Annotated in this window: 54 protein-coding genes and 3 tRNA genes (2 of these 57 running past the window's edge); 32 read left to right on the top strand and 25 right to left on the bottom strand. The window is 72.6% G+C overall.

Annotation, left to right across the window (positions count from 1 at the left end; genetic code table 11):
- The 9 genes from recF to V2J63_RS02875 form a co-directional block, all read left to right on the top strand.
- Positions 1 to 540, top strand: partial view of a DNA replication/repair protein RecF gene (gene recF / locus V2J63_RS02835; protein WP_331229460.1) — the final stretch only. 657 nt of this gene lie to the left of the window's left edge; the window shows 540 of its 1,197 coding nt (coding positions 658-1,197); its start codon lies beyond the left edge, outside the window; the stop codon is at positions 538 to 540.
- A complete protein-coding gene (locus tag V2J63_RS02840; protein ID WP_491062208.1) occupies positions 533 to 1,144 on the top strand; it encodes a DciA family protein in 612 nt (203 codons plus the stop codon). The genes recF and V2J63_RS02840 overlap by 8 nt, the downstream gene beginning before the upstream one ends.
- A gap of 277 nt (positions 1,145 to 1,421) precedes the next feature.
- A complete protein-coding gene (gene gyrB / locus V2J63_RS02845) occupies positions 1,422 to 3,458 on the top strand; it encodes a DNA topoisomerase (ATP-hydrolyzing) subunit B (RefSeq protein ID WP_331229461.1) in 2,037 nt (678 codons plus the stop codon).
- 57 nt (positions 3,459 to 3,515) lie between these two features.
- Positions 3,516 to 6,158, top strand: a complete 2,643-nt coding sequence (gyrA, locus tag V2J63_RS02850; protein WP_331229676.1) for a DNA gyrase subunit A — start codon at positions 3,516 to 3,518, stop codon at positions 6,156 to 6,158.
- The gene (locus V2J63_RS02855; protein WP_331229462.1) at positions 6,155 to 7,006 is read left to right on the top strand and encodes a DUF3566 domain-containing protein; all 852 of its coding nucleotides are present in this window, start codon (positions 6,155 to 6,157) and stop codon (positions 7,004 to 7,006) included. Before gyrA ends, V2J63_RS02855 begins: the two co-directional genes overlap by 4 nt.
- Before the next feature lie 89 nt (positions 7,007 to 7,095).
- Positions 7,096 to 7,169 (top strand) — tRNA-Ile (locus V2J63_RS02860).
- A gap of 29 nt (positions 7,170 to 7,198) precedes the next feature.
- Positions 7,199 to 7,369, top strand: coding sequence for a DLW-39 family protein (locus V2J63_RS15745; protein WP_434056270.1), 171 nt, complete (start codon positions 7,199 to 7,201; stop codon positions 7,367 to 7,369).
- A gap of 38 nt (positions 7,370 to 7,407) precedes the next feature.
- Positions 7,408 to 7,483 (top strand) — tRNA-Ala (locus V2J63_RS02870).
- A 121-nt stretch (positions 7,484 to 7,604) separates the two neighbouring features.
- Positions 7,605 to 8,729: a fatty acid desaturase family protein gene (locus V2J63_RS02875; RefSeq protein ID WP_331229463.1), complete on the top strand. Its 1,125-nt coding sequence runs from the start codon at positions 7,605 to 7,607 to the stop codon at positions 8,727 to 8,729.
- 148 nt (positions 8,730 to 8,877) lie between these two features.
- Here V2J63_RS02875 and V2J63_RS02880 read toward each other — a convergent pair whose 3' ends face one another.
- The gene (locus V2J63_RS02880) at positions 8,878 to 9,561 is read right to left on the bottom strand and encodes a hypothetical protein (protein ID WP_331229464.1); all 684 of its coding nucleotides are present in this window, start codon (positions 9,559 to 9,561) and stop codon (positions 8,878 to 8,880) included.
- A 173-nt stretch (positions 9,562 to 9,734) separates the two neighbouring features.
- Here V2J63_RS02880 and V2J63_RS02885 point away from each other — a divergent pair, with 173 nt between their 5' ends.
- Both V2J63_RS02885 and V2J63_RS02890 read left to right on the top strand, forming a co-directional pair.
- Positions 9,735 to 10,256, top strand: coding sequence for a peptidylprolyl isomerase (locus V2J63_RS02885; RefSeq protein ID WP_331229465.1), 522 nt, complete (start codon positions 9,735 to 9,737; stop codon positions 10,254 to 10,256).
- A gap of 12 nt (positions 10,257 to 10,268) precedes the next feature.
- Positions 10,269 to 11,120 carry a rhomboid family intramembrane serine protease gene (locus tag V2J63_RS02890; RefSeq protein ID WP_331229466.1) on the top strand — a complete coding sequence of 284 codons (852 nt, stop codon included), beginning with the start codon at positions 10,269 to 10,271 and terminating at the stop codon, positions 11,118 to 11,120.
- A gap of 320 nt (positions 11,121 to 11,440) precedes the next feature.
- Here V2J63_RS02890 and V2J63_RS02895 read toward each other — a convergent pair whose 3' ends face one another.
- Complete coding sequence (locus V2J63_RS02895) at positions 11,441 to 11,686, bottom strand: cell division protein CrgA (RefSeq protein WP_331229467.1); 246 nt, start codon at positions 11,684 to 11,686, stop codon at positions 11,441 to 11,443.
- Between the two features lie 164 nt (positions 11,687 to 11,850).
- Here V2J63_RS02895 and V2J63_RS02900 point away from each other — a divergent pair, with 164 nt between their 5' ends.
- From V2J63_RS02900 to V2J63_RS02915, 4 genes are read left to right on the top strand one after another with little or no spacing between them, the layout of a single operon-like run.
- Entirely contained in the window at positions 11,851 to 12,687 is an 837-nt protein-coding gene (locus V2J63_RS02900) for a DUF881 domain-containing protein (protein ID WP_331229468.1), read from the top strand.
- Complete coding sequence (locus tag V2J63_RS02905) at positions 12,687 to 13,496, top strand: class E sortase (RefSeq protein WP_331229469.1); 810 nt, start codon at positions 12,687 to 12,689, stop codon at positions 13,494 to 13,496. Before V2J63_RS02900 ends, V2J63_RS02905 begins: the two co-directional genes overlap by 1 nt.
- Positions 13,496 to 13,666, top strand: a complete 171-nt coding sequence (locus V2J63_RS02910; protein ID WP_331229470.1) for a hypothetical protein — start codon at positions 13,496 to 13,498, stop codon at positions 13,664 to 13,666. The genes V2J63_RS02905 and V2J63_RS02910 overlap by 1 nt, the downstream gene beginning before the upstream one ends.
- Positions 13,656 to 14,282 carry an anthranilate synthase component II gene (locus V2J63_RS02915; protein WP_331229471.1) on the top strand — a complete coding sequence of 209 codons (627 nt, stop codon included), beginning with the start codon at positions 13,656 to 13,658 and terminating at the stop codon, positions 14,280 to 14,282. The genes V2J63_RS02910 and V2J63_RS02915 overlap by 11 nt, the downstream gene beginning before the upstream one ends.
- 47 nt (positions 14,283 to 14,329) lie before the next feature.
- On the opposite strand, the gene pknB is transcribed toward V2J63_RS02915, so the two are convergent.
- The 7 genes from pknB to V2J63_RS02950 are packed head-to-tail and all read right to left on the bottom strand — an operon-like array spanning position 14,330 to position 23,045.
- The gene (gene pknB, locus V2J63_RS02920) at positions 14,330 to 16,246 is read right to left on the bottom strand and encodes a Stk1 family PASTA domain-containing Ser/Thr kinase (protein ID WP_491062209.1); all 1,917 of its coding nucleotides are present in this window, start codon (positions 16,244 to 16,246) and stop codon (positions 14,330 to 14,332) included.
- Positions 16,247 to 16,248: 2 nt separating this feature from the next.
- Positions 16,249 to 17,574: a serine/threonine-protein kinase gene (locus tag V2J63_RS02925; protein WP_331229473.1), complete on the bottom strand. Its 1,326-nt coding sequence runs from the start codon at positions 17,572 to 17,574 to the stop codon at positions 16,249 to 16,251.
- A complete protein-coding gene (locus tag V2J63_RS02930) occupies positions 17,571 to 19,028 on the bottom strand; it encodes a peptidoglycan D,D-transpeptidase FtsI family protein (RefSeq protein WP_331229474.1) in 1,458 nt (485 codons plus the stop codon). Before V2J63_RS02930 ends, V2J63_RS02925 begins: the two co-directional genes overlap by 4 nt.
- Positions 19,025 to 20,485, bottom strand: coding sequence for an FtsW/RodA/SpoVE family cell cycle protein (locus tag V2J63_RS02935; protein ID WP_331229475.1), 1,461 nt, complete (start codon positions 20,483 to 20,485; stop codon positions 19,025 to 19,027). The genes V2J63_RS02930 and V2J63_RS02935 overlap by 4 nt, the downstream gene beginning before the upstream one ends.
- Positions 20,485 to 21,822: a PP2C family protein-serine/threonine phosphatase gene (locus V2J63_RS02940; RefSeq protein WP_331229476.1), complete on the bottom strand. Its 1,338-nt coding sequence runs from the start codon at positions 21,820 to 21,822 to the stop codon at positions 20,485 to 20,487. Before V2J63_RS02940 ends, V2J63_RS02935 begins: the two co-directional genes overlap by 1 nt.
- A 7-nt stretch (positions 21,823 to 21,829) precedes the next feature.
- Complete coding sequence (locus tag V2J63_RS02945; RefSeq protein WP_331229477.1) at positions 21,830 to 22,321, bottom strand: FHA domain-containing protein FhaB/FipA; 492 nt, start codon at positions 22,319 to 22,321, stop codon at positions 21,830 to 21,832.
- Between the two features lie 7 nt (positions 22,322 to 22,328).
- Entirely contained in the window at positions 22,329 to 23,045 is a 717-nt protein-coding gene (locus V2J63_RS02950) for an FHA domain-containing protein (protein ID WP_331229478.1), read from the bottom strand.
- A gap of 400 nt (positions 23,046 to 23,445) precedes the next feature.
- Here V2J63_RS02950 and V2J63_RS02955 point away from each other — a divergent pair.
- Positions 23,446 to 23,532 (top strand) — tRNA-Leu (locus V2J63_RS02955).
- Between the two features lie 122 nt (positions 23,533 to 23,654).
- On the opposite strand, the gene V2J63_RS02960 is transcribed toward V2J63_RS02955, so the two are convergent.
- On the bottom strand, positions 23,655 to 24,380 hold the full coding sequence (locus tag V2J63_RS02960) for a hemerythrin domain-containing protein (RefSeq protein ID WP_331229479.1): 726 nt from the start codon (positions 24,378 to 24,380) through the stop codon (positions 23,655 to 23,657).
- Positions 24,381 to 24,493: 113 nt separating this feature from the next.
- On the opposite strand from V2J63_RS02960, the gene V2J63_RS02965 reads away from it, so the two are divergent.
- Positions 24,494 to 25,318 (top strand): endo alpha-1,4 polygalactosaminidase, encoded by an 825-nt coding sequence (locus V2J63_RS02965; protein ID WP_331229480.1) that lies wholly within the window; start codon positions 24,494 to 24,496, stop codon positions 25,316 to 25,318.
- Between the two features lie 68 nt (positions 25,319 to 25,386).
- Positions 25,387 to 25,575 (top strand): DUF6191 domain-containing protein, encoded by a 189-nt coding sequence (locus tag V2J63_RS02970; RefSeq protein ID WP_331229481.1) that lies wholly within the window; start codon positions 25,387 to 25,389, stop codon positions 25,573 to 25,575.
- On the opposite strand, the gene V2J63_RS02975 is transcribed toward V2J63_RS02970, so the two are convergent.
- Positions 25,524 to 26,087 carry a MarR family winged helix-turn-helix transcriptional regulator gene (locus tag V2J63_RS02975; protein ID WP_331229482.1) on the bottom strand — a complete coding sequence of 188 codons (564 nt, stop codon included), beginning with the start codon at positions 26,085 to 26,087 and terminating at the stop codon, positions 25,524 to 25,526. The genes V2J63_RS02970 and V2J63_RS02975 overlap by 52 nt on opposite strands.
- 56 nt (positions 26,088 to 26,143) lie before the next feature.
- On the opposite strand from V2J63_RS02975, the gene V2J63_RS02980 reads away from it, so the two are divergent.
- Together V2J63_RS02980 and V2J63_RS02985 are read left to right on the top strand one after the other, a co-directional pair.
- Positions 26,144 to 29,272 (top strand): efflux RND transporter permease subunit, encoded by a 3,129-nt coding sequence (locus V2J63_RS02980; protein WP_331229483.1) that lies wholly within the window; start codon positions 26,144 to 26,146, stop codon positions 29,270 to 29,272.
- A 32-nt stretch (positions 29,273 to 29,304) separates the two neighbouring features.
- Entirely contained in the window at positions 29,305 to 29,793 is a 489-nt protein-coding gene (locus tag V2J63_RS02985) for a TY-Chap domain-containing protein (RefSeq protein WP_331229484.1), read from the top strand.
- Positions 29,794 to 29,905: 112 nt separating this feature from the next.
- Here V2J63_RS02985 and V2J63_RS02990 read toward each other — a convergent pair whose 3' ends face one another.
- Genes V2J63_RS02990 through V2J63_RS03010 form a run of 5 tightly spaced genes read right to left on the bottom strand, consistent with a single transcriptional unit; the run spans position 29,906 to position 32,987 of the window.
- Positions 29,906 to 30,667 (bottom strand): hypothetical protein, encoded by a 762-nt coding sequence (locus V2J63_RS02990; protein ID WP_331229485.1) that lies wholly within the window; start codon positions 30,665 to 30,667, stop codon positions 29,906 to 29,908.
- 2 nt (positions 30,668 to 30,669) lie between these two features.
- Complete coding sequence (locus V2J63_RS02995) at positions 30,670 to 31,170, bottom strand: hypothetical protein (RefSeq protein ID WP_331229486.1); 501 nt, start codon at positions 31,168 to 31,170, stop codon at positions 30,670 to 30,672.
- 5 nt (positions 31,171 to 31,175) lie between these two features.
- On the bottom strand, positions 31,176 to 31,529 hold the full coding sequence (locus V2J63_RS03000; protein WP_331229487.1) for a hypothetical protein: 354 nt from the start codon (positions 31,527 to 31,529) through the stop codon (positions 31,176 to 31,178).
- A 10-nt stretch (positions 31,530 to 31,539) separates the two neighbouring features.
- Positions 31,540 to 32,673 carry a glycine zipper domain-containing protein gene (locus V2J63_RS03005; RefSeq protein ID WP_331229488.1) on the bottom strand — a complete coding sequence of 378 codons (1,134 nt, stop codon included), beginning with the start codon at positions 32,671 to 32,673 and terminating at the stop codon, positions 31,540 to 31,542.
- Positions 32,670 to 32,987, bottom strand: a complete 318-nt coding sequence (locus V2J63_RS03010) for a hypothetical protein (RefSeq protein ID WP_331229489.1) — start codon at positions 32,985 to 32,987, stop codon at positions 32,670 to 32,672. Before V2J63_RS03010 ends, V2J63_RS03005 begins: the two co-directional genes overlap by 4 nt.
- Before the next feature lie 148 nt (positions 32,988 to 33,135).
- Between V2J63_RS03010 and V2J63_RS03015 the strand changes: the two genes are divergently transcribed.
- Positions 33,136 to 33,942 carry a formate/nitrite transporter family protein gene (locus tag V2J63_RS03015; RefSeq protein ID WP_331229490.1) on the top strand — a complete coding sequence of 269 codons (807 nt, stop codon included), beginning with the start codon at positions 33,136 to 33,138 and terminating at the stop codon, positions 33,940 to 33,942.
- Between the two features lie 52 nt (positions 33,943 to 33,994).
- On the opposite strand, the gene V2J63_RS03020 is transcribed toward V2J63_RS03015, so the two are convergent.
- From V2J63_RS03020 to V2J63_RS03035, 4 genes are all read right to left on the bottom strand, one after another.
- Positions 33,995 to 34,873 (bottom strand): Mut7-C RNAse domain-containing protein, encoded by an 879-nt coding sequence (locus V2J63_RS03020; RefSeq protein WP_331229491.1) that lies wholly within the window; start codon positions 34,871 to 34,873, stop codon positions 33,995 to 33,997.
- Between the two features lie 21 nt (positions 34,874 to 34,894).
- The gene (locus tag V2J63_RS03025; RefSeq protein WP_331229492.1) at positions 34,895 to 35,368 is read right to left on the bottom strand and encodes a hypothetical protein; all 474 of its coding nucleotides are present in this window, start codon (positions 35,366 to 35,368) and stop codon (positions 34,895 to 34,897) included.
- A gap of 131 nt (positions 35,369 to 35,499) precedes the next feature.
- Positions 35,500 to 36,231, bottom strand: coding sequence for a 5'-methylthioadenosine/S-adenosylhomocysteine nucleosidase (mtnN, locus tag V2J63_RS03030; protein WP_331229493.1), 732 nt, complete (start codon positions 36,229 to 36,231; stop codon positions 35,500 to 35,502).
- Positions 36,228 to 36,686, bottom strand: a complete 459-nt coding sequence (locus tag V2J63_RS03035; RefSeq protein ID WP_331229494.1) for an S-ribosylhomocysteine lyase — start codon at positions 36,684 to 36,686, stop codon at positions 36,228 to 36,230. Before V2J63_RS03035 ends, mtnN begins: the two co-directional genes overlap by 4 nt.
- 539 nt (positions 36,687 to 37,225) lie before the next feature.
- Here V2J63_RS03035 and nrdH point away from each other — a divergent pair.
- The 4 genes from nrdH (at position 37,226) to nrdF (ending at position 41,249) form a co-directional block, all read left to right on the top strand.
- Positions 37,226 to 37,471, top strand: a complete 246-nt coding sequence (gene nrdH, locus V2J63_RS03040) for a glutaredoxin-like protein NrdH (protein ID WP_331229495.1) — start codon at positions 37,226 to 37,228, stop codon at positions 37,469 to 37,471.
- 82 nt (positions 37,472 to 37,553) lie between these two features.
- A complete protein-coding gene (nrdI, locus tag V2J63_RS03045; RefSeq protein ID WP_331229496.1) occupies positions 37,554 to 37,970 on the top strand; it encodes a class Ib ribonucleoside-diphosphate reductase assembly flavoprotein NrdI in 417 nt (138 codons plus the stop codon).
- Positions 37,940 to 40,096: a class 1b ribonucleoside-diphosphate reductase subunit alpha gene (gene nrdE, locus V2J63_RS03050; protein WP_331229497.1), complete on the top strand. Its 2,157-nt coding sequence runs from the start codon at positions 37,940 to 37,942 to the stop codon at positions 40,094 to 40,096. The genes nrdI and nrdE overlap by 31 nt, the downstream gene beginning before the upstream one ends.
- A 178-nt stretch (positions 40,097 to 40,274) precedes the next feature.
- Positions 40,275 to 41,249, top strand: coding sequence for a class 1b ribonucleoside-diphosphate reductase subunit beta (nrdF, locus tag V2J63_RS03055; protein WP_331229498.1), 975 nt, complete (start codon positions 40,275 to 40,277; stop codon positions 41,247 to 41,249).
- Between the two features lie 62 nt (positions 41,250 to 41,311).
- Here nrdF and V2J63_RS03060 read toward each other — a convergent pair whose 3' ends face one another.
- Positions 41,312 to 41,731, bottom strand: coding sequence for a VOC family protein (locus tag V2J63_RS03060; RefSeq protein ID WP_331229499.1), 420 nt, complete (start codon positions 41,729 to 41,731; stop codon positions 41,312 to 41,314).
- Positions 41,732 to 41,904: 173 nt separating this feature from the next.
- On the opposite strand from V2J63_RS03060, the gene V2J63_RS03065 reads away from it, so the two are divergent.
- The 5 genes from V2J63_RS03065 to V2J63_RS03085 all read left to right on the top strand — a co-directional run bounded on the left by V2J63_RS03065 (position 41,905) and on the right by V2J63_RS03085 (position 44,689).
- On the top strand, positions 41,905 to 42,633 hold the full coding sequence (locus V2J63_RS03065; protein WP_331229500.1) for a hypothetical protein: 729 nt from the start codon (positions 41,905 to 41,907) through the stop codon (positions 42,631 to 42,633).
- 97 nt (positions 42,634 to 42,730) lie between these two features.
- Positions 42,731 to 43,063, top strand: coding sequence for a phosphotransferase (locus V2J63_RS03070; protein ID WP_434056272.1), 333 nt, complete (start codon positions 42,731 to 42,733; stop codon positions 43,061 to 43,063).
- The gene (locus tag V2J63_RS03075) at positions 43,053 to 43,433 is read left to right on the top strand and encodes a VOC family protein (RefSeq protein ID WP_331229501.1); all 381 of its coding nucleotides are present in this window, start codon (positions 43,053 to 43,055) and stop codon (positions 43,431 to 43,433) included. Before V2J63_RS03070 ends, V2J63_RS03075 begins: the two co-directional genes overlap by 11 nt.
- Before the next feature lie 63 nt (positions 43,434 to 43,496).
- Entirely contained in the window at positions 43,497 to 44,156 is a 660-nt protein-coding gene (locus V2J63_RS03080; protein ID WP_331229502.1) for a hypothetical protein, read from the top strand.
- A 113-nt stretch (positions 44,157 to 44,269) separates the two neighbouring features.
- Complete coding sequence (locus V2J63_RS03085) at positions 44,270 to 44,689, top strand: ChaB family protein (RefSeq protein ID WP_331229503.1); 420 nt, start codon at positions 44,270 to 44,272, stop codon at positions 44,687 to 44,689.
- A gap of 9 nt (positions 44,690 to 44,698) precedes the next feature.
- Here V2J63_RS03085 and V2J63_RS03090 read toward each other — a convergent pair whose 3' ends face one another.
- From V2J63_RS03090 to V2J63_RS03105, 4 genes are all read right to left on the bottom strand, one after another.
- Positions 44,699 to 45,730, bottom strand: a complete 1,032-nt coding sequence (locus V2J63_RS03090) for an LLM class F420-dependent oxidoreductase (RefSeq protein ID WP_331229678.1) — start codon at positions 45,728 to 45,730, stop codon at positions 44,699 to 44,701.
- Positions 45,731 to 45,852: 122 nt separating this feature from the next.
- Positions 45,853 to 46,782: an LLM class F420-dependent oxidoreductase gene (locus V2J63_RS03095; RefSeq protein WP_331229504.1), complete on the bottom strand. Its 930-nt coding sequence runs from the start codon at positions 46,780 to 46,782 to the stop codon at positions 45,853 to 45,855.
- A 338-nt stretch (positions 46,783 to 47,120) separates the two neighbouring features.
- Positions 47,121 to 47,720 (bottom strand): DNA-3-methyladenine glycosylase I, encoded by a 600-nt coding sequence (locus tag V2J63_RS03100; RefSeq protein WP_331229505.1) that lies wholly within the window; start codon positions 47,718 to 47,720, stop codon positions 47,121 to 47,123.
- Positions 47,721 to 47,894: 174 nt separating this feature from the next.
- On the bottom strand, positions 47,895 to 49,403 hold the full coding sequence (locus V2J63_RS03105) for an ABC transporter substrate-binding protein (RefSeq protein ID WP_331229506.1): 1,509 nt from the start codon (positions 49,401 to 49,403) through the stop codon (positions 47,895 to 47,897).
- Positions 49,404 to 49,620: 217 nt separating this feature from the next.
- Between V2J63_RS03105 and V2J63_RS03110 the strand changes: the two genes are divergently transcribed.
- Positions 49,621 to 54,360 (top strand): exo-beta-N-acetylmuramidase NamZ domain-containing protein, encoded by a 4,740-nt coding sequence (locus tag V2J63_RS03110; protein ID WP_331229507.1) that lies wholly within the window; start codon positions 49,621 to 49,623, stop codon positions 54,358 to 54,360.
- Positions 54,361 to 54,501: 141 nt separating this feature from the next.
- Positions 54,502 to 56,643 carry the 5' portion of an FAD-binding and (Fe-S)-binding domain-containing protein gene (locus V2J63_RS03115; RefSeq protein WP_331229508.1) on the top strand. Its footprint extends 819 nt past the window's final position, so 2,142 of the gene's 2,961 nt are visible here — the first part of the coding sequence; the start codon lies at positions 54,502 to 54,504; its stop codon lies beyond the right edge, outside the window.

The following is a 56,643-nucleotide window of genomic DNA, read 5'->3' on the forward strand; positions in this document are numbered from 1 at the left end:
GAGGTGAGCGCCGGGCAGGGTGAGGCGGTCCTCGACTACCGCAGCTCGCTCCTCGTGGCCGAGGGCGTGCCCGACGACGCCGGGGACGAGGCGGGCGCGGCGGAGGAGGGCCTGCTCGACGTGCCGAGCGTGCGCGAGCGGCTCGTCGCGGCGATGGGAGCCGCGCGCAGCAAGGAGATCGACCGCGGGGTCAACCTCGTCGGCCCCCACCGCGACGACCTCGGCCTCACCCTCGGGCAGCTCCCGGCCAAGGGCTACGCGAGCCACGGCGAGTCCTGGTCCTTCGCGCTCGCGCTGCGGCTCGCGTCCTACGAGGTGCTGCGCGCGGACGCGGGGTCGGAGTGGGGCCCCGACGGCGAGCCCATCCTCATCCTCGACGACGTCTTCGCCGAGCTCGACGTGCGGCGGCGCGAGCGCCTGGCGGGCATGGTCGCCGGGGCCCAGCAGGTCCTCATCACGGCGGCGGTGCCCGACGACGTGCCCGAGGTGCTCGCCGGCGCCCGGTTCACCGTCCACGCCGGGGAGGTCACCCGTGGCTGAGGCAGCGGACGCGGAGCGGACGGACCCCCGGCGCACCGACGCGGAGCGCGCGGACCCCCGGCGCGTGGACGGCGCTGCGCCCCGCGAGGCCGATTCCTCGCCCGACGACGCGGCGCGTGACGCTCTCGAGCGGGCGCGGAGCGTCGCAGCAGCCAAGGGCCTGCGCCGCGCGGCCCCGGGGAGCGGCCGGCGCAGCGGGCGGCTCGGTCCCGGGCTGGGCGACCCGATCAGCGGCGCGGGCCCCTCGCGGCGGGACCCGCAGCCGCTCGGCCCGCTCGTCGACAAGCTCCTCGCCGAGCGCGGTTGGACCGCGCCGGTGAGCGTGGGCGGCGTCGTCGGACGCTGGCGGGAGATCGTCGGCGACGACGTCGCCGACCACTGCACCGTGGAGACCTTCACCGGCGGCGAGCTCGTCGTGCGGGCGGACTCGACGGCGTGGGCGACGCAGGTGCGGCTCCTCCTCCCGCAGCTCGAGCGCCGGCTCGCCGAGGAGGTCGGAGAGGGCACGGTGGAGAAGGTCGTCGTCCAGGGACCAGGGGGCCCGAGCTGGCGGCGCGGGCACCGCTCGGTGCCGGGCCGCGGACCGCGCGACACCTACGGCTGAGCCGGCGCCCGGCGGCGCGGGAGGTGACCCGGCACGACGCGCGGCGCTGGTTGACCAACGAATGACACGACTGCAGCGTCGACCCGGCGGCACGCATGTGGACAACCATGTGGATATTCGTCACGACCCGCTCCGGCACAGTAGAATCGATCGACCCGCCCGAGCGGCACCGGCTCGCCGGTGAGCCCGGGCCTCAGCGGCGCGCCTGCGTCACAGCTCCCGACCTGGTGGCTGTGTGGCGCTGCGTCGCGACGAGCTATGAGGAGAGCCCCCAACAGTGGCCGACCAGTCCCCGACCCCAGCCACCCCCGACTCCGACCACCCCGGCTACGACGCCAGCAACATCACGGTCCTCGAGGGGCTCGAGGCGGTCCGCAAGCGTCCGGGCATGTACATCGGCTCGACCGGTGAGCGCGGTCTCCACCACCTCGTCTACGAGGTTGTCGACAACTCCGTCGACGAGGCCCTCGCGGGGTACTGCTCGCACATCCAGGTGACCCTCCTCGCCGACGGCGGCGTCCGCGTCACCGACGACGGCCGTGGCATCCCGGTCGACATCGTCGCCTCGGAGGGCAAGCCGGCCGTCGAGGTGGTCCTCACCGTCCTCCACGCCGGCGGCAAGTTCGGCGGCGGCGGCTACGCGGTCTCCGGTGGCCTCCACGGCGTCGGCGTCTCCGTCGTCAACGCGCTGTCCGAGCGCCTCCACGTCGAGGTCAAGCGCGACGGCACGATCTACCGGCAGGGCTACGCCCACGGCGTCCCCACCGCCCCGCTGGCCGAGGCCGGAACCACGGACGAGACCGGCACGACGGTCACCTTCTGGGCGAGCGACGAGACGTTCGAGACGACCGAGTTCAACTTCGAGACGCTGCGCGGCCGGTTCCAGCAGATGGCCTTCCTCAACAAGGGTCTGCGCCTCACCCTCGTCGACGAGCGCGCGGGCGTCACGGACTCCGGCGACGAGGTCACGGGCGACGACGCCGGCCCCGCCGACGACGCGCAGTCGGGTCACCGCGAGGTCTCCTACCTCTACGCCGGCGGGCTGCGCGACTACGTCGCCCACCTCAACTCCGCCAAGCGGGTCGAGCTCGTCAACCCGGAGATCATCTACATCGAGTCCGAGGACACCGAGCGCCGGATCTCCCTCGAGGTCGCGCTCCAGTGGACGAACGGTTACTCCGAGGCCGTCCACACGTACGCGAACACGATCAACACCTCCGAGGGCGGCACGCACGAGGAGGGCTTCCGCGCGGCGCTCACCTCGCTCATCAACCGGTACGCCAAGGACAAGGGCCTGCTCAAGGACAAGGACGACAACCTCACGGGTGACGACATCCGTGAGGGCCTGACGGCGGTCCTGTCCATCAAGCTCGGCGAGCCCCAGTTCGAGGGCCAGACGAAGACGAAGCTCGGGAACACCGAGGCCCGCACGTACGTCCAGCAGGTCGTCTACAGCCACCTCGGTGACTGGCTCGACGCCCACCCGGGTGAGGCGAAGGACATCATCCGCAAGGCTCAGCAGGCTGCTGCGGCGCGCATGGCAGCCCGTAAGGCCCGCGAGGCGACCCGCCGCAAGGGGGCCCTGGAGTCGGCGTCGATGCCCGGCAAGCTCAAGGACTGCTCGAGCCGGGACGCGACCAAGTCGGAGATCTTCATCGTCGAGGGCGACTCGGCCGGCGGCTCCGCCGTCCAGGGCCGCGACCCCGAGCACCAGGCGATCCTGCCGCTGCGCGGGAAGATCCTCAACGTCGAGAAGGCGCGCCTCGACCGGGCGCTCGGCAACGCCGAGATCCAGGCGCTCATCACCGCCTTCGGCACGGGCATCGGCGAGGACTTCGACGTCGCGAAGCTGCGCTACTACAAGATCGTCCTCATGGCGGACGCCGACGTCGACGGCCAGCACATTTCGACGCTGCTGCTGACGCTCCTCTTCCGTTACATGCGCCCGCTCATCGAGGGTGGGCACGTCTACCTCGCGCAGCCGCCGCTCTACCGGATCAAGTGGACGAACGCCCCGCACGACTACGTCTACACGGACCGGGAGAAGGACGCGCTGCTCGCCGAGGGCGCGCGTTCGGGCAAGCGGCTCCCCAAGGACAGCGGCATCCAGCGCTACAAGGGCCTCGGCGAGATGAACGACCAGGAGCTGTGGGACACGACGATGAACCCGGCGTCCCGCACGCTGCGCCAGGTGACGATCGGCGAGGCCGCCGCGGCCGACGAGATCTTCTCGGTGCTCATGGGCGAGGACGTCGAGTCGCGGCGCAGCTTCATCCAGCGCAACGCCCACGACGTGCGCTTCCTCGACATCTAGCCCGGCGCCTCGGCCCACCCCTGACGACGACGAAGGACGACAGTGACCCAGCCCCCCATTTCTGACGGACCCCTCGAGGGTGGCGAGACCGTGGTCGAGCACGACCGCGTCGAGCAGGTCGACCTACAGCTGGAGATGCAGCGCTCCTACCTCGACTACGCCATGAGCGTCATCGTCGGGCGCGCGCTGCCGGACGTCCGCGACGGCCTCAAGCCGGTGCACCGCCGCGTCCTCTACGCGATGTTCGACGGCGGCTACCGCCCGGACGGCTCCTTCAACAAGTGCTCGCGCGTGGTCGGCGAGGTCATGGGGCAGTACCACCCCCACGGTGACACCTCGATCTACGACGCCCTCGTGCGGCTCGTCCAGCCGTGGTCGATGCGCTACCCGCTCGTGGCGGGCCAGGGCAACTTCGGTTCCGCCGGCAACCTCGGGGCGGCCGCCCCGCGGTACACCGAGTGCAAGATGGCGCCGCTGGCCATGGAGATGGTCCGCGACATCGACCACGAGACGGTCGACTTCGGGGACAACTACGACGGCAAGAACCAGGAGCCGCTCGTCCTGCCGGCGCGGTTCCCCAACCTCCTCGTCAACGGTTCCGAGGGCATCGCCGTCGGCATGGCCACGCGGATCCCGCCGCACAACCTCCGTGAGGTGGCCGACGGCGTCCAGTGGCTGCTCGAGCACCCGGAGGCCACCCGCGAGGAGCTCCTCGGCGAGCTCATGCTGCGCATCAAGGGCCCCGACTTCCCCACGGGCGCGACGATCCTCGGCCGCCGCGGCATCGAGGACGCGTACCGCACCGGGCGCGGGTCGATCACCCAGCGCGCGGTCGTCAACGTCGAGGAGATCCAGGGCCGGCAGTGCCTCGTCGTGACCGAGCTGCCCTACCAGGTCAACCCGGACAACCTCGTCAAGAAGATCGCCGACTACGTCCACGACGGCAAGATCCAGGGCATCGCGGACATGCGCGACGAGTCCTCGGGCCGCGCGGGCCAGCGCCTCGTCATCGTCCTCAAGCGTGACGCCGTCGCCAAGGTCGTGCTCAACAACCTGTACAAGCACACGCAGATGCAGGACAACTTCCCGGCGAACATGCTCGCGCTCGTCGACGGTGTGCCGCGCACCCTCAGCCTCGACGGGTTCGTGCGCCACTGGGTCAACCACCAGATCGACGTCATCGTGCGGCGTACCCGGTTCCTCCTGCGCCGGGCGGAGGAGCGCATCCACATCCTGCGCGGTCTCCTCAAGGCCCTCGACGCCCTCGACGAGGTCATCGCCCTCATCCGCCGCTCCGACACCGTCGACGCCGCGCGCACGGGCCTGCAGGACCTCCTCGAGATCGACACCGTCCAGGCCGACGCCATCCTCGCCATGCAGCTGCGCCGCCTCGCCGCCCTCGAGCGCCAGAAGATCATCGACGAGCACGACAAGATCCAGGCGGAGATCCTCGACTACAAGGAGATCCTCGCCTCGCCGGTGCGCCAGCGGAACATCGTCTCGGCCGAGCTCGCCGTCATCGTCGACAAGTTCGGCGACGAGCGACGCACGACCATCGTCCCCTTCGACGGCGACATGTCCGTCGAGGACCTCATCCCGGAGGAGGACGTCGTCGTCACGATCACGCGCGGGGGCTACGCCAAGCGCACCCGGTCCGACGCGTACCGGTCCCAGCGCCGCGGCGGCAAGGGCGTGCGCGGCACCCAGCTGCGCGAGGACGACATCGTCGACCACTTCTTCGTCACCACGACCCACCACTGGCTGCTGTTCTTCACGAACACCGGTCGCGTCTACCGCACGAAGGGCTACGAGCTGCCCGAGGGCGGGCGGGACGCCAAGGGGCAGCACGTGGCGAACCTCCTCGCGTTCCAGCCGGGCGAGCGCATCGCCCAGGTCCTCGCGCTGCGGGACTACGACCAGTCCGACTACCTCGTCCTCGCGACGAAGCGCGGTCTCGTCAAGAAGACGCGCCTGCAGGAATACAACTCCCCGCGCACCGGTGGCCTCATCGCCATCAACCTGCGTACCGACGCGGAGGGCGAGCCCGACGAGCTGGTCGGCGCCGGCCTGGCGAACTCCGACGACGACCTCCTGCTCGTATCGCGCAAGGGCCAGTCGATCCGATTCACCGCCTCCGACGACTCGCTGCGCCCGCTCGGACGGGCGACGTCGGGCGTGACGGGGATGAAGTTCCGCGACACTGACGAGCTCCTCGCCATGGACGTCGTGCGCCCCTCCTCCTCCGACGGCGCGCTCTTCGTCGTCACCGAGGGCGGCTACGCCAAGCGGACGGCCGTCACCGAGTACCGCGTCCAGGGCCGCGGCGGGCTCGGCATCAAGGTCGCCAACCTCGTCGAGGCGCGCGGCGACCTCGTCGGCGCCCTCCTCACGGCGCCCGACGACGAGGTGCTCGTCATCATGGAACGCGGCAAGATCGTGCGTTCCGCCGTCGACGAGGTCAACCTGACCGGGCGCAACACCCAGGGCGTGACCTTCGCCAAGCCGGACAAGGGCGACCGGATCATCGCGGTCGCCCGCAACGTCGAGACCGCCCTCGCCGTGGTCGATGGCGTAGCGTCCTCCCCGGATGACGCGGAGGGCGGCGACGAGCCGGCGGCTCAGGCCGACGGCGGTGCCGACGGCGCCGGGGGCGCCACCCGCACCGATGAGGGCCTCGCCGAAGACGGAGGAGACGCATGAGCAGCACCACCCCGGGGCAGGGTCCGCGGGACGCGGGCGGGGGCGTGAGCCCCGAGGAGACGCCGGCGCGCCCTGACGGGCAGCGCACGGGCGAGACCCCCGCGGACCGTACCGGTCCGGCGGACGGCGGCCGGCCGGCCGGCAGCTCGAAGGCGGGTGGCCCGACGGCGGCCTCGCCGACGGGTGCCGACCGCGCAGCGATGCGCACGAGCCTCGCGGAGCGGTTCGCCAGCGCCAAGGCGGCCCCCGCGGAGACCGCCGCGAGCCGCACGAGCACGTCCGGGCCGGCGTCGACGGCGCGCATGGGTGCGACGGACGGGCCCGCGCCCGCACCACGTGAGCAGGCCCGCAGCGCGCCAGCCGCGACGGCAGCCGGCGCTGCCGCCGCCGGTGGGGCGGCCCGCGCTGAGCGCACGGAGCCGAGGCCGGCGCCCGCCCAGCCGACGCAGCCCGGCGCCGCGCGCCCCGACGGCGCAGGCCGGCCGGCCGGGCCGCGCCAGGTACGTCTCTCGCTCGCCCGCATCGACCCGTGGTCGGTCATGAAGCTTGCTTTCCTCCTCTCGATCGCGGTCGGCATCGGGATCGTCGTCGCGACGGCGGCCATGTGGTACGTGCTCGACACGATGCACGTGTTCGCGGACATCCAGGGGCTGCTCGACTCCCTCGGCTCCGAGAGCTTCCTCAACCTCATGGAGTACGCCCAGTTCGACCGGGTCATCTCGATGGCGGCCATCGTCGCCGTCGTCGACGTCCTCCTGCTCACGGCGCTCGCCACCCTGGGCGCCTTCCTCTACAACATCGTGGCCGCGCTCGTCGGCGGCCTCCACCTCACCCTCACGGACGACTGAGAGTGCGGTGCGGCCGCCGGTTTGGGCGGTCGCGCCGCGCTGAGGTAGTCTTCATCGGCGCCGCCGGGAGCAGTCCCGATCAGCGTGACGGGCCTATAGCTCAGACGGTTAGAGCGCTTCCCTGATAAGGAAGAGGTCACAGGTTCGAGTCCTGTTAGGCCCACCCGAGCGAGGCGAGACGCGGGAGTGACGATGAAGAAGGCTCTGATGCTCGCGGCGGCCGCACTGGCGGGCTACGCGGTATGGACCAAGGTGCAGCAGGACCGCGAGGAGCGGGACCTGTGGGCCGAGGTCACCGACAGCTTCGGGGAGAACTCCTTCGCCGCCCGTAGCGACGCACCGCAGGAGCCGAGCGGCGCCTAGCGCACGCAGGACCGGCCGCGTCCGGTGACGCGGCCCCGGGGGCCATGGCGCAATTGGTAGCGCACCTGCTTTGCAAGCAGGGGGTTGCGGGTTCGAGTCCCGCTGGCTCCACCACTGAGACGTCCGACACCCGGAGCGCCAGACGCCGTTGCGTCTGTCACACTGAGGAAGACGTCCGAACCTGGACGACAGTGCGGCCCTGCGGTCGCGCCCCTCGACTTACAGGCGGCGGCCCATGAGCCACACCATCGACAGACCCTCACCCCCCACCCCCTCACCGAGCACGACGCGCGCCGACGGCACCCCCCGGGGCTCCGTGCGCGAACGTCAGGTGAGTGACTTCACCGCCCTGACGAAGCTCGTCCAGCAGGCCGGCCTCATGCGTCGGGCCTACGGCTACTACTGGTCCAAGCTCATCGGGCTCACGGTCCTCGGGCTCGGCCTCGCTGTCGCGTTCGTCGTCGTCGGCGACACGTGGTGGCAGATGGTCACCGCCGTCGCCCTCGCGCTCCTCATGACGCAGATCGCCTTCCTCGGGCACGACGCCGCCCACCGGCAGATCTTCGTCTCCGGGAAGTGGAACGAGTGGGTATCCCTCATCGTCATCAACCTCTTCGCCGGCATGGGCCACGGGTGGTGGAACGGCAAGCACAACAAGCACCACGCCGCCCCCAACAAGCTCGGCGTCGACCCGGACATCGCGCCCGGCGTGCTCGCGTTCACCCCCGAGGCTGTCGAGGAGCGCAAGACACCCCTCACGCGGTGGCTCGCGACGAAGCAGGGCTACTTCTTCTTCCCGCTCCTCCTCCTCGAGGGCCTCAACCTGCACATCCAGGGTGTCAAGCGCGTCGTCACCCCTGGCCCGGTCAAGCGCCGCTGGGTGGAGCTCACCTTCATCATGGTGCGCCTCATCAGTTTCGTCGCCCTCGTCTTCATCGTCCTGTCCCCGGGCAAGGCGGCAGCCTTCATCGGCATCCAGCTCGCGGTGTTCGGCCTCTACATGGGCCTGTCGTTCGCGCCCAACCACATCGGGATGCCGATCGTGCCGGCGACGGTCAAGGTCGACTTCCTCAGCCGCCAGGTGCTCATGAGCCGCAACGTCACGGGCGGCCGCTGGGTCGACACGTTCATGGGCGGGCTCAACTTCCAGGTCGAGCACCACCTCTTCCCGTCGATGGCGCGGCCCAACCTGCGCAAGGTGGCGCCCATCGTGCGCGAGTACTGCGACCAGCTGGGCGTGAAGTACACCGAGACGTCGATCGGGCAGTCGTACAAGGCGGTGTCCACGTACATCAACCGCGTCGGCCGCGGCGGGCTCGACGTGTGGGCGTGCCCGCTGGCGTCGCAGACGCGGGCCTGACGCGCAGAGAGGGCCCCGGGACCGGCTGGCTGGTCGGTCCCGGGGCCCTCCTGCGTCTCCAGGGGCGCGCACGTGCGCGTGGGACGACGACGCCCCGGTCACCTCGTGGAGGTGACCGGGGCATCGCCTGTTGTGCTGGCTGGCCGCTCTACTTGTCCGTGCGGCTCTCGTCGATCGTCTCACCGGCGTCAGCGGCCGCCGCGTCGACCGCCAGCTCGGCGTCGAGCGCGTCGGAAGCGACCGGCGTGACGACGTCAGGCTCAGCGGCCTCGTCCGCGGCAGGCACGGGCGTGGTGACGGTCGTGTCGTCCCAGTACTCCTCCGCCCACGGGTCGTCGACGGGCTGGGTGCGGCGCCAGAGGAGGTAGCCGGTGCCGGCTGCGGCGGTCCCGACGAGGATCCAGCCGACGGTCTTGGCGGTCGAGTGCGAGCTCGGCGGCTTGCTCAGCGCCTTCTGGGCGGCCTTCCCGGCCTTCGACGCCTTCCCGCCCAGGGAGTCCTCGCCGGACGCGGCGCGAGCGGCGTCCTGCATGGCCTTCTGGAGACGCGGGATGTAGTCGTCGACGAGGATGTCCCGGGCGTGGTCGACAGCCGGGCGTGCCCTCTCGGCCACGGCCTCCACACGCGGAGCGGTCGCCTTGACGCTGTCGCGCCAGGCGCGGTCCAGCTTCGGCGCCGCGACGCTCGAGGCCCACAGCTTGCCCTGGTCGGCGAGGGCCGCGGCGGTCGCGCCAGCCTTACCGGCCTGCTCGCTGAGGGCGTGGCTGAGCTCGATCGCCTGACGGCGGTACTTGTCGGCCTCGATCTCGGTGATCTTGCTCTTGCGCGACATCTGCTCTCCCTCTGTCGGTCTGGTCTGGCGGTCCATCGTCCCACCGGCTGGCGACAAGCGCACCATGCCTGGCCCTGCATTGTCCCCGGAGGCTCGCCCGCCGTCCGCCTCGTGGGCAGGACCGGCGGTGGTCCGGCGGGGCGGACCACGACGAGCCGTGAAAAGATCGGGGCATGGAAGCCACACTGCACACGTCCGCCGGCGACATCGTCGTCGAGCTGCTCCCCCACCACGCCCCCAAGACCGTTGAGAACTTCACGGGCCTCGCCACGGGCGAGCGCGCCTGGAAGGACCCGAAGACGGGTGAGGAGAAGACGACGCCCCTCTACGACGGCGTCATCTTCCACCGCGTCATCCCCAACTTCATGATCCAGGGCGGCGACCCGCTCGGCACCGGCACGGGGGGCCCCGGCTACACGTTCGACGACGAGATCCACCCCGAGCTCGGCTTCACCGAGCCCTACATCCTCGCCATGGCCAACGCCGGCAAGGTCGGCGGCCGCGGGACCAACGGCTCCCAGTTCTTCATCACCACTGCCGCGACCCCGTGGCTGCAGGGCAAGCACACGATCTTCGGCCGGGTCACCGACGCCGCGAGCCGGGCCGTCGTCGACACGATCGGCACCACGCGGACCGGCGCGAACGACCGCCCGGTCGAGGACGTGACGATCCGCTCCATCACCGTCACGGCCTGACACGGCGGGACTGTGAGCCAGCTCGACCACGGGGGGGCCGGCGCGGGGACGGCGCCGGTCTGCCCCCGCCACCCGGACACCGTCTCCTACGTCCGCTGCCAGCGCTGCGGCCGCCCCACGTGCCCGGCCTGCCAGCGTGCGGCCGCCGTCGGCGTCCAGTGCGTCGACTGCGTCGCGGAGGCGAACGCCGCCCTCCCGGTGCGGCGGACGACCCTCGGGGGCCGCGACCGGGGACGGCGACCGGTCCTGACGATGGGGCTCATCGGTCTGTCGGTGCTCGCCTTCGTCGTGCTCCGTGTCGTTCCCGAGCTGCGCTCACGGCTCGCCTTCGTCCCGCTGCTCGGTGACGCCGAGCCCTACCGGTTCCTCACGGCGGCGTTCCTCCACTCGGGCTTCCTCCACCTGGCCGTCAACATGTACGCGCTGTGGATCATCGGCAGCGTCCTCGAGCCGATGCTCGGCCGCTGGCGCTACCTCACCCTCTACGTGCTCAGCGCCGTCGGAGGCTCGGTGGGGGTGCTGCTGCTCGCAAGCCCCGCCGACGACTCCTGGTACACCCCCGTCGTCGGCGCGTCCGGGGCCGTGTTCGGCCTCTTCGCCGCGATCGGCCTCGCGCTCCGGCGCTACGGGCGGGACGCCACCCAGATCGTCGTGCTCCTCGCCATCAACGCTGTCATCGGCTTCCTCCCGGGCTTCAACATCGCCTGGCAGGCGCACCTCGGTGGTCTCGTCACCGGCGCCGCGCTCGTCGCCGTCTACCTCTACGCCCCGAAGAAGCACCGCGGATGGGCGGGCGTCGCGGGAAGCGCCGCGGTTGCCGTGCTGCTCGTCGTGCTCGCCGTGACGAGCTACGGCGGCCTCTGAGCCGCCGCGCCCGTCCGTCGCGCGGAGTCCCGCTGGCCGGACCGCGGTGGGTCGCGCACCGAGCGAATGACACGGGTGTAGTTCTCCACAGGGTTGTGCACTTCTGTGGAGAACGACCGTGCTGCCCTCCACAGGGAGACCCCTGAGCGGGGACTACACCGATGTAGTTCTCCACAGGTGGGTGCACAGCTGGGGACGGTTGCACGGCAGCCGGGGTCGAGCGTCGTCGCCCGGTCGGCCACGGCGCTGACGGTCGGGGAGCAGCGGTGCTCCCCGACCGTCGTGCACCGCGCGAGGGGCGGCGTCAGTGCAGAGGTGCGTCAGCGCCAGCGCAGGCACATGAGGAACCCGGCCATGAGGACGACGAACCCGACGGCCAGGTTCCACTGGCCGATGTCCGGGATCGGTCCCGCGGCCTGGACGATGTACGTCGTCACGACCCAGAGGATGCCGATGATCATGAGGGTGACGGCGGTGGGTACCCACCAGCGGGGGCTCGCCTTCGGCTCCGCGGGTGCGGGCGGCGGGGTGTACTCGGCCTTCTTGCGACGCTTGGACTCCGGCACGGTCAGCTCTCCTTCGGGTCTCCCGCGCAGCTGGCGGTACCTGTTCGGCGAATGGGTCGCGCGCCGGAACCGTCGACCGGCTGACGCACTGATGACCTAGCGTAGTAGGCGGGAAGCCAAATCCCTCGCGCGGTGTTGCTCGTGGTGACTGCAAGGAGGCGCGGGTGTCGGAACCGGAGGACAAGCGCGGGCTCGCCGCGCCGAGAGGCGCAGAGGTGGGCCCGGCGGTCGACGACCGTCCAGTGCGCGCTCCTGCACGCCGCGCCAGCGTCGGGGTGGCGGCCGTGTGCGGGATGGCGGGGCTGCTCCTCGCGACGAACGCGTCGCTCTTCGCCGCCGACGACGACCGCCACCCCGAGAACCTCGTCCAGCTCGCACGCGCCGAGACCGAGCGGCTCGAGGAGGTCGAGGCGGAGGTGGCGGCGCTTCGCACCCGCGTGCGTGACGTCGTCGACGCCCAGCCGCCAGCGGTGCCGAGCGACGTCATCGCCGGTGAGCTCACCTCCCACGCGTCCGGGCGCAACGCCGTGACGGGCCCCGGGCTGGTCGTCGAGATGTGGGACGCCCCGCCGCCGCCGGACTTCCAGGAGCGCGGGCTGCACGTCGACGACCTCGTCGTCCACCAGCAAGACCTCGAGGCAGTCATCAACGCCCTGTGGGCCGGTGGTGCCGAGGCCATGACGATCCAGGGCCAGCGCATCGTCTCGACGTCGTCCGTGCGTTGCGTCGGAAACGTCCTGCTCCTCCACGGCCGGCACTACTCCCCGCCGTACCGCGTCGCCGCGATCGGGGACCCGGATGCGCTCGAGAACGCCCTCATGGACTCGCCCGGCGTCGAGATCTACCTCCAGTACGTCGAGGCGGTCAACCTCGGGTGGTCCGTGACGGAGCGCGCGAGCATCGAGATGCCCGCGTACGAGGGCAGCCTGCGTCTGGAGTACGCGACGGTGCCGGTGGCTTACGCTGGTGCCGACGCCGGTAACGACGCAGGGGAGCCTTGATGGCGACGACCGAGATGAGCACGGCAGCCGGGACGCCGTACGACGGCGGCGGACCGTACGCCGACCCGCCGCGGCGGGCCCGCCAGGAGCGCCCGCGTCGCGGGTTCTTCTCCACGCTCGTCGGCGTCCTCGGCGAGCTCATGATCACCGTGGGCGTCCTCCTCGGCCTCTTCGTCGTCTGGCAGCTGTGGTGGACGGACGTCGAGGCGCAGGGCTACCAGGCTGAGGTCGCGGAGGAGTGGCAGGGCTCGGAGAGCTACGTCAAGGCCCCGACGTCGCCGGGCGAGGAGCGCACGGACGCCCCGCCCATCCCCGACGCCGTCGGCACGGGCGAGGTCATGGGCAAGCTCCACATCCCGCGGCTCGGTTCCGGCTACGGCCCGTACACCATCGCCAACGGCGTCGGCCTCGCCGACGTGCTCAACCGCGGCTACATCGGGCACTACCCCGACACCCAGCTGCCCGGCGAGATCGGCAACTTCGCGACGGCGGCCCACCGCCAGTCCTACGGGGCGCCGTACAAGGAGATCGAGCAGATCGTCGAGGGCGACTCGCTCATCGTCGAGACGAACGACGCCTACCTCGTCTACACGGTGACGAGCCACGAGATCGTCGACCCGAGCCAGATCGAGGTCATCGCGCCCGTGCCGAACGAGCCGGGCGTCGTGCCTACGGAGCGGATGATCACGCTGACGACGTGCCACCCCCTGTTCTCCGCGGCCGAGCGCTGGATCACGTACGGCGTCTTCGACCACTGGGTCGACAAGGGCAGCGGCATGCCCGCCGAGCTCCTCGAGGAGGGTGCCTGATGTACGGACTCGTCTGGCGAGTGCTTCCCGGACCGGTGTGGTTCCGCGCGATGCTCGCGCTCGCCCTCATCGTGGGCGTCGTCTACGTCTGCTTCACGTGGCTCTTCCCGGAGATCGCGCCGTACATGCCGTTCAACGAGATGACCCTCGAGGAGACCGGTGAGCGGTAGCTCGATCCTCGTCGTCGACAACTACGACAGCTTCGTGTGGACGATCGTCGGGTACCTCCAGCAGCTCGGTGCCCGCACGACCGTCGTGCGCAACGACGACGTGCCGGCCGACACGAGCGCCTTCGACGGCGTGCTCATCTCCCCCGGGCCGGGGACGCCGAAGGAAGCGGGCGCCAGCATGGAGCTCATCGAGCGCTGCGCGAGCGACGGCCGGCCCATGCTCGGCGTGTGCCTCGGGCACCAGGCGCTCGGTGAGGTGTTCGGAGCGGTCGTCACGCACGCCCCCGAGCTCATGCACGGCAAGACGTCCCTCGTCGAGCACGACGGGAGCGGCGTGTTCGCGAGCCTGCCCACGCCCTTCACCGCGACGCGCTACCACTCACTCGCCGTCGTGACCGAGAGCGTGCCCGACGAGCTCGAGGTGACCGCCGCGACGGCCTCAGGGATCGTCATGGGGCTCGCGCACCGCTCGCTCCCGCTCCACGGCGTCCAGTTCCACCCCGAGGCGGTGCTGAGCGAGCACGGCCACCGGCTGTTCGCCAACTGGCTCGCGCTCACGGGCGACGGCGGTGCCCCGGCCCGCAGCGAGGGCATGGCCCCGCTCGTCCGCGCCTAGGTCAGCGTTCGGCGGAGGGCACCGCGTGGTGGCCCCCGGTCACCACGTCAGCCGTTGCCGTTGCCGCGGCCGTTCCCGTTGCCGTTCCCGTTGCCGCCTCCGCTGTTGTTGCCCGGTCCCGCGTTCGGGTTGCCGGAGCTGCTCCGTCCCTGGGCACCGGGCGACTCGCCGTCGGCCGGCGGCGCGGGCTCCTCGCTGCCGTCGCCGTCGTCCGCGGGCGGTTCCTCGGTGGCGGGCTCGGTCGGCTCCGGCTCGACGGGCGGTGCCTCGATCGCGACCGTGAGCAGGATCGTCGTGAAGCGCGGCACGGGGCCCGTCCGGTCCTGCGCGAGGACCGTGCCGGGCTCGGCGTCGCCCGAGGGCACCTCCTCGACGCGGGTGCTCAGGGTGTTGTCGCGGAGCTGAGTCTCGGCGTCGGCGAGGGGGACACCGACGACGTCGGGCACGTCGACGTTGCCCGACGCGAGGTTGAGCGTGATGACGGTGTCCGGGCTGACGGGCTCCCCGATGGCCGGTTCCGTGCTGGCGACGCGGTCGGCCTCCCACGCGGGCGTGTTGACCGTCGCCGTGCGGATCTCCGTGAGGCCCTCCTCCTCGAGCCGGTCGCGCGCCTGGTCCTGGCTCATGCCCTCGACGTCGGGCACCTGGACGGAGTCCGGGCCGGCGGAGAACCGGACCGTGACGGTCTCACCCGTCTCGACCTCCTCGCCGACGGCGGGCGCGGAGCTGACGAACAGTCCCTCCTCGACCGTGTCGGACGGCTCTGGCTCGCCGATGGCGAAGACGAGCTCGGCGTCCTCGACGGTCTGCCTGGCCTCGGTCTGGTCCATCCCCTCGAGCGGGGGGACCTGGACCGTCGTGACCTCGGGCTGCTCGTTGTCCTCCCCGGTGATGAAGAGGTAACCGATACCGATCGCGGCGGCGAGGCCGACGAGCACGAGGAGCCATATCCACCACGTCGAGCGCTTCTCGTCCTCCGGGGGCACCGCGGCGGTCGTCGCGGTGCGCGTCGTGGCCGTGCCGAGCGGCTCACGGCTCGCGGGCAGGACCGACGTGGTCGCGGCGGGCGCTGCCGGCCACGCCCCCACGGCGGGCGCGTGGACCGTCCCGCCGCGGACGGCGGCCTCGAGGTCGGCGCGCATGGCGGCGGCGTCGGGGTAGCGCTCCTCGCGGTCCTTGGCGAGGGCCTTGAGGACGACCCGGTCGAGCGACTCGGGGATGTCGGGTGCGACGTCGCTCGGCGCCCGGGGGATCTCCCGCACGTGCTGGTAGGCGACGGCGACGGCCGAGTCCCCGCTGAACGGGGGCTGGCCGGTGAGGAGCTCGAAGAGGAGGCAACCGGTGGAGTAGAGGTCGGAGCGGGCGTCGACCACCTCGCCGCGGGCCTGCTCCGGCGAGAGGTACTGAGCCGTGCCGACGACGGAGTGCGTCTGCGTCATCGTCGCGGCAGAGTCCGCCATGGCCCGCGCGATGCCGAAGTCCATGACCTTGACGGCCCCGGTGGGGGTGAGCATGACGTTCCCGGGCTTGATGTCCCGGTGGACGATCCCCTCCCGGTGCGAGTACTCGAGCGCGCCGAGGATGCCGGCGACGATCTCGACCGCCTCGTCGATCGGCACGGGCGTGCCGTCGGTGAGGAGGGAGCGCACGGTGTGGCCCTCGACGTACTCCATGACGATGAACGGGACGTGAGCCGGCTGGCCGGCGGAGTTGATGACCTCGTCGTCCCCCGTGTCGTACACGGAGACGACCGCGGGGTGGTTGAGCGCCGCGGCGGACTGGGCCTCCCGCCGGAAGCGGGCCTGGAAGGTGGGGTCGCGCGCGAGGTCCGAGCGCAGCACCTTGATGGCGACCGTCCGGGAGAGCCGGCGGTCGTAACCGATGTGGACCTCGGCCATCCCGCCGCGCCCGATGAGGTCACCGACCTCGTAGCGTCCACCCAGCACGCGCGGTACCTCGTCCACCACTAGAAGTCCCTCGCAGTCAGTCGGTCGTCGGTCGTCGCGCCAGCCGTGGCGGCCGTGCCCCCGGAGGGAGGTGTGCCATCACGCAGTGCCAGGGTACCGAGCGCGACGAGGATAAGGATGGTGGCGGCCACGAGGCCGACCGTCACGGTGACGAGCCACACACGGTCGCTCGCGAGCTCACGCCACGTCGGGAGGTGCCAGCGCCGTTCCGAACGGCCCGCGCGGCTGCTGCGCGTGCCGCCCGGCCCGGCGGTTCCCCGACCTGGCGCTCCCGCCGCCGTGGCGCCTCGGCCCCGCCCCTTGGCGGTGCGGCTGGCGGACGCGTCCGCGGCGGGCGAGGCACTCAGCGCGCGCGCCGCGAAGAGCATGGGCACGGCGTCCGCCTCGAGCGCCCGGGCGGCGCGCAGACCCGGAACCGTCTCGGACGCGGGCGCCGGGCGCCACGTCGGGGTGCTCGGGGCGGCTGGCGCCGAGCCGGGCTCTGCGTCCCCGTCCCCCACCGGACCGGCCGGGACGAGGGCGTCCTCGAGCATGCGGGCGAGGGAGGCGCCGGAGCGGGGCCGGTCCGTCGGGGACTTGGCGAGCATCTGCTCGACGACGGCGCGCACGCGCGCCGGTACGGCGTCGGGCAGGGGTGGGAGGGGCTCGTTGACGTGCTTGAACGCGATGTCGACCTGCGAGGAGCCTGTGTACGGGCGGCGCCCGGCGAGCGCCTCGTAGGCGATGACCCCGAGGGCGTAGATGTCACCGGCGGGCGTGGCCGGGCGGCCCATGGCCTGCTCGGGCGGCAGGTACTGCGCGGTGCCCATGACCGTGCCGGCGGCCGTGATCGGCTCCTGGCCCTGCCCGAGCGAGATGCCGAAGTCGGTGATCTTCACGAGCCCGGAGCCGGTGAGGAGGATGTTCGAGGGCTTGACGTCGCGGTGGACGACACCGCCGACGTGCGCGGCGTGCAGCCCGCGGGCGACCTGCGCGAGGACGGGCACGAGCTGCTCGACGGGTACGGACCCCTCCCGCTCGAGGAGCGCGGACATCGGCTCCCCGTGGACGAGCTCCATGACGAGGTACCCGGAGCCCTCCTGCTCGCCGTGGTCGAAGAGCGCCGCGATGTTGGGGTGGGACAGTCCCGCAGCGTTGCGCGCCTCGCTGCGCAGGCGGGCGAGGAAGGTCGTGCTCCCGGTGAACTCCTCGCGCAGGACCTTGGCCGCGACCATCCGTCCCAGCGGCGCGTCCCACGCGCTCCACACCTCGCCCATGCCGCCGACTGCGATGCGTTCCCGAAGCTCGTACCGCCCGCCCAGCACGAGGCCGCTGGCCGGCCTCACGGGGTCAGCACCGCCTCGAGGACGGCGCGGGCGATGGGCGCCGCCGTCGTCCCGCCGGAGGCGAGGTCGCCCTCGCTGCCGCCGTTCTCGACGACGACGGCGACGGCGATACGCGGGTCCTCGGCCGGGGCGAAGGAGGTGAACCACGCGTGCGGGGAGGCGCCCTCGCCGGCCTGCGCGCTGCCCGTCTTGCCCGCGACGGTGACGCCGGAGATCCGCGCGTTCGTGCCGGTGCCCTGCTCGACGACGTTGACCATCATCGCGGTGAGCTCCGCGGCCGTCTCCGCCGAGACGGACCGGCCGAGCTCGGACGGCTCCGTCGTGCCGAGCACGTCGAGGTCCGGTCCCCGCTCGGTGGCGACGAGGTAGGGGCGCATGAGGACGCCGTCGTTGGCGATGGCGGCGGAGACCATGGCCATCTGGAGGGGGCTGGCGATGACGTCGTACTGCCCGATCGCCGTCATCGCCGTCTGGGCGGCGTCAAGGCCCTCGGGGTAGACCGACGGCGTGACGGTGAGCGGGATGTCGAGCTCGCGGCCGAAGCCGAACGCCTCGGCCTGCTCGCGCAGGGCGTCCTCGCCGAGCTCCATCCCCATCGCGGCGAACGGTGTGTTGCACGACTCCTGGAGGGCGTAGACGAGCGGCACCGTCGGGTTGTCCGTGCAGGGGATCCCGCCCGGGTTGCTGACGACCTGGCTCGACTGCGGCAGCTGGAGCTGGGCCGGCGCTGGCACCTGGGACTGGCTGTCGTAGTCCCCGCTCTCGAGGAGCGCCGCGGCGACGACGAGCTTGAAGCTCGAGCCCGGCGGGTAGAGGTTGCCGGCGATCGCACGGTTCGTCAGCGGGTTCCCCGGGTCCGCGAGGAGGGCGTCGTAGGCGGCCTGCGCCTCCGTCCCCGAGTGGACGGCGAGGAGGTTGGGGTCGTAGCTCGGCTTGGAGACGAGGGCGAGGATCGCGCCGGTCGAGGGGTCGAGGGCGACGACGGCGCCGCGCTGGTCCCCGAGGGCGTCCCAGGCCGCCTGCTGCGCGGCGGGGTCGATCGTCAGCTCCACCGACCCGCCCTGGGGCTGGCTGCCCGTGACGAGGTCCTGGATGCGCTGGACGAGGAGCGAGTCGTCGGTGCCGTTGAGGACGGAGTTCGCCTCGGCCTCGAGGCCGGTGAGCGAGCTGAGCGCCGCGGCGAAGTAGCCCGTCACCGGGGCGTAGAGCGGGCCCCCGGTGTAGGAGCGCAGGTAGCCGTAGACGTCGTCGACCGGGGTGGAGGAGGCGACGGCGTCGCCGGCGACGATGATCGGGCCGCGGTCCCGCCCGAACTCCCGGTAGACCGTGCGGACGTTGCGCCCGTCCGCGTTGAGGTCGGGCGCCTGGAAGAACTGCACCGAGGTGGCCGAGGCCATGAGGGCGAGGAACATGAGCGCGACGACGGCCGCGAGGCGGCGCACGGGGGTGTTCATCGCAGCCTCACCACCTCGGTGGCCGAGGAGTCGTCCCCGGCGGGCGAGCCACCGGCGTCGATCCGCACCGCGGCGCCGTCGCCGCCCGCCAGAGGGCCGATGGGCAGCTGGTCGGGGAGCGGGCCCGGGCGCCGGGCGCTGTCGGAGATCCGCAGGAGGAGCGCGACGATCATCCAGTTGATGAGGAGCGAGGAGCCGCCCTGTGCGAGGAACGGCATCGTCAGGCCGGTGAGGGGGATGAGGCGCGTGATCCCGCCGACGACGACGAAGCACTGGAAGGCGACGACGAACGCGAGGCCCGAGGCGAGGAGCTTGCCGAAGCCGTCCCGGACGCCGATCGCCGTGCGCATGCCCCGCTCGGCGAGGAGGAGGTAGCACACGAGGATGGCGAGGAGGCCCGTGAGCCCGAGCTCCTCGGCGAGGGAGGCGACGATGAAGTCCGAGTTCGCGAAGGGCACGACGTCGGGGCGTCCCTCACCCCAGCCGGTGCCCATGAGGCCCCCGCTCGCCATGCCGAACAAGCCCTGGACCACCTGGTAGGAGCCACCCGGGCTGCGGTTGTAGACCTCGGGGGAGAGGGCGTCGAGCCAGACGTCGAAGCGGGCGCTCACGTGGGGGAAGGCGGTGGCCGCGAGCGCGGCCCCGCCGCCGAAGAGGAGGAGCCCGATGATGACCCAGCTGAGCCGCTCGGTGGCGACGTAGAGCATGGCGACGAAGAGGGCGAAGAAGAGGAGCGCGGCGCCGAGGTCACGCTGGAAGACGAGGACGACGAGCGCGACGGCCCACGCGAGGAGGATGGGGCCGAGGTGGCGCAGGCGGGGCAGCTGGAGCCCGAGGAACCGGGGCCCGGCCAGCGCGAGGTTGTCGCGCTGGGTGACGAGGTAGCCGGCGAAGAAGATCGCGAGCATGATCTTGGCGAGCTCGGCCGGCTGGAACGACATCGGGCCGAGGCTGATCCAGATCCGGGCGCCGTTGATCTCCGCGCCCAGCCCCGGCACGAGGGGCAGGAGAAGGAGGACGAGCCCGGCGACCATCGCCGTGTAGGTGTAGCGGCGCAGCGTGCGGTGGTCCCGCAGGACGATGAGCACCGCGAGGGCGGCGACGGCGCCGACGGCGGTCCACATGACCTGGCGGTCCGCGAAGCCGGACGGCCGCCCGGCGGCGTCGTAGGCCTGGTCGAGCCGGTAGATCATCGCGAGGCCGATGCCGTTGAGCGCGACGACGACGGGGAGGATGACGGGGTCCGCGTAGGACGCGCGCCAGCGCAGCACGACGTGGGTGCCGAGCGCGAGGACGGCGAGCGCCCCGCCATGGGTGAGCATGCCGGTGGGCAGCTCCCCGGTCGTCGCCAGGCCGACCTGCGCGTAGGCGTACAGGCCCACGCCGAGCGCGAGCAGGACGAGGAGGAGCTCGATGCCGCGGCCGGGACGGGCGCGCTGCTGGGTGATCGTCACCATCAGGGCGCCGCTCCGCCGTCGTCGGCCGCCGCGGGCGCCGACGGCGTGGACGACGCGGGACCCGACGGGCTGGGCGTGGGGGTCGGCGCCCCGGCGGGACGCTCCGCGCGGGCCTCGTCACGCAGGTCGCTCACCCGGGCCTGCGCCTCGGCGAGGGAGGAGACGGTGATGATGCCGGCGAGGCGGTCGCGCGCGTACGCGGGGAGCTCGTCGAGCGTGAGGTCCGTCGTCGTGTGGAGCCGGGAGAGCGAGATCGGGCCGACCTCCTGGGGGATGCCCTGGTAGATCGCGACGGCGTCCTCGTTCGGTGCGAGGAAGTACTGGCCCTGGGTCCAGCGGTAACCGAGCGCACCACCACCGGCGAGGAGCGCGAGGACGAGGAGGACGGCGAGGGTGCCCCCGAGCCAGCGGCGGGCCCGGGAGCCGGTGGGCGGCTCGTCGTCGTCCGGCTCCTCGGCCTCCTCGGGCGACGCCGCCCGGGCGGCCGCGGCCAGGGTCGCTGCCCGTCCTGCGGCCCCGCTCGTGCCCCGGGTGCGCCGCAGCCGGTCCGTCGCGGCGGCTCCGACGACCTGGGGCGTGACGGACGGGGCCGTGCCGTCGGGGATGGAGTCTGTCGCGAGGACGTCGGCGACGACGCACGTGACGTTGTCGGGTCCACCCCCGCGCAGGGCGAGCGTGATGAGGTCCTCGGCGCAGCGGCCCGGGTCGTCGACCTCGGCGAGCGTCGCGGCGATCGTCTCGTCGCTGACGACGCCGGAGAGGCCGTCGGAGCACAGGAGCCACCGGTCGCCCGGGCGGGCCTCACGGACCGACTCGTCGAGGACGACGTCGCCGTCGGTGTCGCCGAGCACCCGCAGGAGGACGGAGCGCTGCGGGTGGCGCTCGGCCTGCTCGGGGGTGAGCTTGCCGAGGTCGACGAGGTGCTGGACGAAGGTGTGGTCCGCCGTCACCTGGGTGAGCGCGCCGTCACGCAGGAGGTAGGCCCGGGAGTCGCCGATGTGGACCATGGCGAGCTTGTTGCCCGAGCGCAGGATGGCTATGCACGTCGTGCCGAGGCCCGCGAGGTCCGGGTCGGTCGCGGCGCGCCCCTCGAGCTCGGCGTGCGCGGCGGCGATGGCGTCGCGGAGGTGGTCGAGCATGTCGTCGGCGCCGTGGGCCTCGTCGTCGAGGGGGACGAGGTGGGAGACGGCGACCGAGGAGGCGATGTCTCCGCCGGCCGGGCCGCCCATGCCGTCCGCGAGGACGAGGAGGTGCGGGCCGGCGTACCCGGAGTCCTGGTTGCTCGACCGGACGAGACCGACGTCGGAGCGGGCGCCGTAGCGCAGCGTGATGCTCACCGGGGCCTCAGCGCTGCAGCTCGATGACGGTCTGCCCCACCCGGACCGGCGCGCCGACGGGGACCCGAGCGGGGGCGGTCACCGGTTCCTCCCGCAGGAACGTCCCGTTCGTCGAGCCGAGGTCCTCCACCCACCACTGACCCCCCTCGGGGAAGAAGCGCGCGTGCCGGGTGGAGGAGTAGTCGTCGTCGAGCACGAGGGTGCATGCGGGCGAGCGCCCGACGAGCACCGCCGACGGGCCGAGCGGGATCGTCGTGCCCGACAGGGGTCCGTGCGTGACGACGAGCCTGCTGGGGACCCCGCGCTGGGGGGCGGGACGCCTCGGCTCGGGGCGCGGCTCCGGGCGCGCGGGTGCGCTCGCGGGCGTGCGGCGGGGGTTGCGCCGCGTCAGACGCGTGCCGAAGATGTCCCGGCGCAGGACGGCGATGGCGGCGAGGACGAAGAACCACAGCAGCACGAGGTAGCTGAGGCGCAGGAGGGTGACGACGAGCTCGCTCATGCGGGCCTCACCCTGTGCCGTCGTCGTCGTGGTCGGCGGCGCCGGTCCAGAAGAGGATGCGGGTGCGGCCGATCGTCAGGGTGTTGCCGTCGACGAGCGTCGCGGCCTCGATGCGGTGGCCCTCGACGAACGTGCCGTTCGTCGAGCCGAGGTCGGTGGCGATCGTCCCGTTCGGGGTCATACGGATCTCGAGGTGGCGGCGGGAGACGCCCGTGTCCTCGACGACGATGTCTGCCTCCGTGCCACGCCCGAGGACGGTGACGGGGCCGGTGAGGATGTAGCGCTGGCCGTCGATGTCGACGATGGGGTGGCGCGCGGACGCGGCACTCGACGTGGCCGGCGCGACGCTGCCCCGGCGGGTGGCGGAGGTGACGGTGAAGCGGCCGGTGCTCAGCGCGTCGTCGATGACGAAGGCGACCTCGACCGGGCCGACGAAGGCGTACCGCTGAGAGGTGGCGTGGTCGGTCGCGGCGGTGGCGATCTCCTCCGCGAGGGCGTCCGAGCCCCAGGAGTCCACCTGCGCGTGATCGGACGGGCTCAGGTGCACGGTGAAGTCGTTGGGCACGACGGTGCGGTCGCGGGTGAGGGCGGCGGCGCGGTCGTCCATCTCCCGGCGGACGGCGCTCGCGATCTCGACGGGCTTGACCTCACTGCGGAACGCCTTGGCGAAGGCGCTGTTGACGACGTTCTCCACCCTCTTCTCGAAGCGGTCGAGCACTCCCACGATGCACCTCCTCCCGCGCCTGGCTGCGTGCGGCCTCGGTGTGCGTGCGACTGCCGGAGCGGTGCCGCGCGCTCCACGCCCCATGATCGTAACGATCCCGCATCCATCGTGGCGCATCGGGTGGGTCGTGGCGGCCCGCGGCGGGCTCTCCCGCCGCCTGTGCACCGGCGCCGGCGCGTCGATCTTGACCCGCGCAGCAGGCGGATCCTCCTGCCTCTCCGTCGTGCGGGAGGGGGTCCTCGGCGCCCTTCTCGTGAGCATCGGGGAGCGCCGACTCGGGAACCATGCCTGCTCCGACGGCAGACGGAGCGGGTAGGCGCTCGGCAAGCGCAGCGGGGCGGCGCAGCGCAGGGAGGGCGCCAGGCGCGTGCTAGCGTTAGCGACGCTGTTTCGGCAGCATGCGCGAGTGGCGGAATAGGCAGACGCGCACGGTTCAGGTCCGTGTGCCCGAAAGGGCGTGGGGGTTCAACTCCCCCCTCGCGCACCACATGAAGCGGCAGGACCCCAGGGGAATCCAGGGGTCCTGCCGCTTCGTCGTTGGTCGATCTGCCGAACGACTTGCCGATCGGGCCCTACCGTGGCGAGCGGATCGGGAGCTCCCACACACCGCTACGCCGCCTGCGGCCCGTCGCTCCGGGTGCTCGGGTCCTCGCCGATCCGCAGCAGCGGGAGGTGCTCGACCCGGTGCGCGGCGTGCGTGAGCCCGCGGCTTACGGTGCGCAGCGCGGGTGCCACGCGCTGCGGGCCGCGGCGTGCGCCCGCATCGAGCAGGTCGCGCAGCCGGTCGAGTATCGAGAGCGGCACCGCGGAGATGACGTTGCCCGGGGGCCGGCGCGCGACGACCGGATGAGCACGGGTCGGGGCGACGCGCCGGACCACCTCCCACAGCGCGCCGAGCCGGCGGAGGTCTCGGGCGCTCACCGCCTCCTGCAGGCGCGGGAGCAGCACGTCCTCCTCGTCCCGGACGTCCTCGCGCAGCACCGCCGTCAGTCGCTCGAGCACCGCCGCGCGCTCGGGTGCGTCGTGCCCCATGTCCTCGAGCCGTGTGACGAGCTCGTTGACCTCCTGGTGCTCCTGCTCGACGTCGAGGCTCAGCTCGTGGCCGTCGGGGAGCACGCGGCGCAGCGTCGGCCACAGGACTGCCTCCTCGGCGAACGCGTGCGGGAAGACCAACCGGTAGAGCCGCTGCAGCACCGCATCCTGGCTCTCGCCGCTCGTGCGGTGGAGGTCGTGCAGGAGCCTGTCGAGCGTCACGTGGTCCTTGCGCTGGCGGGCGAGGACGCTCACCGGCCCGCCGAGCTCCGTCACGCTCTGGTCCGCGATGGATCGTGACATGGTGCCTCCTCGTTCGTGCGTCCTCCGACGCTAGGCCGACTCCCGACCGAGCGCGCGGCATTCCGGGCGCCGCCTCCCGGTGAGGCGTGCGCTGGGGCGGCTACGCTGCCGCGATGCGCGTAGCGGTCCGGTTCGCGGGAGTCGCCCTCGCGCTCGCGGCCCTCGGCGGATGTGGGACAGCCGATGACGGCGGCGGGTCGCCGCCCCGTGCGGCAACGCCGTCCGCCGGTACCGGCGCATGGTGGCAGCCCGAGGCCGGCACGCCCGTGTGGCAGTACCAGCTCACGGGCACGTTCGACCCCGACGTCCGCGCGGACATCTACGACGTCGACCCGGACGCGGTCGACGCGGCCACGGTCGCCGAGCTGCAGGACCGGGGGAGCCGCGTGCTCTGCTACCTCTCGGTCGGCTCGCTCGAGGAGTGGCGCGCCGACGCCGACGACCTGCCGGCCGACGTCGTCGGCGAGCCGCTCGTCGGGTGGCCGGACGAGCACTGGCTCGACGTGCGCGAGCGCGACGTCCTGCTCGAGCGGGTCGGGCCGCGCCTGCGGCGCTGCGCGGACGCCGGGTTCGACGGCGTCGAGCTCGACAACATCGACGCGTACGCCAACGAGACCGGCTTCCCCCTCACGACCGAGGACGAGCTCGCCTACGTCCGGGCGCTTGTCCACGCGGCCCACGCCGAGGGGCTCGCCGTCGCCCTCAAGAACGCTCCCGAGCTCGTCGAGGCGCTCGCCCGCGACGTCGATCTCGCCGTCGTCGAGGAGTGCTTCGCGCAGCGATCCTGCGACGACTACGCACCGCTCGTGCAGGCGGGCAAGCCGGTCCTCGCCGTCGAGTACGGGCCGCTCGCGCCGCACTGCGCCGACGCGCGCGAGGGCGGGTTGAGCCTCATCGGCAAGGACCTCGACCTCGGGGCGGGGCGGGAGACCTGCTGACCGGGCGGTCGGGCGACGGGCGACCGGTCGTCCGAGCGCCGTCCGGGACGACGGCGTACGGTGAGTCCGTGTTCGACGAGGTCGCCCAGATCTTCGAACCGGGGCTCAAGCACCTGTTCGACGAGCGCGAGCGCCAGCGTCACGAAGTCCAGGTCCCGGGCGACGCGGCGCCGCCGAACCGTATCGATCTCGAGTCCGGTGTCGTCTACGTCGACGAGGTCGCCGAGCCCGACGACGGGACGCCCGGCTCCGCCTGAGGCGCCCCCCGGCGTGCCTCCGGGCCCTCGGCCCCGCCCGCGCGCCCTGGTGCCCCGGCGCGGTCGGCCGAGACGACGACCTGCTCGACGGCCTCGGCCATCGCCGCGAACCCCTGCGCGAGCGCGCGCAGGCCCTCGACGTCCATCTCGCTCAGGACCCGCGCGCGCACCTTCTCGCCGGCGTTCTCGAGCTCGATGACGGTGCGCTCGCCCTCGGCGCTGAGGGCGACGAGCCGCACTCGCCGGTCGGCGGGGTCCGTGCGCCGCTCGAGCATCCCCCGCTTGACGAGGCGGTCGACGACGCCGGAGACGGTCGGCATGGAGACGCCGAGCCGGCGCGCGAGGTCGTGTCCCCCCAGCGGGCCCTCGAGGCGCAGGAGCATGAGGACCTTGAGCTGCTGGATCGTCAGGGTGGTCCGGAGCATCGGCGCGGTGCGCTCCCGGGCGAGCAGCCGCGTGATCGCGTCCTGGGCGCGGGAGACCTCGGCCATGAGGTGCGCCTTCTCGTCCACGGGGTAACCTTACTTCGCTTTGCCCTAAGTAATCGTCTCGTTCTCCTGGAGCTCGTGTGGCGCACCTCGCCCGGTTCAGCCTGTCCAACCGGGCGCTCGTCGCCCTCGCCACCATCTTCGCCGTCCTGGGCGGACTGTGGGCGACCTCGACGCTCAAGCAGGAGCTCATCCCCTCGCTCGACCTGCCGATCGTCGGCGCCGTGACGACGTACCCGGGCGCGGCGCCCGACGTCGTCGAGCAGCAGGTGACCGACCTCGTCGAGCAGGCCGCCGGCTCCGTCGCCGGCCTGGAGTCGACGACGTCGACGTCGAGCGCCAACGTCTCCGTCGTCATGCTCGCCCTCGAGTACGGCACCGACGCCGCCGGCGCGCAGCAGGACTTCGAGGCGGCGATCAGCCGACTCTCCTCCGTCCTCCCCGAGGCGGCGGACACGCAGGTCATCTCCGGCGGCATCGACGACCTTCCCGTCATCCAGCTCGCCGTGACCGCCGACGGGGACCCGGCCGCCACGGCCGAGGCGCTCGAGACGGTCGTCGTGCCCGAGCTCGAGCGCATCTCCGGCGTCCGCGACGTCACCCTCACCGGCACGACGGAGGAGGAGATCGTCATCGACGTCGACCTCCCCGCCCTCGCCGCGGCAGGACTCACCCCCGAGGCGATCGGCGGCACCCTCACCGCCAACGGCGTCGTCATCCCCGCCGGGTCCCTCACGAGCGAGGACCAGACCCTCAGCGTCCAGGTCGGCTCGCGCCTCACGAGCGTCGACGAGGTCGCGGCGATCCCGCTCCCCACCGCCGCCGGTCCCGTCCGCCTCGACGCGCTCGCGGACGTCTCCGCGAGCGACGTCGCCCCGACGAGCTTCACCCGCACGGACGGCCAGGCGAGCTTCGGTATCGCCATCACGAAGACCCCGGCCGGCAACACCGTCGAGGTCTCCGACGCCGTCCAGGAGCTCCTCCCGGACCTGCGCGCCACACTCGGCGCGGGCGCGCAGACCGTCGTCGTCTTCGACCAGGCGCCCTTCATCGAGCAGTCCGTCGAGGACCTCGCCGTCGAGGGCCTCCTCGGCCTTCTCTTCGCGGTCATCGTCATCATGCTCTTCCTGCGTTCGGTCCGGGCGACGTCCGTGACCGCGGTGTCCATCCCGCTCTCGCTCGTCGTCGCGCTCATCGGCCTCAAGGTCGTCGGGTTCTCCCTCAACCTCTTCACGCTCGCGGCACTGACCGTCTCCATCGGGCGCGTCGTCGACGACTCCATCGTCGTCATCGAGAACATCAACCGGCACCTCAGCTACGGCAAGGACCGGCGGACCGCCATCCTCGACGGCGTGCGCGAGGTCGCCGGGGCGATCACGTCCTCGACGATCGCGACCGCCGCCGTCTTCGTCCCGATCGGGCTCGTCGGTGGCATGGTCGGCGAGCTCTTCCGGCCCTTCGCCTTCACGGTCGCGCTGGCGCTCCTCGCCTCCCTCCTCGTCGCGCTGACGATCGTGCCCGTCCTCGCCTGGTGGTTCCTCAAGGCACCGGCCGACGGCGCGGACGCCGCCCGCGCGCGCACCGCGGCGGAGGAGAAGGAGCGCCGCGGGGCGCTCCAGCGCGGCTACGTGCGCTCGCTGCGCGGGGTGCTCGCCCGCCCCGTCGTCACGTCCGTCGTGGCCGTCGCCATCCTCGCCGGCACGGTCGGCCTGGCAACCCAGCTCGAGACCGAGTTCATCGGCGACACGGGCCAGAACACGCTCAGCGTCACGCAGTCCATGCCGGCGGGGACGTCCCTCGAGGCGATGGACGCCGCGGCCGCGCGCGTCGAGGAGGTCGTCGGCGAGATCGACGGGCTCGAGACGTACCAGGTGACCGGCGGGTCCGGCGGCGGTGCGTCGGCCTTCCTCGGCGGCGACGGCAGCACGACGTTCTCCCTCACCCTCGAGCTCGAGACGGACGCCGTCACGGCCGAGGAGGAGCTGCGCGCCGGGCTCGCCGACCTCGACGGCGTCGGCGACGTCACCGTCTCCGCCGGGATGGCCGGCTTCGCCGGTGGCCTCGAGGTCATCGTCTCCGGCGCCGACGGCGAGACCGTCCGGGAGGCCGCCACGCAGGTCGAGGACGCCGTCCGTGGCCTCGACGGCGTCACCGACGTCGCCTCCAACCTCGCGGCCGACCTGCCCACCATCGCGGTGAGCGTCGACCGCGAGGCCGCCGCCGCGGCGGGCCTCACCGAGGCCCAGGTCGGCCAGACCGTCTCCGCTGCCCTCAGCGGCACGACGATCGGCTCGATCAACACGCCGGACGGCGCGAGCGACCTCGTCATGCGGACCGGTGAGGCCCCCATGACCCTTGACGAGCTGCGTGCGCTACCCCTCGCCGGGCTCGCCGGTCCGGTCGTCCTCGACGCCGTCGCCGACGTCGACGAGGTCACCCAGCCGGTGACGATCACCCGGGCCAACGGCCTGCGGTCCGCCACCATCACCGCCGCGGTGACCGCCTCGGACCTCGGCGCCACGACGGCCGCGCTCGAGGGCGCCCTCGACGGGCTCGACCTGCCCGACGGCGTCAGCGCCGAGATCGGGGGCGTCAGTGCCCAGCAGGACGACGCGTTCGCCAACCTCGGCCTCGCCCTGCTGCTGTCGATCGCCATCGTCTACGTCGTCATGGTCGCGACGTTCAAGTCGCTCGTCCAGCCGCTCATCCTCCTCATCTCCGTGCCGTTCGCGGCGACGGGAGCGATCGCGCTGCTGCTCCTGAGTGGGACGCCGCTCGGCGTGCCGGCGCTCATCGGCGCGCTCATGCTCGTCGGCGTCGTCGTCACCAACGCCATCGTCCTCATCGACCTCATCAACCAGTACCGCCGTCAGGGCATGGGCCTGCGCGAGGCGATCGAGGAGGGCGGGCGCCACCGCCTGCGGCCCATCCTCATGACCGCGGCCGCGACGATCGGCGCGCTCACACCCATGGCCATCGGCCTGACGGGAGGCAGCGCCTTCATCTCCCAGCCGCTCGCGCTCGTCGTCATCGGCGGGCTCATCACCTCGACCGTCCTCACCCTCCTCCTCGTCCCCGTCTTCTACTCCCTCATCGAGGGCCGGACGGAGCGGCGCCAGGAGCGGCGCGCCGGACGGCACGCGATGACGGGCGACGCCGCCGCGACGTCCGGAGCCGACGAGGACGTCACGACCGCCGCGCACGCCTAGCCGGGCGGCGAGCGGCGCCGTAGCCTCGGGGCGTGAGCACCTGGAGCGAGCTGGAGACGAGCCTCACCGCCGCGATCGCGGGTCTGGCGGACGACGCGTGGGTGACGCTGGAGGCCCCGCCGCGCGAGGCGGCAGTGCCGCCGGCGGACGACGCCCCGGCGGGTGGGCGCCTGCGCCGCCTCTTCGGCGGGGGCAAGGGTGCTGCTCCCGGAGGGATCGTCCTCCAGCTCCGTCGCCAGGGCACGTACCTCTACGGCGAGTGCACCGGAGGGCCGGCCGTCGGTGGGGACTTCGGCTGGACGGACGCCGAGCACACCGCGCTCCTCGGGCTCGGCTGGGGCACGCCGCCGCACATCGGCGCGCGGGTGTACCTGCGGCACTTCCCCGGCGACGACGGCCCTCCGCCCGCCGAGTACCTCGAGGACGGCCTCGCGGACGAGGCGGTCACGCTCGTCGTGCGGACCCTGCGCGACGTCTACGGCCTCACCGCGCCGGAGACCGTCACGCTGACGGGGCCCTGACGCGCCACCGCCGAGCGCGGCCGGCCACGGCAGGCGCCGTCGTCGGCCACCGGTGGGCGACGCGCTGCCACGGGGGAGGTGACGGCGCCCGGCCGTAAGTGCGGGACGAGCCCTACGCGAGCGGGACGCGGGCTCCCACGGCGTCGGCCGGCTGGAGCTCGTCGTCGGTCGGCAGGATCCCGACGAGGCGTTTCCACAGGGCGGTCGCGGTGGTCGGGACGAGCTGGGCGCCCGTCGCCGCGGCCCAGCTCGCCTCGACGGCGCCGGCCCCGGTGTCGACGACGGTGAGCTGGCGCCCCACCTGGGTGCCTTCGGTGCCCACCCAGAGCACGTCGAGGCGCCAGGCGCGCCACCGCTCGGTCCGCAGGGCCTCGGCCCAGGCGTGCCAGGACTCCGGTGCGCGCCCGGCGAGGTCGTCCGCGGCCATGGCCCGGGTGCGGGCGTCCGGCGCGAAGAGGGCGGCGAGGGCCTCGACGTCGAGCTCGGCGGACCCTGCGGCGAGCCGAGGGCGCACCGCCAGGCGGGCGAGGCGGGCGACCCCGGCGGCGACGAACTCCGGCGGGGTGAGGAGCACCTCGTAGACGTCGTCGCGGACGTGGGCGAAGGTGACGAGCGCGCCCGGGGAGGCCCACGTGCGGTGCACGCTCACCCCGCCGGCACCGCCCACGGTGAGGGCGAGGTGGCAGAAGGGCCGCCCGAGCGCGTCGGCGACGGGCGCGAGCGCGGGATGGAGCGCCTCGCCCTCGATGACGCCCGCACGTGCGAGCCTCTCGCCGGCCGCACCGTCGCCGTCGTCGAGCCACGCGCGCAGCACGCCGACGCCGGCCTCGTCGAGGAGGAGGCGCCCGGTCGTGACGTCCCAGTCGATCCTCATGCTCAGCTCCCGTCCGCCGCCGCGCCGGGTGCCGTGTCGGTCGGCTCGCCGTGGATCTCGAGGCTGGCGACGCTCCGGCCGATGACGGGTGCCTGCTCGAGGTAGCGCATCGTCGCGCACGTCGCGGTGAGGGTGATCCCGGTCGTCCCGACGACGGTGACCCACTGCTCCATCGTCAGCGACTTGTTGTCCTTGCTCGCGTGGTGCGCGAGGCGCCGCGCGCCCTCGTGCCCGGCGACGATCGTCATCTCGAGGTCGAGGAGGAGGTAGTCCTCGAGCGTCGACGGCAGGAGCCGGTCGGTGTCCCGCTGCCAGTCCTTGAGCGTCGCGCCCTCGCCCAGCGCCGAGTAGGTGACGACGATGTTCGTGCGGAAGCCGGGCTCCGGCTCGACCGCGACGAGGGGGATCCCGCGGACGTCGTGGTGGACCTCCCACGAGTCGGGCACGTCCAGGCTCAGGCTCCCGTCGTTCGTCGTCACGGTGGTGATCGCACTCGCGCTCATGCTGCTCATCTCTGTCTGCCCGTGGTGCGCCGCCCGCGCAGCCATCGGGGGAGGTACCAGGTGGGGACATTGAGCTGGAGCCCGCCCCAGAGGCCGAGGACGGCACCGAGGAGGACGAGGGGGACGAACGCCAGGGTCCACCTCGTGCCGGGGTCGTAGGCGTCGTAGGCCAGGAGGGGGCCGAGCGCCACGAGGAACAACCCGACCGCCGGCAGGAAGAAGAGGACGGCACGCTCGTCGAGCGTGGCGCCGTCACCGCGCCCCGCCCACCAGCGCGCGCCCTGGCTGCGGCCGGCGCGGCACCACAGGACGAAGCCGACCAGGGCGGCGCCGGCCACGACGCACAGCATTGACCACATGACGTCCCTCTCAGTCCCAGAAGGTGAGGGCGTCGACGAAGTCGCCGACCGGTTCCTTCAGCGCGTCCCCGATCGCGTCCCCGACACCGGACCCGATCATCCCACCGATGAGACCACCGACCGCGCCACCGATGACCGTCCCGACCGGCCCGCCCACCGCGGTCCCGATCATGGCCCCGACCTGGCCACCCGCCCAGGCGCCGGCCCAGCCGCCGGCCGCCGTCGTCGCCCCGACGGTCGCGGCGCGGGTGACCTGCTCGGTGCCGTTGAGCGACGGGTCGTCCGCGTCCTCCTGCCACTGCCCGTGGGCGGCGGTGCCGAAGGAGAAGACGGTGCCGACGCGGCCGGCCCACGTCCCCGCCGTCGACCACGCGCCGCGGCTCGCGGCCTGCCCGGGGTTGGCGACCCAGTTGGAGGACTGCCGCGCGCTCCACGCCTCGCGGTACCAGGGGGCCTGGACCGCGCGGAACTGGCCCCCCGGGCCACGTGGGGCGTAGCGGCCGATGCCGAGCTTGGTCCACCAGTCGGCGGTCCAGCCGAACCCGGTGAGCCCGAGCCCGAGCGCCCACTGACTGAGGTCACCGGGGCTCGAGCTGGCGGGGATGAAGCCGGCGCGCTCGAGCAGGTCGAGGACGACGCCGTCCGAGAGGAACGCCGCGACGGCCTCCGTGACCTGCTCGTGCGCGGCGACCTCCGCGGTGCGCACGTCGCCGACCCGGCCGTTGAGCGAGTGCCAGGCCGTCACCTGGTCGACGCGGGTCTCCAGCTGCGCGTCCGTCGCGTCGTCGGCGGGGGCACCGGGGAACGGGATACCGGTCGAGGTGACGGTGAGGCCGGCGAGGAGAGCGTCGGACCGGATCGTCGCCATGTCCTCGACGACTGTGGCGAGCGCCGTCGCGAAGGTGGTCACGGCGGCGATGAGAGTGTCGGCGCGGTCGGCGAGGGTGCTCACCTGCGTGGCGACGCCGTCGATGTCGCTGAGGAACGCGCTCGCGCGGAAACCCTCCCAGGCGGCGTCCGCGTCGTTGCGGACCGTCGCGAGGTCCGTCGCGACCTGCGCGACGACGGTGTTGAGCTCGCCGAGCCGGCTCGCGGTCGTGGTGACGGCGTCCGGGTCGCCGTCGACGACGGTCTCGATGCTCACACTGCCTCCGGGGTGTGCTGCGGCGCGCCGCCGCTACCACCGGCGGAGCCGGCGGTGGCCGCGGCGGAGAGGTCCCACGCCGCGTAGTCCTCGAGCGCGCTGCGCACGTTCTGGGCCAGCGCGCCGACGGCGGTGGCGACCTCACCGACCGCGGCGGAGAAGCCGGTGATCGCCGAGGCCAGCTCGTCCGTGGACCGGCCGGCGTCGGGCGAGGGGACGCTCACCCCGGGGTCGTTCAGCGTGCCCTGACGGGTGGTGAGTGAGTCCGCGACGCCAGACAGCGCTCCCTCATCGACGTACAGCGATCCGCTCATGTGATCAACGTACGGGGGGGCGGCGCCCACGCCCAAGGCGGCCGCATGGGGTGAACTCCCCATGCGTACCGGCGGCCGGTGGTCGGGGAGACGCGGGGCAGCCGCGGCTCGGGCGGCGCCGGTGCGCGCGCGGTCCTACCGTGGCCCGATGAAAGACGACGACCCGCTGGACACCGAGGTCGAGACCGAGGTGGCCGACTCCTTCCACGTGACCGTCGAGGAAGGCGCGGAACGCCTCCACCGAGGCTGGCGGGCGCTCGTGACCACCGGCGTGTTCGGCGGGCTCGAGATCGGGCTCGGCGTGCTGGCGTTCCTCGCCGTGCTCGACGCCACCGGCAGCCACCTCCTCGCCGGGCTCGCCTTCGGCATCGGGTTCGTCGCGCTCCTCCTCGCCCACAGCGAGCTCTTCACCGAGGACTTCCTCCTGCCCGTCATGGCCGTGTTTGCCGGGCGGGGCTCCGTCGGGCGTCTGCTCCTGCTCTGGGGCGTGACGCTGGCGACGAACCTCGTGGGCGGCTGGATCTTCATGTGGTTCGTCGCGCACGCGTTCCCCGAGTTCGGGCCGCTGCTCACCGAGACCGCCCGGCACTTCGTCGACGCCCCGCTCGACCTGCGCTCGGTGTGCCTCGCCGTCCTCGGCGGGGGTGTCATCACCGTCCTCACGCGCATGCAGCACGGCACGGAGAGTGACGTGGCCAAGATCATCGCGGCCTTCGGCTGCGCCTTCCTCCTCGCCGGGCTCTCCCTCTTCCACTCGGTGCTCGACTCGATCCTCATCTTCGGCGCCATCCACGCGGAAGGGTCGGTCGGGTACGGCGCGTGGCTGGCGTGGTTCTGGTACGTCGTCCCGCTCAACCTCGCCGGCGGCCTCGTCTTCGTCACCGCCCTGCGGCTCGTACGGGCGAGCGAGATGCCGGAGGCGCCGGGCCCCGCCGTCGGTGAGACAGCGGGCTGAGCGTGGTGCCGGTGCGCCGGGGCGGAGGCACCGGAGCCGGGCGCGGTCGTCGTCAGAGCAGGGGCGCGACGGGCAGCGGTTGCCGGGCGTCCGTGACGACCCTCTCCGCCCGTGCGACGACGGCCTCGAGGGCGGGTGCGTGGGCGCCGCGCCAGTACACCCGGGCGCAGGCGCCGCAGCGGGAGAACACGTCGTACGCACGGCACGTGCCGGGCTCGATGTCGGCGGCGACGTCAGCGACGCTCGCGGGCTCGAGGAGCCCGTTGCACCGGGTGCAGCGCGTCCACGGCGAGAGGGGCGGGGCGAAGCGGCCGAGGACGTCGTCGAGCTGGTCCTGCGTCAGCGTCCCGCGCACGAGCGCGCCCTCGGGCAGCGCGGAGCGGTAGAGCAGCGCGCGGTCGCGGGTGAGCAGCACCCGCGCGGTCTCGGCGGCACGCCGTACGAGGCCGGCGTCGTCGGCGTGCGTCTCGTGCGCCGTGTCCAGGCCGAGCAGACGCAGCCGGCGGGCGAGCGCGCCGAGGTGGACGTCGAGCAGGAAGCGGGGAGGCGTCGTCGACGTCTGCTGCGGCCGGGGGGCGGGGCCGATCCGCAGGAGCCCCGGCGAGACGGGGGAGGAGGCGGGGACCGGGTGGCCGTCGAGCACGAGGGGACCGACCTCTGTCCGAGGGATCCCCAGCGCGATGGTGACGTTGCCGACGGTGTCGCTCGGTGCGGCGCTGACGGGGAACGCGGACGTCCTGCGCGCACGCGGCAGGAGGAACCACAGCGCGGGGTCGACGGCCACGCGCAGCGCCACCGGCTGGTGCCCGCGCGCCTCGCCGGGCCGTCTCGGGAGGGCGTGGGCCTCGCACCACGCCCGGGAGGCGGGAGCGGGGAACCGCGGTGCGGACGTGCTCCGGTGCGGCAGCTCCTGCCCTTCCGAGCCGCGCACGCTGCCCCCGTCCGCCTCAGGTCACGTGCGGGGGTGGTCCGGGGCGCTCGTCGCGCCCGTCCCCGGCTCGTGGGTGCTGTCGTCGCCGCGGGCCTCGTGGCGCCCGTGAGAGGCGGGCTCGTCGGCGGGACCGGGACGTGCGGTGCCGTCCGGGTCGAGCGCGTCGGCGTCGGCGCGCTCGCGCTCCACCTGGTCACGGGCCTTGGCGGCTGAGCCCTCCCGCTCGCGCGCCTCCCGCTCGAGGCGCTCGGCCTCGACGCGGGCCTGCTTGGCCTGGGCCTCCGCAGCGGCTGCGTCCGCCTCGCGCTGGCGGGCATCCAGGTCCTGCTCCTCGGCGTGGGCCCGCAGGTCCGCGGCGTGCGCGCGATTCTCCCGCTCGCGCACCTCCGCGCGCTGGCGCCGCTTGCGCGAGGCGACGACGACGAGGGCGATGATGGCCGCCAGGACGACGACGCCGACGATGATCCACACCCACAGGTTGTCCATGTTGTCCATCGATCTACTCCCGTCCGTAGGAACTCTCCCTGCATAGAACAGGAGGACGGGGCCTTCCGCGACCCGGGCGTGATCATGGAGGGTGCGGTTCGGGCGGACGACCCAGCCGGGTGCGGCCCAGGTGGAGCGGCTCAGCCGCGCGGGGCGATGAGCCCCACGGCGATGTCCGCGGCGAGGGCCGAGACGTCGGCGAGGGCGAGGTGGAAGTCGTCCCCCGCGGCGGGGCCGCACAGGTCGGAGACCGCGCGCACGGAGACGAAGGGCACCCCGTACGTGAAGCACGCCTGAGCGATGGCCGTGGACTCCATGTCCGTCGTCAGAGCGGCCGGGAAGGAGGCCCGCACGGCCTCGACCGTACGGCCGTCGATGAAGCTGTCGCTCGTGAGCATCTGCCCGACGAGGACGCCCGGGAGCGCCTTGGCGCGGTCGACGAGCGACTCGGTGCCTGGGAAGCTCGCCGGCATCCCGGGGACCTGGCCGAGCGCGTACCCGAAGGCCGTCGCGTCGGCGTCGCTGTAGAGGTACTCCGAGCCGACGACGACGTCGCCCACCCGGACGCCGACGCCGAGCCCGCCGGCCGAGCCGCTGCTGATGACGAGCGGGGTCCGCACAGCGTGGATCGCCAGCGCTGCGGCGATGGCGGCGTTGACGGTGCCCACGCCCGTGCACACGAGGAGGACCCGGCTGCCCCCGACCGTGGCGAGCGAGGCGCGGGCGCCTCCGACCATCCGAGGGGTGCTGACGTCGTCGGCCCGCTGCTCGAACGGTGCCAGCTCGGCGTCCATCGCCGCGAGGACGACGGCGTCGACCGTCGTCGCGCCGGGCGGGGAGGGGGACAGGACCGGCGTCGGGAGCTGGCTCACGCGTCCACCTGCTCCCACTCGTCGCGGCGGGCGAGGAAGGCGGCGGCCGCCTCCTGGGCGCCCTCCAACGTGTGGTTCGCCCCCCAGCCGCACTGCACCTCGTTGGCGGCCGGGACGTCGGTGGCTGTCACCACGTCCCGCAGTGTCGCCTCGAGCGTGGCGAGGAAGTCGGCGTACGTGCCACCCACGAGCAGTGCGTAGAAGCCGGTCTGGCAGCCCATGGGTGAGATGTCGAGGACGTTGTCCGCGTGGTTGCGCATGTGCTCGGCCATGAGGTGCTCGAGCGAGTGGACGACGGGCATGTCGAGGTGGGCGGAGTTCGGCTGGCAGAAGCGGACGTCGTACTTGACGAGGACGTCCCCGCCCGGAAGCTCCTTCGTGTCCGCGACGCGCACGTAGGGCGCCGCGACGCTGCGGTGGTCGAGGTTGAAGCTCTCCACGTTCATCTTCTTCACGCCCTCCATCATGCGGGAGCGTCCTGCGCCCTGTCTGTGCCCCAGCGGTGTGCGACTGGCCACGTTCCGTGCGCGCAAGAGTCCCGCCTCGGCGGGCGGGAGGACGGAGCAGGCTCTCGCGCGGGCGCCACGCCGAGTGCCGCGACGAATTTTTTGGCGCCGTCCACAGCCGGTGGACGAGCGGGCGCCCACGGACCTCCGATCTGTCCACAGGACGACCGCCGGTGCCGTGCGGAACCCGTCGTGAGGCGTTGTCAGTGGTCGCTGAGAGCCTTGTACGGCGGGGGTGAACGGACCGCCCTGGGTGCGTCCACAGCCTGTCCCCAGGGCCCCCCGTGTTGTGCACAGCGGCGGCGCCGGACCTGTGGAGGACACGCCCGTGAACGACACTCCGACACAAGCACTGGGGGTCGCCCCGATCCAGCACCACTAGGTGTAGTGTCCAAGATCTACGCAGACGACGAACCACAACGCTGTCGTTTCAACCCGTGCCGCCGCTGGCAGCGACCCGGCACCGCACCGAGAGGAGATCGGCTCAGATGAGCATCACCGTCTTCAGCAAGCCGGCCTGCGTCCAGTGCGACGCCACCTACCGCGCCCTGGACAAGAACGGTCTCGAGTACGAGGTCGTCGACATCTCGGTCGACGCCGAGGCGCTCGACACCGTCAAGGCGCTCGGCTACCAGCAGGCTCCCGTCGTCTTCGCGGACGGCGACCACTGGTCCGGCTTCCGCCCGGACAAGATCAAGGCGCTGGCGACGCAGGCCGCCGCCGTCGCCGTCTGATCCCGCGAGCGTCGCCCCGGGCCAGCGGCCGACCGGTGGCCCGGGGCGAGACCAAGCGGGGAAGCGTGAAGGAGGTGCGGGCATGGGGACGATCGTCTACTTCTCGTCGGCCTCGCAGACCACGCACCGCTTCGTCGAACGGCTCGGTCTGACCGCGCACCGCATCCCCCTGCGGTCCACGGACGGCTTCCTCCACATGGAGGAGGAGTACGTCCTCATCGTGCCGACGTACGGTGGTGGGAACGAGGGCGGGGCGGTGCCGCGGCAGGTCATCAAGTTCCTCAACGACGAGCGCAACCGCTCGTGGTGCCGGGCGGTCATCGCCGCCGGCAACACCAACTTCGGCAGCGCCTACTGCCTCGCGGGAGACATCGTCTCCGCGAAGCTGGGCGTGCCGTACCTGTACAGATTCGAGCTACTAGGAACCGCTGAGGACGTCACCCGCGTCCGCGAGGGATTGGGACAGTTTTGGCAGCAACGCTCACAGATACCGGCATAGAGCAGAACAGCGCCCCGGAGCTCGACTACCACGCGCTGAACGCCATGCTCAACCTCTACGACGACGAGGGGCACATCCAGTTCGACGCCGACCGCCAGGCCGCGCGGCAGTACTTCCTCCAGCACGTCAACCAGAACACCGTCTTCTTCCACAACCTCGAGGAGAAGCTCGACTACCTCGTGGCGGAGGGGTACTACGAGGCGGGCGTCCTCGAGAAGTACTCGCCCGAGTTCCGGGCGCGGATCTGGGACTTCGCCTACGGCAAGAAGTTCCGGTTCGAGACGTTCCTCGGTGCGTTCAAGTACTACACGTCGTACACGCTCAAGACGTTCGACGGGAAGCGGTACCTCGAGCGGTTCGAGGACCGGGTCGTCATGGTCGCCCTCACGCTCGCCGACGGCAACGAGACCTTCGCCCTCGACATGGTCGAGGAGATCATCAGCGGCCGGTTCCAGCCCGCCACGCCGACGTTCCTCAACGCGGGCAAGGCGCAGCGCGGCGAGCTCGTCAGCTGCTTCCTCCTGCGCATCGAGGACAACATGGAGTCGATCGCCCGCGCGATCAACTCGGCGCTGCAGCTCTCGAAGCGGGGCGGTGGCGTCGCCCTGTCGCTGTCGAACATCCGTGAGCACGGCGCCCCGATCAAGAAGATCCAGAACCAGTCCTCCGGCGTCATCCCCGTGATGAAGCTCCTCGAGGACTCCTTCTCCTACGCCAACCAGCTCGGGGCCCGCCAGGGCGCGGGGGCGGTCTACCTCAACGCCCACCACCCGGACATCATGAAGTTCCTCGACACCAAGCGGGAGAACGCGGACGAGAAGATCCGCATCAAGACCCTCTCGCTCGGCGTCGTCGTCCCGGACATCACGTTCGAGCTGGCGAAGAAGAACGAGGACATGTACCTGTTCTCGCCGTACGACGTCGAGCGCGTGTACGGGGTGCCGTTCGGGGACATCAGCGTCACCGAGAAGTACCGCGAGATGGTCGACGACGCCCGCATCAGCAAGCAGAAGATCAAGGCGCGCGACTTCTTCCAGACGATCGCCGAGCTGCAGTTCGAGTCCGGCTACCCGTACATCATGTTCGAGGACACGGTGAACCGGGCCAACCCGATCGCCGGCCGGATCTCGATGTCCAACCTGTGCTCCGAGATCCTCCAGGTCTCCACGCCGTCGACGTTCTCCGAGGACCTGTCCTACGACGTCATCGGCAAGGACATCTCCTGCAACCTCGGCTCGCTCAACATCGCGAAGACGATGGACTCCCCGGACTTCGGGAAGACGGTCGGCACCGCGATCCGCTCGCTCACGGCGGTCTCGGACCAGACGCACATCTGGTCCGTCCCCTCGATCGAGCAGGGCAACAACGACTCGCACGCCATCGGTCTCGGGCAGATGAACCTCCACGGCTACCTCGCGCGGGAGCGGATCTTCTACGGGTCGGAGGAGGGCGTCGACTTCACGAACATCTACTTCTACACGGTGGCGTTCCACGCGATCACCGAGTCGAACAAGATCGCCATGGAGACGGGCCAGACGTTCAAGGGCTTCGAGGACTCGGCCTACGCCAGCGGCGAGTTCTTCACGAAGTACACGGACGGCGTGTGGGTGCCCCAGACGGAGAAGGTCGCCCAGCTGTTCGCGCAGGCCGGCGTCCACGTCCCCACGCAGGAGGACTGGCGCGCGCTGGCCGCCTCGGTGCGCGAGCACGGCCTGTACAACCAGAACCTCCAGGCCGTCCCGCCGACCGGGTCGATCTCCTACATCAACAACTCGACCTCCTCGATCCACCCGATCGTGTCGAAGATCGAGATCCGCAAGGAGGGCAAGCTCGGTCGCGTGTACTACCCGGCGGCGTACATGACGAACGACAACCTCGAGTACTACGAGGACGCCTACGAGATCGGCCCCGAGAAGATCATCGACACGTACGCCGCGGCGACGCAGCACGTGGACCAGGGCCTCTCGCTCACGCTGTTCTTCAAGGACACCGTGACGACGCGGGACCTCAACCGGGCGCAGATCTACGCCTGGCGCAAGGGCATCAAGACGCTGTACTACATCCGGCTGCGGCAGATGGCGCTCGCCGGCACCGAGGTGGAGAACTGCGTCAGCTGCATGCTGTGAGACCTGGCCGGGTACAGCCCGGCCGAGCCGACGACGGGGCGCGTGCCCCGCCGTCGACGCCCCCCTCGGCCCCGCCACCCCCCGCTCGAGCCGCCGCGGTGGCGTGTTCCCCTTTTTCGGCGCCCACCGCGGCCCCGACGGGCGGCGCGGACGACGAACGCACGAGGAAGCAGGAGAAGTGGCGGAGAAGCTCAAGCTGGTCAGCAGCGTCCAGGCGATCAACTGGAACCGCGTCCAGGATGAGAAGGACGTGGAGGTCTGGGACCGCCTGACCGGGAACTTCTGGCTGCCCGAGAAGGTCCCGCTGTCCAACGACATCCAGTCGTGGCACACCCTCACCGAGTCCGAGCAGATGATGACGACGCGCGTCTTTGCGGGTCTGACGCTGCTGGACACGGTCCAGGGCACGGTCGGGGCCGTCAGCCTCATCCCGGACGCGGTCACCCCGCACGAGGAGGCGGTGTACACGAACATCGCCTTCATGGAGTCGGTGCACGCGAAGAGCTACTCCTCGATCTTCTCCACGCTCATCTCCACCCGTGAGATCGACGACGCCTTCCGCTGGTCGGAGGAGAACGAGAACCTTCAGCGCAAGGCTTCGATCGTCATGGACTACTACCGCGGCGACGACCCGGAGAAGCGCAAGGTCGCCTCGACGATGCTCGAGTCGTTCCTCTTCTACTCGGGCTTCTACGCGCCGATGTACTGGTCGAGCCGGGCGAAGCTGACGAACACGGCGGACCTCATCCGCCTCATCATCCGCGACGAGGCCGTCCACGGGTACTACATCGGCTACAAGTACCAGCGCGCCCTCGAGCAGGCGTCGCCCGAGCGCCGCGCCGAGCTCAAGGACTACACGTTCGAGCTCCTCTACGAGCTCTACGAGAACGAGGAGCAGTACACCGAGGACCTCTACGACCCGCTGGGGCTCACGGAGGACGTCAAGGCGTTCCTGCGCTACAACGCCAACAAGGCGCTCATGAACCTCGGCTACGAGGGCCTCTTCCCCAAGGACGCAACGAACGTCAACCCGGCGATCCTCTCCGCGCTCAGCCCGAACGCGGACGAGAACCACGACTTCTTCTCGGGCTCCGGCTCGAGCTACGTCATCGGCAAGGCGGTCAACACCGAGGACGAGGACTGGGACTTCTAGGCACGTCGTCACCGCGAGGGCGGGGCGCCGACGTCTGCCCGGCCGCTGCGCCACCCCGACCGCTAGGCGGCCGGGTGGGTGTAGAGGCAGAAGGGGTGGCCGGCGGGGTCCGCCATGACGAAGAGCGGTTCGTCCGGCTCGTCGGTGCGGTGGCGCAGGAGCACGGCGCCGAGCGTTTCGGCTCGGCGCCGCTGGTCATCGAGCTGGTCGGGGTCCTCGACGTAGAAGCACAGGTGCATCTGCATGGGCACGTCGGGGGACGGCCATGTCGTGCGGTGTAGCGTCTCGACCTCCTGGAACGCCAGCAGTCGCTCGCCCCCCGGTGTCAGCAGCACGAGCCACTCGGCGTCGTCAGTGCCGTCGCCGGGCGGCTCGTCGCCGGGGCGGTAGACCAGGCCGAGCAGCTCTCGGTAGAACTCCGCGAGCCCGCGGGCGTCGGTGGCGTCCAGCACGGTATTGACCAACCGCGGGTAGGTGCCCATGGGTAGACCTCCAGACGAGGGGACTGCGCCGACAACGTCTCACTGACTCCGAGCGTCGGCCACCGCAGCGGGACTCGCGGTGCTGTCCCGTCGCTGCGTCGCCACGCGTAGCCGCAGGCTGATCGAGCCGCGGGACGGTGCTGCTCGTGGAAGCGGGGGGATACGCTCGGCGCGTGAACGGCATCGGGGAGTTCATCGGCTCGTACTGGTGGCTGGTGTTCCCGCTGGGCGGTCTCCTCGGCGGGAGCGTCCAGGGCCTGCGCGAGTGGGACGACCGGCGCCGCAAGGACAAGATCAAGCTCGCCCGCATCAAGTACGGGCAGGCGGGGCCCCCGCGCGAACCCGCCGCCGCCATGGGCAAGGTGACGGGCGACGACGTCCGCCGGGTCCTCGCCGAGCACGCCGACGTCCAGCGCAGGTGGCTCACGTACGAGCTCGACGTGGGCAAGCTCATCGACTTCCCCATGATGAGCGACATGCGCGAGGCGCTCACTGTCGACTTCCACCGCGCGAAGCGCCACGCCGACGGCCTGCGCCCAGAGACGAACAAGGAGCTCAAGGACCCCGATCGGTTCGTCACGTACCGCACCGCCGTCCACGACCTCGCGCTAGCGTTCGACGTCCTTGAGCGCGAGGCCCGGCGACGGCGCACGACGACGTTCACCGACACCGAGCGGGAGTCGCTCCGACGCGCGAAGCAGCTCATCGCGCTCGCCGAGGACCGCGGGGCGAGCTCCGCGGAGCGCCAGGGCGCCTACCGCCGGGCGATGCGCGAGCTCGAGGGGCTCATCGTCGTGCCGGAGGAGGCGGCGGAGGCGATGGAGCTGCGGATCGCCGGTGCCCTCGGCGCAGGCTCATCGGTGCCGGACGTCGAGGCCCAGAACGACGAGAAGCCGGCCTAGAGCCGGACGCAGCCGCGGCGGGCAGCAGGGAGGGCGGACGGATGGGTGAGGTCCCGGACGTCGTGACGGGTCTCGGTGACGACAGCTTCTGGCCGACGTGGTCGGTCTTCACCCATGGGGAGCTCACCCCGCGCACGTGCTCGTCGACGAGGAGGACCGTGTCACCGGCGTGCTCGACTGGACGACGGCGCGGGTTGGGGACCCGGGCCGGGACTTCGCGCTGCACCACCTCATCGCCGGCCCCGAGGCCTTCGACCGGACCGTCACCACGTACGTCGAGGCACCTCGTACGGGATGCGGGAGTTCGCGCTCGTCGACCCGAGCGGCAACCTCGTGCGCGTCGGGTCGCCGCTCGACCCGTTGCCCCCGGCGTAGCCGCGGCGTAGCGTCGGCCGCGCAGCAAGGGAACGGAGACCGCGATGTCCGGTGAGCTGGCGTTCTTCGAGCTCGGTGTGGGTGACACCGCGCGCGGCCGCGTGTTCTACGAAACGCTCTTCGGGTGGCAGTTCAGCCCCGGTCCGTCTGGCGGCGACGGGCACATGATCAAGACGCCGAGCGTGCCGGGCGGCATGCACGGGGGCGACCCGGGCGCGGCGCCCTACGTGTTCTTCCGGGTGGAGGATATCGAGGCGTCCAAGACGACGGTGCGCGAGCTCGGCGGCCAGGTCGAGGACATGGACGTCGAGGGCGACGAGGATGCTCAGGCCAGGTACGGCCGCTTCGCGCTGTGCCGGGACGACCAGGGGTCACCGTTCGGCCTGTTCCAGGCGCCCACCAGCGGGGATGGTGCGACGACCTGAGGGGAGGGGACCGAGCCCCGCGCCCGGCGTGCGGATCGGCGTGCCGCGACGTTGGATAGCCCGATGAGCCGTCCGTCCCGCGACCGCCGGCAGCGATTCCACGGGCACATCGCCGGCGTCGGCACCGAGGAGGGAACCCGGTTCGTCGTCGGGGTGTGGGACCGCTCGCCGCTCGGCGCCTTCGCGGACGTCATGGTCGAGCGTCCCGACGGCCGGCGGATCCTTCTCGCGCCCGACGAGCGCGTCGCGCGGTTCGTCGCCGGCACGTACCGCTTCGACGAGGTCCACCAGGTGCCTGTGCGGGTGAGCCGTCCGGCCGGCGCCGCCCGTGGGACGCCCGGCGGCGACTGGTCGGTGCGCGCCGGTCCGCTCGAGGCGACGTTCGGCGTCGGCGGCGGGACCGCGCTCGGGCGGCTGCTGCGCCTCCAGCCTCCGGGGGTCAGCCTGACAAGGGGGTGGGCCCTCGCCGTGAGCCCGCTGGCCCGTCTCGTCCTCCCGGGCGTGCGGACGGTCGGCACGGCGGGCGGGGGCCGGCGGGAGTGGTACTCGGCCCGGCACGAGCACCGCATCGTCACCGTCCGCGCCGCGTGGGACGGGGATGACCTCGGCGGCCTGCGGCCGGTGAGCCCGCCCCCGGCCTTCGGGTTCAGCTCGACACCGGCGCGCCCGAGCCTCGTCCGGGTCGTCAGCACGGTCGAGCTCGTCGCGGACCACGCGCCCTGAGACGTGGAGACGCCGTCCTGCCGTCACTGCGACGTGCGCCGCTCGTCCTGCAGCTGCGCACGTCCTGATCTACCGTCGATGCACGCATAGCCGACGTCGAGAGAGGGAGCGCCATGCCGAAGACGACCAGGGGCGGGAAGGCCAAGAAGTCGGAGCTGCCGAGCACGCTGCAGCGCTCGCCGGAGAAGGCTCAACGGACCTTCGCGAAGGCGCACGACGCCGCCGCGGAGCAGTACGGCGACGAGGAGCGCGCGAACCGCGTGGGCTACTCCGCCCTCAAGCACGGCTTCGAGAAGGTCGGCGACCACTGGGAGCCCAAGGACGAGCCGGGCCCCTCCGACGCACAGGCCGAGGGCGGCGCCGGCACGGACCGCCCGACGGCCGGCGGGGTGGACGCCAACGCCTCGAAGTCCCACCTGTACGACCTCGCGAAGAAGCTCGACGTGCCGGGCCGCTCCACGATGAGCAAGGACGAGCTCGTCGAGGCGCTCCGGAAGGCCAACGACCGGGAGACCCGCAAGGCCCGTTCCTGACCGCAGCGCTTACGCGCGCAGGGCGTCGACGATGGCCGGGAGCGCGCGCGGGTCGGTCTGGAGGATGAGGGTGGTGACGACCGTGCCCTCCCACGCGGCGACCTGCTCCCGGAGCTGCCCGGGGTTGCCGGCCAGCGCGACGTCGAGCACGAGCTCGGTCGGCACGGCCGCGACGGCGCCCTGCCGGTCACCCGCGGACCACCGGCGGGCGACCTCGGCGCACGCCCGCTCGTGGCCGAGCCGCTCGATGGCCTCCCGGTGGAAGTTCGTCGTCGCCGATCCCATGCCGCCCACGTAGAGCGCCACCTGCGGGCGCAGCGCGTCCGCGGCCTCCTCGACGTCGGGCCCGAGGAAGACCGGCACGGCGGCGCTCACCTCGAAGGACGACGGCGGGACGAGGTCGGCCGAGCGCCGGGCGAAGCCGTCGCGGAGGGAGGCGGCGTAGACGTCGTCGAGCCGCGGGGAGACGAAGGCGGGCAGCCACCCGTCGGCGATCTCCGCCGCGAGGGCGATGTTCTTCGGGCCCTGGGCCGCGAGGTGGATCGGGAGGTCGGCCCGGCGGGGGTGGACGGTGGCCCGCAGCGCCTTCCCCTGCCCGGTGCCCCCGCGGTGGGGGAGCTGGTAGTGGGCGCCGTCGATCCGGACGGGCTCCTCGCGCCGCAGCACCTGGCGGACGACGTCGACGTACTCCCGCGTGCGCTCGAGCGGGCGCGGGTAGGGCTGGCCGTACCAGCCCTCGACCACCTGCGGCCCGGAGGCGCCCAGCCCGAGGATGAACCGGCCACCCGAGAGGTGGTCGAGGGTGAGCGCCGCCATGGCCGTCGCCGTCGGGGTGCGGGCCGACATCTGCGCGATGCCGGTCCCGAGGCGCACGCGCTCGGTGCGCGCCCCCCACCAGGCGAGCGGGGTGAGGGCGTCGGAGCCGTACGCCTCTGCCGTCCACACCGAGTCGAGCCCGAGCTCGTCGGCGGCAGCGACAGCCTCGGCCGCGCCGGGCGGGGGGCCGTCCCGCCAGTAGCCGGTGTGGAAGCCGAGGCGCAGGTCCGTGACGTCGTCGTCCATGGACCCGATCATGCCCGACGACGCCGCCGCGGCCGGCGGGCGGCGCTCCTCGAGCTGCGCGAAGAGCCCGTCCCGGAGGAGGACCGCGGGTTCTCCTCCGGCTAGAGGGCGCGGGCGTGCGGGAGCACCTCGGCGGCGATGAGGTCGAGGTGCTCGAGGTCGCTCATGTCCATGACCTGGAGGTAGAAGCGGCTGATGCCCCGCTCCGCGAAGGCGCCGAGCTGATCGACGATCTCGGCCGGCGTGCCGGCGAGGCCGTGCTCGCGCAGCTCGTCGACCTCGCGGCCGATCGCGGCGGCGCGGCGCGCGATCTCCGCCTCGTCCGAGCCCGCGCAGACGATGAACGCGACCGAGTAGACGAGGTCCTCGGGGTCGCGTCCGGCGTCCTCGCACGCGGCACGGACCCGGCCGATCTGTGGGACGACGACGTCCTTCTCGGGGAAGGACTGGTTGTACTCGTCCGCGAAGCGGGCGGCGAGACGAGGGGTCCGGCGGGGGCCGCCGCCACCGACGATGATCGGAAGCCGGGCCTGGGTGGGCTTGGGCAGGGCGGGGGAGTCGGTGAGCTGGTAGTGCTCCCCGGCGAAGGAGTACGTCTCGCCAACGGGGGTGGACCACATGCCGGTGACGAGCTCGAGCTGCTCCTCGAGGAGGCCGAACCGCTTGTCCGGGAACGGTACGCCGTAGGCGGTGTGCTCCTCGGCGAACCACCCGGCGCCGAGGCCGAGCTCGACGCGTCCGCCGGACATGGCATCGACCTGGGCCACCTGGACGGCGAGGACGCCGGGGTGGCGGAACGTCGCGGAGGTGACGAGCGTGCCGAGGCGGATCGTCGACGTCTCGCGGGCGAGCCCCGCGAGAGTGGTCCAGGCGTCCGTCGGCCCGGGGAGCGGGTCGCCCGCACCCATCCGGAGGAAATGGTCGGAGCGGAAGAAGGCGTCGAAGCCCAGCTGCTCGGCGCGCTGCGCCATGGCGAGCTGGTCGTCGTAGGAGGCCCCCTGCTGGGGCTCGGTGAAGATGCGCAGGTCCATGCCGCCAGCCTGCCAGCATCGCGGCGCCGGTGCCGACCGGGCGCCGGTGCCGAGCGGGCCGGCGCGGCGCCGGGGCACCGCGGGCGGGCAGCGCGCGGGCACGGGAAAGCCCGCGAGCTCCGGCCGTTCGGCCGGGTGCCGTGGTGGACGATCCACGGCCCTCGCGGGCTCCGGTGACTACCTGGATCTCGCCGCCGCCTGGGCGGTGGACCCGGTGGTCCGTCCGGTTGACGGCTAGCGGGTAGCCACCTCACGCGTCCCGTAAGAATTCACTTAAGGACCACCTCCTCTCCCGTGTGGACCAAGCCTAAGCACGCCCCCGCGGGGTTGTCACCCGATTAACCGCGCGAGTCTGGGGCGTCCACGAGGACGACGTCCGCCGCCGTCGCGGCCTGGTCGCACGCGGCCACGTGGTCGTTGACCACGCCGACCGCCTGCATCGTCGCGTAAGCCGTCGTCGGGCCGACGAAGCGGAAGCCGGCGGCGCGCAGGTCGGCCGCGAGGGCACGCGACGCGGGCGTCGTCGACGGCACCTCGGACGCGTCCGCCGGGGGGCGCTCGCGCGGGGGCGGGGCGTGCGCGGCGAGCAGCCCGGCGAGCGTCTGCCCATCGGCGTGCAGTGCGAGCAGCGCCCGCGCGTTGCCGATCGTGGCGACGATCTTCGACCGGTTGCGGATGATCCCGGGGTCGGTGAGGAGGCGCTCGACGTCGTCGTCGGTGAACGCGGCGACCGCGGCCGGGTCGAAGCCCGCGAAGGCGGCGCGGAACGCCTCACGCTTGCGAAGGACGACGAGCCACGAGAGCCCGGACTGGAACGCCTCGAGGCTGACCCGCTCGAACAGCGCGCGCTCGCCGTCCTCCCCGGGCGGGAGCGGGCGCCCCCACTCCTCGTCGTGGTACCGCTCGTACAGCGGGTCACCGTCACCGAAGCAGCGCATGACGGGGAGGCTATCCGCCGCCGGCCGCGCGCGTGCAGGGGCGACCTCGCCCTGTGGACGACGGCGGGTCCCGGCCGCCCCCCCGCGGCGGCGGGGACGCTCCACCCCTCCGTCGGCGGCGGCGCGGCCGCACCGCGCCCCGCGCTCGCCCGCAACGCGGCGCTCTCGGGCCGGTCAGCCGCTCGCGTCGGCGGTGGCCTGAGCCTCCGTCAGGGCCGCGGCGACCGGGACGGCACCGGTGAGCATGTCGCGCAGCACGGGCGTGAGCTCCCCGGCGTCGGGCCCGACGTGCGAGGCGAGGCGAGCGGGGACGGTCGCGCCGCGGACGGCCTCGACGAAGGGCGCGACGTCGACGTCCCTCGCGGCCCAGTAGTCGATGTACGCCTGCTGTGCGCGGACGGCGGCGGGGAAGGCCACGCCCTGGCCGGCGAGCGCCGCCTGACCGTCGGCCGAGCCGAGCCAGGCGAGCACCCGCAGCGTGGCGTCCATGCTGCTCGCGTCCGCGTTGACCGCCGCGGCGACGCCGTCGACGGCGCTGACGGCACCGCTGGGCCCGGCCACGGGGGGCGCGACCTCCCACCCGAACGTGGCGGCCTCGGCCACGCGTGCCAGGTCCGCCGAGGAGGACTGGAAGAGCGCGAGGCGGCCCTCGGCGAACAGCTCGCGGGTGAGGGTCGGGTCGGCGTTCGTCTGCTCCGCCGGCGGCGCGACGTGGTGGACGTTGACGAGGTCGACGAGGTACTGCGAGGCCTCCACCCCGGCGCTGGAGGCGAGCAGCGGGCGCCCCTCCTCGTCGGCACCGTTCTGTGCGAGGAACGGTCGGTAGACGGCAGGGGCGGCCTCGGCGTTGAAGCCGTACTGCACGGTCGCCGCCGGGTCGAAGTCCTCGTCCGCGGGGGTCCGACCCGCAGCGTCCCGGGTGAGCGCGGTGGCCGCGGGGAGCAGGGTGTCGACGGGGAGCGGCACCGGCGCGTCCGTCCCGCCGTCGCCCGGACCCGCGGCGTCGGCGTCGGCTCCGTCGGCGTCAGGCATGTCTGCGTCGGTGCCGGCGCCGTTCGGGCCCTCGGTCCCGGTGCGGCCGGGGGGCGCACCGGTGCTCGCGCCTTCACCTGCGCCGCCGGGCGTCGTCCCCTCCGTCGGGCCGGTGGCCGCGAGACTACGTGGCGGCGCCCACGTGAGCGCCGTCGGGTCGACGCCGGCGGCGGTCGCGAGGTCGGTGCGGACGAAGAGGGCGACGGACTCCCACAGCTGGGGAACCGCCCAGAGCTCGCCGTCGCGGGTGAAGAGGTCGGCGACGGCCGGCTCCCACTCGTCGTGGTCGCCGAGGACGTCCTCGATACTGCGGACGTCACCACGGTCGACGTGTCGCGCGAGGGTGGAGGCGTCGGTCCAGAAGATGTCCGCCATGTCCCCCGTGCGCAGGTCCGCGGCACCGCGCGAGAGGTACTCCGCCCGCGGCACGTGCTCCACCTCGACCACGATGTCCTGGTGCGTCGCGCTGAAGGCGTCGAACGACTCCTCGTAGGCGAGGAGCGCCCCCTCGTCCCACAGCCGGAACGTCACCGTCGTCACGCCCGCAGCGACGTCGTCGGGCGAGTCGCTCGCGACGGTGGAGCACGCGGTGAGCGCGAGCATGGCCACGGTGCCGGCCACGACCGACCGGCGTCGTGACCGTTGGAGCATCGCGGCTCTCCTCGTCAGGTGGGCGGGTACCCAGGCTATCCCTCACCCCACCCCGAAGCCGACGTCTCGCACCGACGACCGGGGCCGCCGACGTAAATCTATTCGGCGCCACACCAGCTGCGCGGCAAGTATTGACCTAACGGTGCCGGGACGGCACAGTGTGAGCCACGCCATCCGCGGGCACCGAGGCCCGCCTGAAGAAGGAACGGACCGCCTCATGAGCAGAGCGCACCGCCGACGAGGTCTCGCCGGCGCCACGGCCGGACTCCTCCTCCTCGCCACGATGACCCCCGCCGCCGCGGCGGTCGACGAGCCGTCGCAGCACGGCGTCGACATCGACGCCATCGTCTCCGGGATGACGCTCGAGGAGAAGGTTGGACAGATGTTCGTCCCGTACATGTACGGGTCGGCGATCGACGAGCAGGACAACCGCAACATCGGCCCCTCGGGCGTCCGGAGCATCGGCGAGATGATCGACGAGTTCCACCCCGGCGGCCTCATCTACTTCGGCTGGTCGAACAACCTCAACTCGCCCGGGCAGGTCGCCCAGCTCTCGAACGACATCCAGGAGCGGGCCACCGCGGGCGACGGCATCCCCATGACGCTGTCCATCGACCAGGAGGAGGGCGTCGTCGTCCGCCTGCCGCAGCCCTCGGCGCAGCTGCCCGGGGCCATGGCGCTCGGCGCCACGCGCAACCCGGAGCACGCGCGCGACGCGGCCCGCATCACCGCGGAGAAGCTCGCCGCCGTCGGCGTCAACCAGGACTACTCCCCGCTCGCGGACGTCAACTCCAACGCGGAGAACCCGGTCATCGGTGTGCGTGCGTTCGGCGGGGACACCGCACTCGTCTCCAGCCTCGTCGCCGCGCAGGTGCGCGGCTTCCAGGACGACGGCGGCATCTCGGCGTCCGTCAAGCACTTCCCCGGCCACGGGGACACCGCGGTCGACTCCCACTACGGCGTGCCGCTCATCGACAAGTCCGAGGAGGAGTTCCGCGCCGAGGACCTGCCGCCGTTCCAGGCGGCGATCGACGCCGGCACCGACTCGATCATGACGGCGCACATCGTCGTGCCGGCGCTCGACCCGTCGGGACGCCCCGCGACCTTCTCGCGGCCGATCCTCACCGACCTCCTGCGCGAGGAGATGGGCTTCGACGGCGTCATCGTCACCGACGCGCTCAACATGCAGGGCGCGCGTGACGAGTTCGGCGACGAGCGGGTGCCGGTGGAGGCGATCCTCGCCGGCGCCGACCAGATGCTCATGCCGCCGAACCTCCGCGTGGCCTACGACGGCGTCATGGACGCGGTCGAGTCCGGGGAGATCACCGAGGAGCGCATCGAGGAGTCGGTGCACCGGATCCTCGAGCAGAAGGCCAAGCGCGGCCTCCTCGAGGACGCCATGGTGGACCTCGACGCCGTCGACGACGTCATGGCGACCCCCGAGCACTACGCGACGTCCGCTGCGATCGCCGACGACAGCATCACCTTGCTCTCCAACGATGGAGTCCTTCCGCTCGCCGACGGCGCCGAGGTGTTCCTCACCGGCTGGGGCGGCGCGGCACGGCTGGACGCGATGGCCGCCGAGCTCACCGCGCACGGCGCGGACGTCACGACGCACCCCGCGGCGGAGCCGGGCTCGGGCGCCATCACGACGGCGGTCAACGCCTCGGCCGGCCACGACGCCGTCGTCGTCCTCACGCAGTCCGGGACCTTCGCGCCGACTGCTCCGCAACAGGCCCTCGTGGCCGCGCTCGCCGACGGTGACGTGCCGGTGGCCCAGGTGTCCGTGCGCAACCCGTACGACGTCGCGCACACCGCCGAGACCGACGCGGCGATCGCCGCGTACAGCTACGCCGACGTGTCGCTGCAGGCGACCGCGCGCGTGCTCATGGGCGAGGTCGACCCCGAGGGCCGGCTGCCCGTCATGGTGCCCACCGCCGACGGCAGCGGCGAGCTCTTCGCGCTCGGCCACGGTCTGCGCTACAGCACCCTCGTCACGCCTGATCCGGTCGTCTTCACCGACCGCTCCGGCACGGACGCGGACGTCTTCACCGTGCCCGCCACGGAGGGCGTCGTCTACCAGCGCGACGGCGAGACCGTCGCCGCGGGCGCCCACCCCGGCAGCGGCGAGGTCACCATCACCGCCGTCCCCGCCGAGGGGTACTCCTTCGCGTGGAACGTCGAGACCTCGTGGACCCACACCTTCGACCCCGAGGAGCGCACGCCCACGGTGCGCCTCGGCGTCGAGGTGCTCGTCGAGGACCAGCTCGAGTCCCTCGCGGGCAAGCGGGTCGGCCTCATCACGAACCCGACCGGCGTGGACAGCGAGCTCACGCACACGATGGACGTCCTCATCGCCAACCAGGAGGAGGGTGACTACGAGCTGACGGCGCTGTACGCGCCCGAGCACGGGATCCTCGGTGGTGCGCCGGCCGGGGCGAACGTGGAGAGCTACGTCGACCCGCGCACCGGCCTGACGGTGTGGTCGCTCTACGGCGCGACCCAGCGCCCGACGGCGGAGATGCTCTCCGACGTCGACGTGCTGCTCTTCGACATCCAGGACATCGGCGCCCGGTTCTACACCTACATCTGGACGATGTACTACGCGATCGACGCCGCCGGCGAGTACGGCAAGGACTTCATGATCCTCGACCGGCCGAACCCGCTCGGTGACCGCATGGACGGCGCGGTCCTCGACCCGGCGCTGTCCTCCTTCGTCGGGCTGCGCGAGATCCCCATGCAGCACGGCCTCACGGTGGGCGAGCTCGGGCTCTTCTTCAACGCCGAACTGGTGCCGAACCCGGTGGAGAACTTCTCCGTCGTCGAGATGGACGGGTACGACCCGGCCGACTTCGTCGACGGGTACGGCCTCGAGTGGGTGCTGCCCTCGCCGAACATCCCGACCCTGGAGACGGCGTGGGCCTACGCCGGCACGGGTCTCGTGGAGTCGATCAACGCGTCCGAGGGGCGTGGCACGACGAAGCCCTTCCTCTGGGTGGGCCACTCGGCGATCGACGAGGTGGAGGCGTACGACCTGGCGCAGGACCTCAACTCCCGCGGGCTCGAGGGCGTCCACTTCCGTCCGATGTTCGCCAACCCGACGACGAGCAAGGAGGCCGGCAGGCTCTCCGGCGGCGTGGAGATCCACGTCACCGACCCGGCCACCTACGTCCCCGCGCGCACCGGGCTGCACCTGCTCGACGCGCTCTTCGAGAACATCCCCGAGATCGACTGGCGCGAGGGAACGGTCTACCCGACCCAGCGGTGCGAGACGGAGACGGACATCTGCTGGATCGACCGCCTCAGCGGTGACCGGGACGTGCGCTTCCAGCTCGAGGCCGGCGTCGACCCCGACGAGATCGTCGCGGGCTGGCAGGACGGCCTCGACTCCTTCTCCGAGCGGGTGGCGCCGTACCGCCTCTACGCCCCGGCCAGCGCGGTCGAGTCTCGTGCGACGACGCCGACGCTGCGCCTCGGCGTCGAGGTGCTCCTCGAGGACCAGGCCGACGTCCTCGCGGGCAAGCGGGTCGGCCTCATCACGAACCCGACCGGCGTGGACAGCGAGCTCACGCACACGATGGACCTGCTCATCGCCGGTGAGGAGGAGGGCGACTACGAGCTGACGGCGCTGTACGCCCCGGAGCACGGCATCCTCGGCGGCGCGCCAGCAGGTGCGAGCGTCGAGAGCTACGTCGACCCGCGCACCGGCCTGACGGTGTGGTCGCTCTACGGCGCGACCCAGCGCCCGACGGCGGAGATGCTCTCCGACGTCGACGTGCTCGTCTTCGACATCCAGGACATCGGGGCACGCTTCTACACGTACATCTGGTCGATGTACTACGCCATGGACGCCGCGGCGGAGTTCGGCAAGGACTTCGTCGTCCTCGACCGGCCGAACCCGCTCGGTGACCGCATGGACGGGCCGGTCCTCGACCCGGCGCTGTCCTCCTTCGTCGGGCTGCGGGAGATCCCCATGCAGCACGGCCTGACGGCGGGCGAGCTCGCCGCGCTCTTCAACGGCGAGTTCCTCGACGAGCCGGTGGAGAACCTCTCCGTCGTCGAGATGGACGGGTACGACCCGGCCGACTTCGTCGAGGGCTACGGGCTCGAGTGGGTGCTGCCCTCGCCGAACATCCCGACCCTGGAGACGGCGTGGGCCTACGCCGGCACGGGTCTCATCGAGTCGCTCGACGCCTCGGAGGGCCGCGGGACGACCAAGCCGTTCCTGTGGACCGGTCACGGCGCCATCGACGAGGTCGAGGCGTACGCCCTGGCCGAGGACCTCAACTCGCGCGGTCTTGAGGGCGTCCACTTCCGCCCGATGTTCGCCAACCCGACGACGAGCAAGCAGGCCGGGGTGCTCTCCGGCGGCGTCGAGATCCACATCACCGACCCGGCGACCTACGTGCCGGTCCGGGTGGGGCTCCACCTCGTCGACGCGCTCCTCCACACCGAGGGCGTCGACTGGCGCGAGGGCACCATCTACCCGAACCAGCGCTGCGAGACGGAGTCGGACACGTGCTGGATCGACCGGCTCACCGGTGACAAGAGCGTGCGTATGCAGCTCGAGGCCGGTGTCGAGCCCGACGAGATCATCGCCGGCTGGGCCGACGAGCTCGCCGCGTTCGACGCCCTCGCGGAGCAGTACCGGCTCTACTCCGGCGAGGTGCCGACCGGTCCGGAGATCTCGGTCGAGGCGGGCACGCGGTGCGTCGTCGGCCGCGTCGTCGAGACCGTCCGGGTGACCAACGAGGCGGGCGTGCCGGTCGAGGTGGCCATCACCTCCCCGCACGGGACGCGGACGGTGACGATCGCGGAGGACCGCGCGACGTCCGTCGCCTTCAGTACCCGGACCGCCTCCGTGGACGTCGGTGAGGTGACCGCGGTCGCGAGCGCCGAGGGGGTCGAGCCGACCACGACGGTGACCGCGACGTACGACGCCCGCGCCTGCGGCTAGGACGAGCGCCAGGGAGGGGCCGGCACCGCACGGGTGCCGGCCCCTCGTGCGCCTGCCGCACCGCCGTCCCGGGCACGGGGCCCGCGGCGGGGCGCACGGCCCGGGTGCCGGCCCGGACGCCGTCGGAGAGAGGATCGAGTCATGACACCCGCACGAACCGCAGCCCACACCGCGCCGGCCTGGGCGCGCGTGCTGCCCGGCGCCGTGAGCACGTCCGAGACCGACCGCGCCCGCATGGCACCGGACGCCTCGCACTACCTCCTGCGCCCCCGCGCCGTCGCCACGCCCCGGGACCTCGCCGAGGTGGCGGCGCTCATGGCCGGCGTGAGCACCATGGCTGACCCGGTGCCGCTGACGTTCCGCTCGGGCGGCACGAGCCTGTCCGGGCAGGCAGTCACCGACGGCCTGCTCGTCGACGTCCGCCGGCACCAGGCAGGCGTCGAGGTCCTCGACGGCGGCGCCCGCGTGCGGTGCCAGCCCGGCGCCGTCCTCCGGCGCGTCAACGCCGCCCTAGCGCGCCACGGCCGCCGGCTCGGTCCCGACCCGGCGAGCGAGATCGCGTGCACGCTCGGTGGGGTCATCGCCAACAACTCCTCGGGGATGACGGCCGGCACGACGACGACCGCCTACCGCACGCTCGAGTCGATGGTCCTCGTCCTGCCCAGCGGGACCGTCGTCGACACCGCGGCGCCCGACGCCGACGCCCGGCTCCGCGAGCGCGAGCCGGAGCTCCACGCCGGGCTCCTGCGCCTGCGGGACACCGTGCGCTCCGACGCGCGGCTGCGCGCGGTCGTCGAGCACCAGTTCTCGATGAAGAACACGATGGGCTACGGGCTCAATGCCCTGCTCGACCACGACACCGCCGTCGAGATCCTCGCCCACCTCGTCGTCGGCTCCGAGGGGACGCTCGCCTACGTCGGCGAGGTGACGCTACGGACCGTGCCGGCCCTGCCGCACGCCGCGACGACCCTCCTCGTCCTCGACTCGATCGACCGCGCGACCGACGCCCTCCCGGCGCTCACCGCGGCCGGGGCCGTCGCGATCGAGCTCATGGACGCGTCCTCGCTGCGGGTGGCGCAGCGGGACGCCCGCGCCGACGCCTTCCTGCGCGGGCTGCGCGTCGAGGAGCACACGGCGCTGCTCGTCGAGCTCCAGCACGCCGACCCCGACGGCCTGGCGGCCCTGCGCGCCGACCTCGAGCCCGTGCTCGGCACGCTCGGCGTCAGCGCCGCCGCGCCCCTCACGTCCGACCCCGCCGCCCGCGCGGCGATGTGGCACGTGCGCAAGGGCCTGTACGCCACGGTCGCAGGGGCGCGGCCCACCGGGACGACGGCGCTCCTCGAGGACGTCGTCGTCCCCCCGGCCGCCCTCACCGGCACGGTGCGCCAGCTCCGTGCGCTCCTCGCCCGCTACGGCTACGACGACGCCGTCACCTTCGGCCACGCCCGCGACGCCAACCTCCACTTCATGATCAACCCGCGGCTCGACGAGCAGCGTGAGCTCGACGCCTACGCCGCCTTCACCGAGGACCTCGTCGACCTCGTCCTCGGCGCGGACGGCTCCCTCAAGGCGGAGCACGGCACGGGGCGGATCATGGCGCCGTTCGTCCGGCGGCAGTACGGCGACGAGCTCTACGCCGTCATGCGCGAGGTCAAGCGCCTGTGCGACCCGCGTGGCCTGCTCAACCCCGGCGTCCTCCTCACCGAGGACCCCCAGGCGCACCTGCGCCACGTCAAGGCCTACCCGGCCGTCCACCCCGAGCTCGACCGCTGCGTCGAGTGCGGCTACTGCGAGCCGGCCTGCCCGTCCCGGAACACGACGACGACGCCCCGCCAGCGCATCGTCCTCCTCCGCGAGATCGCCCGCGCCGAGCCGGCCCGCCGCCGTGAGCTCGAGCGGGACTACGACTACGCCTCCGTCCAGACGTGCGCCGCCGACTCGTTGTGCGCGGTCTCGTGCCCGGTCGACATCGACACCGGGGCCGTCATGAAGGGGTTCCGGGCGGAGGCCCGCGGCCCCGTCGTCCAGGCGCTCGGGGCGGGGGCCGCCACGGCGTGGGGGCCCGCGACGACGGCGCTGCGCGGGGCGCTCGGCGTCGCCGACGCCCTCCCCGGTGCAGCGGTGTCCGGGGCCTCCCGGGCGGCGCGCGCCGTCGTCGGGCAGAAGGGACGGGACTGGGTGCCGCAGGTGGGCGGCGACCTGCCCGGGCCTGGCCGGGCGCGGTCCGGCCTGCGGCGCACCACCGCGGGCGGGGCAGCGCAGCGTGGTCGGGAAGGTGCGGGA

The sequence above is a fragment of the Georgenia wangjunii genome (genome assembly GCF_036421975.1).
Lineage (GTDB): Bacteria > Actinomycetota > Actinomycetes > Actinomycetales > Actinomycetaceae > Georgenia_A > Georgenia_A wangjunii.

Coding starts and splice junctions, on each gene's coding strand:
- V2J63_RS02855 (WP_331229462.1), top strand. CDS start 6,155: ATGAGCAGCACCACCCCGGGGCAGGGTCCGCGGGACGCGGGCGGGGGC.
- V2J63_RS15745 (WP_434056270.1), top strand. CDS start 7,199: ATGAAGAAGGCTCTGATGCTCGCGGCGGCCGCACTGGCGGGCTACGCG.
- V2J63_RS02875 (WP_331229463.1), top strand. CDS start 7,605: ATGAGCCACACCATCGACAGACCCTCACCCCCCACCCCCTCACCGAGC.
- V2J63_RS02880 (WP_331229464.1), bottom strand. CDS start 9,561: ATGTCGCGCAAGAGCAAGATCACCGAGATCGAGGCCGACAAGTACCGC.
- V2J63_RS02885 (WP_331229465.1), top strand. CDS start 9,735: ATGGAAGCCACACTGCACACGTCCGCCGGCGACATCGTCGTCGAGCTG.
- V2J63_RS02905 (WP_331229469.1), top strand. CDS start 12,687: ATGGCGACGACCGAGATGAGCACGGCAGCCGGGACGCCGTACGACGGC.
- V2J63_RS02910 (WP_331229470.1), top strand. CDS start 13,496: ATGTACGGACTCGTCTGGCGAGTGCTTCCCGGACCGGTGTGGTTCCGC.
- V2J63_RS02930 (WP_331229474.1), bottom strand. CDS start 19,028: ATGAACACCCCCGTGCGCCGCCTCGCGGCCGTCGTCGCGCTCATGTTC.
- V2J63_RS02935 (WP_331229475.1), bottom strand. CDS start 20,485: ATGGTGACGATCACCCAGCAGCGCGCCCGTCCCGGCCGCGGCATCGAG.
- V2J63_RS02945 (WP_331229477.1), bottom strand. CDS start 22,321: ATGAGCGAGCTCGTCGTCACCCTCCTGCGCCTCAGCTACCTCGTGCTG.
- V2J63_RS02960 (WP_331229479.1), bottom strand. CDS start 24,380: ATGTCACGATCCATCGCGGACCAGAGCGTGACGGAGCTCGGCGGGCCG.
- V2J63_RS02965 (WP_331229480.1), top strand. CDS start 24,494: ATGCGCGTAGCGGTCCGGTTCGCGGGAGTCGCCCTCGCGCTCGCGGCC.
- V2J63_RS02990 (WP_331229485.1), bottom strand. CDS start 30,667: ATGAGGATCGACTGGGACGTCACGACCGGGCGCCTCCTCCTCGACGAG.
- V2J63_RS02995 (WP_331229486.1), bottom strand. CDS start 31,170: ATGAGCGCGAGTGCGATCACCACCGTGACGACGAACGACGGGAGCCTG.
- V2J63_RS03000 (WP_331229487.1), bottom strand. CDS start 31,529: ATGTGGTCAATGCTGTGCGTCGTGGCCGGCGCCGCCCTGGTCGGCTTC.
- V2J63_RS03010 (WP_331229489.1), bottom strand. CDS start 32,987: ATGAGCGGATCGCTGTACGTCGATGAGGGAGCGCTGTCTGGCGTCGCG.
- V2J63_RS03015 (WP_331229490.1), top strand. CDS start 33,136: ATGAAAGACGACGACCCGCTGGACACCGAGGTCGAGACCGAGGTGGCC.
- V2J63_RS03025 (WP_331229492.1), bottom strand. CDS start 35,368: ATGGACAACATGGACAACCTGTGGGTGTGGATCATCGTCGGCGTCGTC.
- nrdH (WP_331229495.1), top strand. CDS start 37,226: ATGAGCATCACCGTCTTCAGCAAGCCGGCCTGCGTCCAGTGCGACGCC.
- nrdI (WP_331229496.1), top strand. CDS start 37,554: ATGGGGACGATCGTCTACTTCTCGTCGGCCTCGCAGACCACGCACCGC.
- V2J63_RS03060 (WP_331229499.1), bottom strand. CDS start 41,731: ATGGGCACCTACCCGCGGTTGGTCAATACCGTGCTGGACGCCACCGAC.
- V2J63_RS03075 (WP_331229501.1), top strand. CDS start 43,053: ATGTCCGGTGAGCTGGCGTTCTTCGAGCTCGGTGTGGGTGACACCGCG.
- V2J63_RS03080 (WP_331229502.1), top strand. CDS start 43,497: ATGAGCCGTCCGTCCCGCGACCGCCGGCAGCGATTCCACGGGCACATC.
- V2J63_RS03085 (WP_331229503.1), top strand. CDS start 44,270: ATGCCGAAGACGACCAGGGGCGGGAAGGCCAAGAAGTCGGAGCTGCCG.
- V2J63_RS03095 (WP_331229504.1), bottom strand. CDS start 46,782: ATGGACCTGCGCATCTTCACCGAGCCCCAGCAGGGGGCCTCCTACGAC.
- V2J63_RS03100 (WP_331229505.1), bottom strand. CDS start 47,720: ATGCGCTGCTTCGGTGACGGTGACCCGCTGTACGAGCGGTACCACGAC.
- V2J63_RS03105 (WP_331229506.1), bottom strand. CDS start 49,403: ATGCTCCAACGGTCACGACGCCGGTCGGTCGTGGCCGGCACCGTGGCC.
- V2J63_RS03110 (WP_331229507.1), top strand. CDS start 49,621: ATGAGCAGAGCGCACCGCCGACGAGGTCTCGCCGGCGCCACGGCCGGA.